The sequence below is a fragment of the uncultured Roseobacter sp. genome, assembly GCF_947496515.1.
In the GTDB taxonomy this organism is placed as follows: domain Bacteria; phylum Pseudomonadota; class Alphaproteobacteria; order Rhodobacterales; family Rhodobacteraceae; genus Roseobacter.
On the sequence record NZ_CANMDB010000010.1, the window covers coordinates 1 to 56,656 of the forward strand.

Here is a 56,656-nt window from a genome sequence, read left to right on the forward strand (position 1 = left end):
TTGGTCGCTTGTTTGCCATGGTATTCCTCCGTTTTCCTAAACATAGCGGAGGACCACTCCAGTGGGGGAGGATCAACGATGCCTGGAGTCGGTGCAGTCGCAGCGCTGACCTTCCGCGCGGCTGTCGATGATCCAACCCGCCTCTGGTCTTCGAAGGGAGTTGGTCCCTGAGTTGGCTTGACCCCCTCATCCAACCAGTCTTGTGAGCGGAATGTGTCCGGCGGTACCACCCAAGCTGGTGACGTCAACCTGAGGCGGGCGTTGTGCCGAGCAGCGACTATCATCATGAACCCGGGACTTGTTCAACTTGGCTCAGAACATGCGGCGCCCAGCTTGCAAACGCCTTGGTGGGAAAATCGCAATGGTCGCTCTCGTACGCCGCATCGCTGTCATCCTCCACCGGATCTGGATCGATGGCACGACCTTCAACCCAGATGTCGCACCTGACCTTACACGACCGGATGATCCGTTACCCGTTGCCTGCTTGATCGCAGGCCGTCGAGGTCCCGCAGGGGCGCGGTTCCGATGATGCCCCTTTCATGGCTTGCATTGCAGATCACTGACGGGCAGCGCAGGTCGGGAAAGACGCTGACATTCGCCAAGCAAGCCTGTGAGATGGTCGCATCGGAGCTACATCGACCCGGCATCATGCTGGCAGCCAAAGCGTTGACCACCAACCAAGCATGTACCCAAGGCGCCTCATCAGAAGGCCGCCAGACAGCAATTACGGGTACAAACGATCTTATGAAGCCGCCTTGGCGGATCAACTCAACTGTCCAAAGCGGCTTGATGGTGGCGACCACGGCACCGAAGTCCGGCCCATAGACCGGCCCTGTATATTGACGACGGGATCACAGTAAGGCTAGCGCAGACGATTTGCTGAGCGCTCCGCATTTCCGAAAGAAGTAAAAGCGGCCCGCCTGACCAGGATCTAGCCGCAATCCAGCGAATTGACGATTATCTTTGCTGGTGAAATCAGCCGCTGAGCAATCAAAAATCAAGCAAGTCGCGAGCAGCGACAATTGATCTGCCGCCAAATAATCTCGAGGAAAAGGCTTGGGTCACAAGACCCAAGCCCGCTTCGTCTTCCACTACCGCCTTAATTGACGGCTTTTGTATCAACCACATCCTTCTGGATCTGCTTCGTCGAAGAGATCGCAATCTGCCGCGGTTTCAGCGCTTCGGGCACTTCGCGGGTCAGATCAATGTGCAGCATGCCGTCTACGTGCGATGCGCCGGTGACTTGAACGTGATCAGCCAGATGAAAGCGACGTTCAAATGCACGTGTCGCTATACCCCGATGCAGGTAACTCCGGTCACCGTCTTCGTCGGCTTTCTTGGCCGAGACGATCAGCGCATTCTGGCGGACTTCGACCATCAGATCCGCATCGGAAAAGCCTGCAACCGCAATGGAGATGCGATATGCATCATCCTCGAGTTTCTCGATGTTATAAGGCGGGTAGGTTGGCTGCGCGCCATCGTTGGTCAACACCCGGTCCATCAGATCGGCAATCTGGTCAAAGCCGACGGTGGTACGGTAAAGCGGTGCAAAATCATATGTACGCATTGTTCAATCCTCTTGTTGAGCGATCATGACGCCAGCAGCTCCGTCTTTGGACGCCACTGGCAATGGTTAGCGCCTGGCACCCTCATGAGGCGTGACAGACATCGCTTAAGTGGGAAGAACTTGCGGGTTTTCAAGCCCTCTACTGCAAGGGAACTACCGTAGGTTCGGCACGGCACTCGGCCGGTCCGGATCAGAGAGCGCGGGCGGAACAGGGCCCCCAGTCGCCCAATCCAGCAGCTCGACGGTGTGGACAACCGGCACCCCGGTACCCGAACCAATCTGCATCATGCACCCGATATTTCCCGCAGCAATCACATCCGGGTTCTTCGCCTCAAGCGTGCGAACTTTGCGCGTTTTCAGCTGCTTGGAGATCTCCGGCTGCATCAGATTATACGTGCCCGCCGAGCCGCAACAAAGATGCGAATCCGCGGGTTCCACTACGGTATAACCCGCACGCTTCAGCAAATCCTTGGGAAAGGTCTTTATCTGCTGGCCATGCTGCAGCGAGCATGCCGCATGATAGGCCACCCGCGTTCTGCGATCCGACCCCTCGGGCAAATCGAGCTGCATCAACAGCTCTGACACATCCATGGCGAGACCGGCGACCCGCGCGGCATCCTTGGCCAGCGGCTCGTTACGGAACATGTGACCGTAGTCCTTCACAGTCGTGCCGCATCCGGAGGTATTGATGACAATCGCATCCAGGCCCTGGCCGTCCATCTCCCGCGCCCAGGCGCGGATGTTCCGCGCTGCCGTCGCGTGGCTTTCGTCGGTCTTGCCCATGTGATGGGTCAGCGCCCCGCAGCATCCCGCACCCTCGGCCACCACAACCTCGCAGCCCAGCCGCGTCAGCAGCCGGATCGTCGCATCGTTGATGTCGGTGTTCAAAGCCCGTTGTGCGCAACCTGTCATCAGCGCCACCCGCTTGCGCCGCGCCCCTTGAGGCGCAAAGCTTTGCGGATCGTCATTGCGGCTCACCGGCGGGATGGTCTTCGGCGCCATCTCCAGCATCGCACGCAACCTCGCATCCGGCATCAGCCGCGAAAAGGGCCGCCCGAGTTTTGCCCCCGCCAGCGCCAGGCGGAACCGCATCGGATAGGGCAGGATCCGCGCAAGGATCCACCGCAACGCCCGATCACTGAAGGGCCGTTCGTAACGCGCCTCGATGTACTCCCGGGCATGGTCCACCAGGTGCATGTAATGCACACCGGAAGGGCACGTGGTCATGCAGGCCAGGCAGCTCAGACACCGGTCGATGTGCTTGACCGTCTTTTCGTCCGGGTCACGGTCATTCTCCAGCATATCCTTTATCAGATAGATACGCCCCCGCGGACTGTCGAGTTCGTCGCCCAGCACCTGATAGGTCGGGCAGGTGGCCGTGCAGAAACCGCAGTGGACACAAGACCGCAAAATCTCGTTGCTCCGCGCGATGCCGGGGTCCTTCAACTGCGCATCGGTAAATGTTGTCTGCATCAAACCACCTCGTCTGCGACCGGACCCATCAAGCCGCGGTTCAGCATCCCGCGCGGATCAAAGCGCGCCCGCAACCCTTGGGACAAGCGCGCAACGCCGGGTGCCTCCGGCTCGAACCGCGCGATGTCACAGCCCTCACCGCGCACACGCGTGGCGTGGCCATCATACGCTCCAAGCGTGCCCCGCAGGTCCACGCCTGCCGGCACACGCATCCAGATGCGCCCGCCGCCCCAGTCCAGAATCCAGCCTACCGGCGCGGCGCGCGCCACGAGATCCGGCGCCTGCGATGCCCGGCAGGAGACGCACCAGACATCCCCCGGCACCTCCGCCCAAAGCGAGACATCCCGCACCTTCGCCCAGATCCAGAACGACATTTCCGCATCACCCACGGTCATCTCCGCACCAAAGCCGCTCAGCAGCTCCTTTAGCTGCGCCAGCCGATAGTTGACCGAACTCTCAAACCCCTCGATGCGCAGCGCCGTCACAGGACCATCGTCCAGAAGCGCCCCGCAATGTGCAGCGCCAGTGATCTCGTAGGGAGAGCCCATGGCCGCCGCCATCGCCGTCACCGCTGCCTGCGCATCCAAATGGCGCAGCATCAGCGTGCTTTGGGTTTCGGGCCGCGGCAAGACCTTCAACGACACTTCAGACAACACGCCCAGCGTCCCGAAAGAGCCGCACATCAGTTTGACCAGATCGTAGCCAGTGACATTCTTCATCACGCGGCCACCGTTCTTGACGACAGCACCAGTGCCATCGACGAACCGCACACCAAGCGCGTAATCCCGCGCGGCCCCGCCCTGGATCCGCCGCGGCCCGCTCACATTCGCCGCGATCAAACCACCCAGCGTCGGCGCGCCAGAGGTCCCCATGAGCGCGCGCGCGTCCATGGGCTCAAAGGCCAATCGCTGATTCTCCGACGCCAGAGCTGCCTCGATCTCGGCAACCGGTGTGCCCGCCTGCGCCACGAACGTCAGCGCTCCCGGCTCATAGAGTGTAATGCCAGACAGCTCCGACAGAGATAGCGCCGCACCACTGACCTTCACACCGCGGGTACCGCCACCGCTAATCGCCAAAGGCCCATCCGCCGATCTGACGACATCGGCCAGCTCAGCCTCACTCTGTGGTTTTATCATTGTCACTTTGCCCAATAAACTCCGGGGGTGGCTCCCGTGAGGGAGCCGGGGGCTGGCCCCCTACTCCGCTGCGATCCGCTCAGCCCGCCGTGCTTGCGACACGTCCAGCGGAAACACTTTCGCCGGGTTCAACAGCCACTGCGGATCGAACACGTCCTTGACCGCCATCTGCGCTTCCAGATCGGCGGGTGCATACTGCACACTCATCAGATCACGCTTCTCAATGCCCACGCCGTGCTCACCGGTAAGACAGCCGCCCGCTTCGACACAGAGTTTCAGGATTTCCGCACCCATCTCCTCGCACAGCTCCAGATCCCCCGGCTTGTTCGCATCAAAGAGGATCAACGGGTGCATATTGCCGTCGCCGGCATGAAAAACATTCCCAACCTTCAACCCGAATTCCTCGGACATCTCGGTGATCCGCCGCAAAACCATGGGTAAGGACGACACTGGGATCGTTCCGTCCAGACACATGTAATCGTTGATCTGCCCCATGGCGCCAAAGGCTGACTTCCGCCCCAGCCAGATCGCCGCACTCTCCTCGGTTGAGGTGCTCTCACGCAGCTCCACCGGGTCGTGCCGCCGTGCGATCTCCATGATCAGGCTCAGCTGGTGGTCGATCTCCAGATCCGAGCCTTCGACTTCCACGATCAGCAGCGCCTCGCACATCGGGTATCCTGCCTTGGCAAAATTCTCGCAGGCTTCGATGCAGGGGCGGTCCATAAACTCGATCGCAACGGGAAGAACCCCCGCTTTGATGATGTCGCTGACACAGGCGCCCGCCACTTCGGAGCTATCAAAGCCCATCAGCACAGGCCGCGCGCCTTCGGGCTTGGGCAGGATCCGCAACGTAGCCTCTGTCACCACGCCCAGCTGCCCTTCGGAGCCGCAAATCAACCCGAGCAGGTCCAACCCGCCCGCATCCATATGCGCGCCACCGATCTCGACCACCTCACCGTCCATCATCACCATGGTAACGCCCAGCAGATTGTTGGTTGTCACGCCGTATTTGAGGCAATGCGCGCCGCCCGAGTTCATCGCGATATTGCCCGCGATCGCGCAGGCGAGCTGACTGGAGGGATCGGGCGCATAAAAGAAACCATCTTCCTCCACCGCCCCCGTGACACTCAGGTTGGTCCGGCCGGTTTGCACCCGAATAATCCGATCCGCGTAATCTGTCTCCAGCACCTGAGTCATGCGCGCGACACCCAAGATGACGCAATCCGCCGTGGGCAGTGCTCCACCTGCCAACGAAGTGCCGGAACCACGAGGGACCACGGGCACCCCTTCTTCATGGCAGATGCGCAGAACGTCCGAGACCTCCTGAGTGGTCGCCGGTAGCACCGCAACCATCGGCGGACATTTGTAGGCCGTCAGCGCGTCACACTCATAGGCCCGTGTCTCTGCCTCGTCGTGAATCACCGCATTGTCGGGCAAACAACCCTGAAGCCGCGCGACAACCCGCGCCTTGCGCGCGAGGATCAGCGGGTCGGGAACAGGCATCTCCATAGAACATCCTCCGTTTGGTAAAATAATATGACCAATTTATCCCATTGGCAAGTTTTATCGGACCTGCCATGGCTGCCGCATGACTTTTATGGACCGCATCGCCCTGTTCGAACCCGCCGATTTCACGGCTCTTGCACTGCTCTTTGGCCTCTGGGCCGCCATCGGTTGGCGGGTGGAGCACCCGTCAGCCACGCATCTTTCCACATCACAGATAATGGCCGATTACCGGCAGGAGTGGATGCGGCAAATGGTGCACAGAAATCCGCGCATTTTCGACGCCCAGATGTTGGGCCATCTGCGTCAGGGAACGGCCTTCTTTGCCTCCACTTCCGTGATCGCGATCGGTGGCACACTGGCCGTTCTGGGGAATGCCGAACGCCTGGCAGGCGTTGCAGGAGAGATCACCTTGATGAACGATCCAACGATTGTCTGGGAACTGAAACTGATGGTGCTGGCGCTGTTTCTGACCAACGCTTTTCTGAAATTTGTCTGGGCAAACCGGCTTTTTGGCTACTGTGCCGTGTTGATGGGGGCCGTCCCCAACGATCCCGACCATTCAGAGGCGTTTGCACGCGCCGAACAGGCAGCCCAAATCAACATCACCGGCGCACGCAGTTTCAACCGGGGGCTGCGGTCCATGTATTTCGCGCTTGCATCGACCGCGTGGCTTGCCGGACCCTTCACGTTGATCATCGCGGCTGGTATCACCGTCACCGTGATCTGGCGCAGGGAATTCGCTTCCGCCTCTCGAAAAATACTCCTGAGTTCCTAAATTGCGCCTAACAGTTTGTTAGAAGGTTTTCTGGAATGAGATTTATCGCAGCGATTGCTCTGCTCATGGCCACGCCGGCTCTGGCCGAACCACCAAAAATCGACAATGTCCGCGTCAGCCAGCGTGGGGAGACCTGGCGCTTTGACGTGACAATCTCGCATCCCGACACCGGCTGGGATCACTATGCCGATGCGTGGCGGATCCTCGATATGGACGGCAACCAGCTTGCCATTCGCGAACTGGCGCATCCGCATGTGGAGGAACAACCCTTCACGCGGTCTCTGTCCGGCGTACGCCTGCCGGAAGGCACAACACAGGTCCAAGTTCAGGCCCGCGATCTGCCCGGCGGCTGGAACCCGGACACCACGGTGGTATCGCTGCGCTGATCGCTCAAAGACTGTTGTCGAGGGCCGTCAGGATTGCATCGCCCATCTGAGTGGTGCTGATCGGCTGCCCACCGTCGGCGCCCATCAGATCCGCCGTGCGTGCACCATCTGCCAACACCGCCTCGATCGCCTGCTCCAGACGTGTGGCCTCGTCCCCCTGATCGAAGGAATAGCGCAGCGCCATCGCAAAACTCAGGATGCAGGCAATGGGGTTGGCCTTGCCCTGCCCGGTAATGTCAGGGGCCGAGCCATGCACAGGCTCGTAAAGCGCCCGCGGTGGGCCATCACCGCGCGGCGCGCCCAGGCTGGCGGAAGGCAACATGCCCAAGGACCCTGTCAGCATCGCCGCACAATCCGACAGGATATCGCCAAACAGGTTGTCGGTCAGGATCACGTCGAACTGCTTGGGCGCGCGCACCAGCTGCATCGCGCCATTATCCGCGTACATATGGCTCAATTCGATATCGGGATAGTCCGTGTCGCGGACCTTTTGCACGACCTCCCTCCACAGGATACCGCTTTCCATCACGTTGGCCTTCTCCATCGAGCAGACCTTGCCCGACCGCCGCCGCGCCAGCTCAAACGCCGAACGTGCTACACGGTCGATCTCACCTTCAGTATAGCGTTGGGTGTTGATCCCGACCCGCTCGTTCCCCTCTTCGAAAATCCCGCGCGGCTCGCCGAAATAGACGCCCGAGGTCAGCTCGCGGACGATCACGATGTCGAGCCCCGCGACGATGTCCTTTTTCAGCGAGGAGAAATCCGCAAGCGCGTCAAAACACTGTGCAGGCCGCAGGTTGGAGAAGAGATCCATCTCCTTGCGCAGGCGCAGCAGACCCCGTTCGGGCTTGACGCTGAAATCGAGCGCATCGTACTTCGGCCCTCCAACAGCACCCAGCAGCACCGCGTCGGCGGCGAGTGCCTTGGCCATCGTTTCATCATGCAGCGGCGTGCCGTGGGCGTCATAGGCTGACCCGCCGACCAGGTCCTCGCTGACGTCAAAGCGCAGATCTCGCTTGGCGCCGAACCAGTCGATGACCCGCTTCACCTGCTCCATCACCTCCGGTCCGATGCCGTCGCCTGCGAGAATGAGAAGGGAAGGGTTTGCCATGGGTCGTCTCCTGCGGTCAGTTATCGTCTGCGGCCTACCGCGCGGCCCGGCCCGGGTCAAGAAGCCGCCTCGCAGCGCGCGGGGCGATCGGATATTGTCAGGACAAAACGTTACTGAGGCGACGCATGAAAACGGCACGCAAACGCCAGATTGCGCTGACTGCCGGGATGGGCTTGCTGGCACTACTGGTGCTGCCCTTCACCTTGGATGCCGTCACGAAGGGGTTGACCCTGTGGTCGCCGGGCACGGTCACCCAGAGCCGTTTCTTTACGCCGGGTGGCGCGCTCAGCAACCCCGCGATCTTTGGCCATATGGTGCTGGGCGGGGTGTTGAGTTTCCTGATCCTGCTGCAGCCACTGCCGGTGCTGCGCAGACATCTGCCCGCGGTTCATGGGTGGATGGGGCGCGGCCTCGTGCTCGCCGCATTTCTGACGGCGCTTGGCGGGCTCTTCTTCATTGCCCTGCGCGGTACGATCGGCGGTCTGCCAATGGACGTCGGCTTCACCCTCTACGGTCTGCTCATGGAGATCAGTGCGGTGCAGACGATCCGCATGGCGCGCGCAGGCCGGATCGCGGAGCACCGGGACTGGGCGCTGCGGCTTCTTGTGCTGGCGCTTGGCTCGTGGCTCTACCGGGTGCACTACGGCATCTGGTACGCCATCACGGGCGGCATTGCCTCGACACCCACCTTCGACGGTACCTTTGATCTGGTGCAGAATGGTGCCTTCTACCTGCCCTATCTGTTGGTACTGGAACTTGTCCTGCGCCGCCGACGTGCCAGATCAATAGGGCACGCCTAGGGCATCCAATAGTAAACCTGAGACACACCGCTTTGATCGGAGCGCCCGCGCAACAGGCACTGTTGCGCCGCGCCGTTCCGCCCCCGTCAAACCGGAGGTTTGCCTTTGGCAAAACGGGCGGCGCGATTGCGCCACCCCTCGGAACGGCACTTCAGTACAACTGTCGAGTGTCTCAGGTTTACTATTGGATGCCCTAGGGCGCCAGATCCACCCAGACAAGCCGGTGACGACTGGCCGCGATTGCGGTTTGACCCAGAGGTGTATCCGGCTCGGGCCAGATCACTTCTGCGTCGAGCACCTGCCAGTCGGCGGACGGCAGCACATAATCGACGCGCAGATTACCGGGCACCGGGTCCGTCCAATCAGCCGTGTCCAGCGCATCACCGGTCGCCGCCAAGCTGCCATCACTGCCGGGCTTGGGGTCTTGCAGACGCGGGTCCGCCAGCAGCCCGGTGATGGCCGTTTTAATGCCCTCTCCCCCCAGCGGGTCCTGATTGAGATCGCCCATCAGCACAAAACGCCCTTCCGGTGCGGCACCGAAGCGACCGGAAAGATAATGCTGCCAAAAGAGGATCTCGTCATGGTTGCGCCTGCCATTGCGGTCTTCCGGTCCGTCGAACACGGGCGGGCTGGCGTGAAGGGTCAGCACCTCCACTGTGCCCAGATCAGGCACCACGACAGGCACGGCCCAGTGATTGACGTTGGACAGCCGCTGGATCGCCTGCGCCTCGGCTGACGGAAACGGGCCCGCCTCGGTCTCCGGCAAGAGCGCACCGGGCACGTCGCGCCACAAAACATCCGTGAAGTCTCGTATCCCCGCATAGTCAATCGGGTACCGGGACAGCAACGCCATGCCCCCCTGCCCCGAAAACTGACCATAGCTTTGCGCATCGCGCGCATCCCCCAGGTGGCCATCGCCATCCATGTCCAGACCGGTCGGAAACCCCGTGTTGGGCCTGGCGGAAAAACTATAGCCGTAGTCAATGCCCCGCGCTCTCAAAGCATCGACATAGGCCGTTAGCGCTGCCCCGGTCAGATCATAGTCAAAGCCCTGAAGCACGAGGATATCCGCATTCGCCGCGACAATCACATCCAGCGTGGCGGTGACCTGGGGATCCTCACCGCGCGCAATATCGCGCAGCAAGAGACCGGGCCCCTTGCGCGACAGCTCTGTGTTGAACGTCGCCACCCGAAGTGCGTCGTCTGCGCCCACGCCCCTCGCAGGTGACAGGAGGAGGACGAGAAGGCAGGCAGTCAAAACGACCAGCCCACGCTCCTGCTGCGGGAGGTGTCGCAGTCTGTCGCCAAGACCAACATGCCTCATGCCATCACCATTCGACCCGGACCGGCGCCATATCGGCACCGGCGTTACCCTAGCAGATTACCGGACATATGTACGATCGCGAACGCACCGACACTAGGATCAGACCCAGGGACGCGCCTGCGCCGCGGCATTCTCGAACCGGTCGATGGCAGGCGCTTTTTCCATGGTCAGCCCGATATCATCGAGCCCTTCCATGAGGCACCGCTTTTTGAAGGGATCAACCTCAAAGCTGAAGACTTCACCATCGGAGCTGGTCACCGTCTGGTTTTCCAGGTCGATGGTCATCCGCGCATTGGCGCCCTTCTCGGCGTCCTTCATCAGCGCGTCTACCTGTTCCAGTGGCAGGGCGATGGGCAGGATGCCGTTCTTGAAACAATTGTTGTGGAAAATGTCCGCGAAGGAAGGCGCGATCACGCAGCGGATGCCAAAGTCCTTGATGGCCCAGGGTGCGTGCTCGCGCGAGGATCCGCATCCGAAGTTATCGCCCGCCACGAGGATCTCCGCCTTGCGGTAGGCGTCCTTGTTCAGCACGAAATCGGGGATCTCGCTGCCGTCATCATCGTAGCGCATCTCGTCAAAGAGGTTTACGCCCAAGCCGGAGCGCTTGATCGTCTTGAGGAATTGTTTGGGAATGATCATGTCGGTATCGACATTGATCAGCGGCATGGGCGCCGCAATCCCGGTGAGAGTTTCGAATTTATCCATGATCAGATGGTCCTTTGTGTCGGGGCGCCAAGCCGGTCGGGGAACCGCGCGGGGCTGTGGGGTGTTAGCCTGCCAGACATAGCACAGAGGACAGACCAATGGCATATGGTGAAGGCACGAAAGTCGAATGGGACTGGGGTAACGGTACGGGTACGGGCAAGGTGGTCAAGAAATACACCCGCAAGACCACTCTGACGATTAAGGGCAGCGAAGTTACCCGGGACGCAAGCGATGACAAACCCGCTTACCGCATCGAGCAGGAAGACGGCGACGAGGTGCTCAAATCGCACAGCGAGGTGCGTGGGATATCCTAAGCTGGCCATATTTTGATGCAAAAGTCGGGAACACACGTTCGTTGGATCGGAGCTTGGCCCGGCTGTAAGGAAGAGATTGGGTCGGATCGCATCAGCTTCACCTCAGGCTGAAATTGACATTGTCAAACCGGTTGGATCTTCCTGAGGTGCGTCAGGTGTCGTCTCGTGCTTGGAGGTGACGACACGGTTTGCACTCCAACACAGGATCGCGGCATCGATAAGATCATCTGTCGCGACTTTTGCATCAGAAGCCAGGCCCTCGGACAGCATACTCAGGTCAAAGCCTAGAGAGACCAGAGCATTCAGCCGTTCAAAAGTACCTTTGACCGAATTTTTCGACGCTCTGGCAGGGCGGCGCCAGAACGCACAAAACGACATTTCTGGATGACCCTCCTTAATGCGCTTCTGTCCAAACTGACGAATAACGCAGTCCGCCTCCACAATCTTCGGGACCAGAGCCCACGTTTGTTGCGACAACCCAACGCCGACCACCGCACGGTTGGTGTTGCTGGCCGATTCGTAATCTGCCTCGTACGTGGCTTGTCGGCACGGACTATTGAAAACGCTACTTTTTCGACCCGGCAGTTGACGTCGCAGAGCATGTTCCACAAGTCTGCCAGACGGTCCCTCTGACAAACCAATAGGAATATCAACGACCGCAAGATCGACCTTTATCTCGGACAAAAGATCAAAGAGCTTAGCACGATGACAAAGGGTCGCTGTGCCAAAATCACCATCCTCTGCAACCACGGCGACCCAACCGTCTTTACACCCGTCAATGCCAGCCACGCGCATCACATCAACTCGCGCACGTCCGTCAGCTTGCCAGTAATCGCCGCCGCTGCGGCCATGGCGGGCGACATCAGGTGCGTCCTGCCTCCGCGGCCTTGACGACCCTCGAAGTTGCGATTGGACGTGGCGGCACAGCGCTCGCCCGGTTGCAGCTGGTCTGGGTTCATCGCGAGGCACATGGAACAGCCCGCGAGTCGCCATTCAAAGCCTGCCTCCTTGAAGATTTCCGCCAGACCCTCTTCTTCGGCCTGTGCACGTACGAGACCTGATCCCGGCACAACCATCGCGCGTTTCACGCCGATCTTCTTGCCCTTCAGGATGGCGGCAGCGGCGCGCAGATCCTCAATCCGGCCGTTCGTGCATGACCCGATGAACACCGTGTCGATTTCCACGTCCGAGAGGGGCGTGCCCGGTGTGAGACCCATGTAGTCCAGCGACCGTTGCGCCGCGCCGACCTTGCCGCCTTCGAACTCATCCGCAGAGGGAATAGCTGCGGTGATCGGCAACACATCCTCTGGTGACGTGCCCCAGGTAACCACTGGCGCAATATCTTCGCCCTTGAGGGTGATCACCTTGTCCCAGGCAGCATCGTCGTCGGAGTAGAGGGTCTTCCACCAATTCATCGCGGCCTCCCACTGAGCACCCTTGGGTGCGTGGGGACGGCCCTTGCAATATTCGAACGTCTTTTCGTCTGGCGCGATCAGACCGGCGCGCGCACCGCCCTCGATGGCCATGTTGCAGACGGTCATGCGGCCTTCCATGCTGAGGTCACGAATGGCCTCACCGCAGTATTCAATCACGTAACCCGTGCCACCTGCCGTGCCGGTCGCACCGATGACCGACAGGGTGATGTCCTTGGCTGTCACGCCGGGACGTAGCTTGCCGGTGATCTCGACCTTCATGTTCTTGGACTTTTTCTGGATCAGCGTCTGCGTGGCCAGCACATGCTCGACCTCGGAGGTGCCGATGCCATGCGCCAGCGCACCGAATGCCCCGTGGGTGGCCGTGTGGCTGTCGCCGCAAACAACGGTCATGCCGGGCAACGTCCAGCCTTGCTCGGGGCCCACGATATGCACGATCCCCTGCCGGACGTCCGACACCGGGTAATAGTGGATACCGAAATCCTTGGCGTTCTTATCGAGAGCCGCCACCTGAATGGCGCTGTCCTCGGTCATGTTGGCGGGATCCTCTCGGCCCGCGGTCGTAGGCACGTTGTGATCCGGCACGGCGATGGTCTTGTCGGGGCTGCGCACCTTGCGGCCCGTCATCCGCAGACCCTCGAAGGCTTGCGGGCTGGTGACTTCATGCACCAGATGGCGGTCGATGTAGAGCAGGCAGGTGCCGTCCTCGGCTTCATGCGCCACATGGGCGTCCCAGATTTTATCGTAGAGCGTTTTGGGGGACATCGGTCCTCTCCCTTGGCAAACGGAAATTTGAAAAATGCGGGCAAGCGTGCGCTTACAGTCGCGCGCAGACGGCCCGTGTCATACGTTGGAACCGACCCGGCAGCCGGGCGTGATCCGCAATGTTGAAAAACATCGTCATGGCCAGCAGCGATAGCGCGAATCTCTCGTACCATCAAGCTGCCATCGCGGACCGTCTTAACCGGTGCGTCGACGCCGGGCCAACAGACCAAGGCCCGCCAAGTCGCGGTTGCCGCGGAGCGTCGATGTGCCCTGACCCGGCGTGCCCACGTCCGGACTACCGATTTGAAAGAAGCCGTCGCTCAGATCACCGTCGATAGCGTCATCTTAGATCACGGCACACCGCGCGGCCAGAAGAACGGCGGCGGCACGGGCATATGTCTTCATCGGAAAAACCTACTCGGAAACGGGCCGCAAGGCTGGCACTTCGGGCGCACGGGCGTCTACGGGATGGATACCATGGTCGCTTGTCGCCCCTTCGCCGATGTGCCAGTTTCGCGATCAAGGAGAGGTGATGGACGTGGAAGAAGAAGCCTTCGCTGCGGCGCTGATGTCGGTTGACGAGATCTGGTTCCTCTTCACCAGCTTCCTGCAAAGCGTCATGACGCCCGGATGGCGGCAAAACCAGCTGCTGATCGTGTTGGGGCTGGCCGTCCTTTGCTATTTCCTGCACATCCTTTCCGGACGGCTGATCGACCGGCACGTGCGCGCCCGCGAGGGTTGGTCGAAATGGCAGTTGCGCATGATCATTCAGATCAAGCGGCGCATGGGGCTGATCTGGTTCGCGGCCCTTGCGGGCGGCGTCTACCTCATCATGCAGCAGGTGACCTGGCCGTCACGCTCCTACTTCATCGGACTGGCGGCGACGCTGGCACTGGTCTGGACCGGGATCGCCTACGCGGCACGGCTTGTGCGCAACCCCTTTTTGCGACGGTTGGTGACCTGGGGACTGTGGATCTATGCCACGCTCTATCTCGTCGGCCTTGCGGACGAAGTATCCTCGTTTCTGGATGGGATCGCGCTCGACATCGGGGAATTCCACCTGTCGCTGCTCACCCTGATCAGCGCCGCCGTGATGATCGCGGTCTTCTTTACCGTGGCGCGGATTATCAGCTCCACCACCGCCTCCAGCATCCGCAAGAACGAGGACATCAGCCCCTCGATGCAGGTGCTGGCTGTCAAGGCAGTGCAGATATTCCTCTATGGATTCGCGTTTTTCATGGGAGTCAAAGCCGTCGGCATCGACCTCACGGGGCTCGCGGTGCTCTCGGGCGCCATCGGTGTGGGGCTTGGTTTCGGTCTGCAAAAGGTCGTCTCCAACCTCGTCTCGGGCGTGATCATCCTGCTCGACAAGTCGATCAAGCCCGGCGACGTGATCAGCCTGGGCGAGACGTTTGGCTGGATCAACGCGCTCGGCGCGCGCTACGTCAGCGTCGTTACCCGCGACGGCAAGGAATACCTGATCCCCAACGAGGATCTGATCACGGGCCAGGTTGTGAACTGGTCCCATTCCAACGAATACGTGCGGCTCGATATCTTCTTTGGCACCTCTTACGGCTGTGATCCGCATCTGGTGCGCAAACTGGCCATCGAGGCCGCGGCAGATGTTGACCGGGTGCTGTCGCATCCAAAGCTCCCCGTCTGTCATATCGTGGGGTTCGGAGACAGCTCAGTGGACTTTATCCTGCGGTTCTGGATCCGCGACCCGACCGGCGGGCTGACAAACATCCGCGGCAACGTCTATCTGGCCTTGTGGGATGCGTTCAAGGCGCATGACATCTCCATCCCCTTCCCACAGCGTGAGGTTCGGCTGCTGGGGGAGGATGCCAGCCCACCGGCGGAGACCAGCACAGACCGGCCCACCGCCGATTAATCAAGAATTCCTTAACCATCATGCTGTCATTGAATTGTCGCGTGCATATTGCTATTTTTACCTAACCCAGCGTCGGGGTTCAGGCGGCGCGACAAAAGGAGGACGATGTCCTGTCTATCCATGCTGACGCAGCCAATGCTGCTCAACCCGGCTCCGCGGTAATGGTCACCGCGACCGACACAGCCACCAGCGACGCGCTTCTGGCGACTATCCTTTCATCCATCTCAGACGACAAAGCCGAAGATATCGTGCAGATCGATCTGCGCGGCAAATCCGAGATCGGCGACTACATGGTGATTTGCTCGGGCCGTTCGACCCGTCAGGTCGCCGCGATTTCGGAAAAGCTGGCGCAGACGGTCAAGGATACCTACGGTCGCAGCGTAAAGATGGAAGGCAAGGAAACGGGCGATTGGGTCCTGATCGACACGGGCGATGTGATCGTTCACGTCTTCCGCCCCGAAGTGCGCGAATTCTATCAGTTGGAAAAGATGTGGCTGCCCGTCTCCGAAGCCGGGACCGCCTCCCACTGATGCGCCGCTGACCCGCGCGGCGGCTGATGCGTGTGCATATCATTGCGGTCGGCCGCCTGAAGGCCGGGCCGCAACAGGTTCTCATCGATGACTATCTGACCCGCTTTGACCGCACGGGCCGCGCGCTTGGGCTCGGGCCCGCGCAGGTCGTGCAGCTTGATGAACGCAAGGGCGGCAGCAAGGCGGGTGAAGCTGCTTTGGTCCGCCGTGCCCTGCCTGGCGGTGCCGTTGTGGTGGCGCTGGATGAACGCGGGGCGGTCATCAGCTCGCCCGCATTCGCACAAAAGCTCGGTGGATGGCGCGACAACGGCGCCCGCGATCTGGCGCTGTTGATTGGGGGGGCCGACGGCCTTGACCCCGCGCTCTGCGCCGACGCCGATGCCAGGCTGTCACTGGGCAAGATGGTCTGGCCCCATATGCTGGTCCGGGTGATGATTGCGGAGCAACTCTACCGCGCCGCCTCCATCCTCGCGAGCGCGCCCTATCATCGGGACTAGTTGAACGTCGCAGGCATCAAGGTCATCGGCAGCCAAAGTGCGATCTGCGGGAACAGAATGATAAGCAGCAGAATGAGCAGCATGGGCGCCAGGATGATCAGCACATCCGGCAGCACCTTGACCACATTCACCTGCCCGATCGCGGCTGAAATCAGCAGACAAAGCCCGTAGGGCGGTGTGACCAGTCCAAAGGCCAGCGATACGATACCGATGATGGCAAAGACGACCGGATGGATCTCCGCTGCTGTGGCCACCGGCAACAGCACTGAGCCCAGGATGATGATCGTCGGGATGGCATCAATGAAGAGGCCAAAAAACAGAAACAGGCAGGCGATCAAGACGGCCGTACCAAAGGGGCCGAACTCCATCGCGGTCATGACCTCCACCAACAGGCGGGGCGCGTTGTAGAAGGATAGCATCCAGCCAAAGGCAGATGCTGTCCCGATCGCGAAGAGCGAGATCGAGGCGAACCGCCCTGTGTCGTAGAAGATCGTCCCCAGATCGCGCGGCGTCACAGTCCGGTAGACGAACACCCCGAGGATCAGCGCGTAGCCCGCCGCGATGATGGCGCTTTCGGTCGGAGTGACAAGGCCGCCGACGATGCCCCCAATCACCAGCACAGGTGTGAGGATCGCGAGGAACGCACCGCGAAAGGCCGTCCAGAAATCACCGAACGTAGGTCTTGCCACGATTGGATAGTCATAGAGCTTGGCGTAGACATAGACGGTCGCCATCAGTGCAAAGCCGATCAGGAAACCGGGGATGGCACCCGCAAGAAACAGCGCACCGACGGAGATTTGCATCACACCGCCCCAGATGACCATCAGAATGCTGGGCGGGATGATCACCCCCATCACCGAGGAGCAAGCCGTCAGCGCGACGGCAAAGCGTGTGTCATAGCCTTCGCGGACCATCGCGGGGATCAGGATCTTGCCGCAGCCTGCTGCATCCGCGGTGGAGGAGCCAGAGATACCGGCAAACAGCATCGAAACCGCCACGTTGACGTGCCCCAGCCCTCCGGGCATCCAACCCGTCATGACGCGGGCAAGCGTGATCAACCTATCGGTGATCTGTCCAGAATTCATCAGGTTTGCCGCGAGGAGGAAAAATGGCACCGCCAGCAGGATGAAGGAGTTATAGGACTGGAACATCCGGTCGATGATGATGAAAGGCGTCAGCCGGAGATCCAGCACCACAATGGGAATGATCGCGATTCCGAGGGCAAAGGCCACCGGCACCCGGATCAGGATCAGCGCCAGAAAGCCCCCCACCAGAATGGCGCAGGCGACACCGGTTGTCAGGATCATGCCGCAGCCCCTCTGCTAGCTCGATACTCAGCCCAGGCCTCACCCAGACGGTACGCGCAGAAGATGGCCCAGACAGCCCCCGCGATCGGTACTGTAATGTAAGTCCAGAGAAGATTGACCCGCATCATGACAGAGCTCTGGATCGATCCGACCTTGGCGTATTCGATGCCGTACCACGCGAAAAGCACACCAAAGATGCCAACAAACAGGTACACCACCGCCTTTTGCACCAACACCGTGCCGGGCTGCGAGGCATCGGGCGTGATCACCACATCGAAATGGGTCCCTTCCCAAACGGCGATCATGGACCCGATCATCACGATCCACACAAAGATGAAAGTCGCGAGCTCTTCGGTCCAGAGATAGGTGGGAATGACGCCTGTGTACCGCGCCAGCACCTGCATGCCCACAGGGATGGCCAGGGTTGCCATGAGAATGGCAAGGATCACCCGCAGTCCCTTGCAAAGTGTTTCCAGCAGTCGCCCGATCATGATGACGCGGCCCCCCAACCCACGGGACCTCAGGACCCGAACGCACAAAAGAGGCACCGCCGCCGGGGCGGTGCCTCAGATACTCAATTACATGCCGCGGACAGTTTCCAGCAGATCACTTGCCCCGATCTCCGCCGCAAAGGCATCCTGAACGGGTACGACCATCTCCAGCAGCTTGTCGCGGTTCTCGAATTCAGTGACCGTGATCTGGCCGGCGTCGACCATTTCCTGAAGCTTGATGCCGTCCTCGCGCGATTCCAACTCGCGGCCAAAGGCACCCGCTTCACGACCGGCCTTGGCCACCGCTTCCTGCAAATCGGCAGGCAGGTTGCGGAAAGTCTTGCCGCTCATCACGATGGGACGCACGGTGATCGTGTGCTTGGTCAAGGTCACATTCGGCGCCACTTCGTAGAACTTCAGGTTCTGAATGCTCGCCGCCTCATTCTCAAACCCGGCAATCACCCCGGACTGGATGGCGTTGTAGACTTCATTGTAGGCGATCGCCGAAGGCGCCGCTGTCAGAGCCGAGAAGATCTGGGCCTGAATGGGCGCACCCATCACCCGCATCTTGTGGCCCTCGAGGTCATCGAGATTGGCAATGGGCGCACTGGAGACAAGGTTGCGCACCCCGCCGCCGGTGTATCCCAGCACCATGATGTCGGCGTTCTCCTCCAGTTCGGCCTCAAGCGGGGCGAAGGCGGCGCTCGACAGCACACTGTCCCAGTGCTCGAGGTCCCGGAACAGAAACGGCATATCCATCAACGGGATGGAGGGCGCAAACTTCGCCATATTGGACGGCGCCATGATCGTGTAGTCAATGGCCACGCCCTGCTGGAGGAAATTGACATAGTCTTTCTCCACCCCCAATTCGCCATTGAGGCGCAAATCAAACGTGACATCGCCGTCGTAGTAGGTATCCACCAGCTCTGCGAACTTCTGCATTGTCTTGGTGAAGGCGTGGTTTTCATCGAACATGCTCGCACCGCGCAGCGTCACATCCTCGGCATGCGCCGCCGTGATCGACGTCGCACTGATCGCCGCCACTGTCATCGCCGTCTTGACCAGACCGCGCGCCATGCCTCTCGCACCATCAAAAAAATTCATCTCAGTCCTCCCTGTATTTCGGTTCCGACGCTCATGCCAGCGACCGGATTCTGTCGAAATCACGTCCGAGATAAGCGCGGTAAAAGGCCCGCGTCAAGCAAAATGCCGACTAGTATGGTAATTAGACTTACGATAAGATCTGACCCAGCGTCTGACATCAGCGGCAAGTTGGCTCTGGCACCACCATGGGACAGTTCGGTTTGAAGCCGGGGCCATTTCGTCTATTCATCACGTCGGGCGCTTAAGCTGGCTATGCCTGGGACGAAACCGGAGAGACGCACCATGATCGTGACTGACACACCGCGGGATGCAGTACGGCTGACAAGCACGGAGGAGGTGTTTCGCCAGCTCAAGTCCAGCATCGTCTCATTGGAGCTGGAGCCCGGAAGCAAAATCTCCGAAGTAGAGGTTGCCAAGACCTACAATGTATCGCGCCAACCGGTGCGCGAGGCCTTTATGCGGCTTGGCGCACTCAACTTGCTTGAAATCAGGCCGCAACGCGCGACCCGCGTGCGCAAGATCTCTCACAGCGGATTGCGGAACACGCGTTTTATCCGCGCGGCGGTCGAAGTGGAGGTGGTTCGAGTGGCCTGCGAGGTTGCGACAGCCCAAAGCCTTGAGCCGATCTACGCCAATCTCGACGCGCAAAGTGATGCCATTGCTGCGGGCAACGGCGACGCGCTGCATTTGTTGGATTACCGCTTTCACGAACTGATCTGCCAGGCAGCCGGGTGTTTGCCCGCCTTCAAAACCATTGCCGAGAACAAGACCCATACGGACAGGGTTTGCACGCTCGTGCTGGCGGATGCCTGCGGCATGCAAGAGGTGTTTGATGGACACTCCGCGATTATAGACGCCCTGGCGCAGCGGAACGTGGAAAAAGCGGTCGCCAATACACGTCTGCATCTGCAGCACCTGGACGAAACGCTGGTCATCGCAAGCAGCAGACACCCTGACTTTTTTGAAGATTGAGCGCACAGCAAAAGCCAGATTGACAGGCCCGGAATACTACCATACCAGTTTAGGTGTGAGCGGGTACATACGGAGACCTGCCAGATACAGGCTAGGGGCTTTGGGATGATTCTTGACGGGAAAACAGCAATCGTTGCGGGCGGTGGACGCGACATCGGACGCGCCTGCGCGATGAAGCTCGCCGCCGACGGCGCCGCGGTCGCGATCAACTATCACGCCAGCCGGGACGGCGCAGAGACGGCCGTGGCCGAGATCAAGGCAGCGGGTGGTCGGGCCTTTGCCCTGCAGGGTGACATGACCGACAGTGCGGATGTGGCAAGGTTGATCGGTGAAACCCAGACCCAGTTCGGTGACGCCATCGACGTGCTGGTTCACGTCACGGGCGGGCTGATTGCGCGTCAGAAATTCGGCGAGATGACACTGGCGCACTGGAACGCCGTCATGGATCTGAACGTCACCTCTCTGTTTCATCTAGTAGATGCAGCGCAGGCGCATATGCCCGCGGGCAGCAGCATCGTGACACTGGCGTCACAAGCGGGCCGAGACGGAGGTGGGCCGGGTGCCGTGGCCTACGCCACGTCCAAAGGCGCAGTCATGACCATGACCCGCGGCATGGCCAAGGAATTCGGCCCACGCATCCGGGTCAATGCCATTTGCCCGGGCATGATCGACACCGATTTCCACAACACCTTTACCAAGGACGAAGTCCGCGCAAATGTGGCCGGTGCCACACCGCTCAAGCGTGAAGGCAGGTCCGAGGATGTCGCCAACCTTGTGGCCTTCCTCGCGTCGGATCAGGCAGCTTTCATGACCGGCGCAAGCGTTGATATCAACGGTGGTATCCTCTTTTCGTGACCCGGCGGTTGAATTGCCGGCCCGCTCGCTGGTCGTGCCACTCGTAAGCGGCTGACCGCAGGATCTGCGTAGTGCGATTGTCAGCATGGCCTTGCTGTTCTATCGTCTGACCAACCGGTTGGGAGTGATAGAATGACAGGTTTCGGGTGGCTTGGATCGTTAATCATCGGCGCGCTGGCAGGCTGGATCGCTGAAAAGGTGATGAAGGCGGACCACGGTCTGCTGACCAATATCATCCTTGGTATCCTCGGCGCCGTGGTGCTCAACTGGCTGCTGATGACCCTGCTGGGCACAACGCTGGGCGGTTGGATCGGACAGCTGATCGTGGCCGCCGCAGGGGCCTGTCTGCTCATCTTCGTGGTGCGCAAAATCCGCCGTTAGTGCTCAAACCACCTTGTCGGTCGTTTTGGGCCCACTCTGTCCGGCATCGGACAAAAAGCGGGAGAGGGTCTGAAAACTGTTTGTTTCATCACAAACGATCTTGATCACGATCAAGATGGGCAACGCCACGATCATTCCCATCACCGACCAGATCCACGCGAAAAAAGCGACCGACAAAAACACGACGGTCGTATTCAGGCGCAGTCGGCGCGACATCACCATGGGGGTCACAAACTGTCCCTCGATCGAGGTAAGCACGATGTAGGTGGCAAAGACACCCGCGGCGGGCCAAGTACTCTCCAAGCTGACAAAGGCCACTGCTGCAGCCATCGTCGCCCCGATCAGCCCCCCCAGAAACGGCACGAAGTTCAATGCAAAAGCCATGAAGCCCAGGAGCAGCACGCTCGGCATCCCCCAGAACCACATGGCAATCGCAACGGACACGCCAAGGCCCGCGTTGATGATCGCGATACCGCCCAGATAGTGACCCAGCCGCTCCTCAACCGCATGAAGGACTTCGACCGCGCGGCGCTTGTCGGCGAAGCGCTCAAAGCTCTGCACGGTCTTGATCAGAAACATGTCGCCCGAAGAAATCAGAAAGAACATCAGGATCAGCGAGAGCATGATCCGGCTGAGAAACCCTGGCGCCATGCTAAAGAGCGCGGCGACGAGCCCCTGATCCGACACAACCTCTACCTCGACGGTTTCGGCATCCGCATCCTTGACGATTTCCTCTGCCGCAACCGTCGCCTCGTTGATGGCCTGGACCGCGCCACCGGCAGTGGCGAGTTTTTCCTTTATGTCTTCGATAAAGCCCGGCAGATCTTCGATGAAGTCCGCGGTGGGCGCACTCAACTGCACCAACAGGACGAGAAGCAGCCCCAGAAGCACGGAGGTAAACAGCAAGGCGGCGACGACGGGCGGAATGCCCATCTGTGCAAGCCAGCGGCGCGGACGATTGAGTACGAAGTATCCCAGGAAGGCCGCTGTCACGGGGATCAAGAAGTCGCTCGCCCAGACCAGCGTATGCAGGAGCAAGATGCCAAAGATCCCGGCGACTGCGGCGGACATCCAGAGCGGTTGGCCAGCGGTGGGCGGCGTATTGGGGGAAGGTTTGGTCATCACGGGCCGTCTTTGTTCGTTGCGATCGAGGGAGCCCTAGCAACGGATGAAAGCGGGCGCGCAGATGCCGCTGCGTCAGATAAACGGGGCTGCACTATTCCGTGTCGACCCGTCCGACCGTAAAACCCGTATTCCGGGCCACACCAACGGGAACCAGTTTTGCGGGTACGATGGTGGCTTGCGTCAGCGGTGCCACATCCACCGGCTGTTCCAACGTTGCCCATTGGACCCCGTCAGCCGCGCCTTTTTGCACATCAATGGCCGCACTGTCGGGCGTTTCGCGCAAGGCCAGCGTTAGCGGCGTTCCGGCGTTGAGCGTTATGGCTTCGCGTTCGATGGCGGTCACTTCGACCTCAACGTCTTCGCCGTCAATGCCCGGCATCGGCGCCAGGCCAAGGGTCAGCCGATAGGTCTGACCGGTCTCGCGATGCTCGACCAGCGCAATCCGGTGGCCTGCTTTCTCCAGCACGCCGCGCAGGCGCATCTGCGACAGGTTGATCCGGGAGACCGGCGCCGTTTCAACCGGTGCAGCAGAAACGAGCGTCGGCTCCGGCGCTGGTGTATCCAAGACAGGCGTCTCCGGCGGGCTGTAAGGCCTGCGGGAGGCGGTAAAAAGCGGTCGCGCCAGCGTTTCGGAGTAGGCCATTACCCCGCCCTCCTGCAACGGCTGGTCACGCTCTGCCCAGGCGGGCACACACATGAGGAGGACACCCGACAAAGCGGCATATTTCATCTTGGCTATCATGCCATTGACCGTCGCACGGAAGGCGGTTTGGCGTCAACGGTGTCGCGCCTGCTCACTGCCACAGCAAAGGCATCAAACCCGCGCCAAAAGCTCGTCACCGTGCATCTTCCATTCGGTGCCTACTGTTGCGGCGTCGGGAAGGCCAGCAGTTGCAATAGCTCTGTGCCGACATCTCGTGCTCCCGGGCTGGTTGAGCTTCACCACATTCGCACAGGAAAACCCGCCATCCCTGCGCAACTTGGTTCGTTTCAGACAAAATCCGGTTTTTCGTCCAGCCCAAGTAAATGCGGCCTCGCGATCGGCCGCATGAATGCCAACCCTAGCGCATCAGATCTGCGTCCGCGCCCTCGCCGCCTTGCACACCGTCAGCCCCGAGAGAGATGACGCGGAAGCGCCCGGTGTCACGGTCGAGCTCGTAGGAGAACGGATTGCCCCAGGGATCAAGTGGTACCGTGTCCCCATCAAGGTAGGGCCCGGACCATCCGTCAACACCCGCCGGGGCGCTCACCAGCGCATCAAGCCCGGCCTCCTGCGGAGGTGGCTCGCCGATATCGAGCGTATAGAGCTGGGCCGCCGCATAGAGCTGTTGCAACTGCACCTGCGCGGTATCGGCCCGGGCGCCTGTCAGATAATTCAGCACGCGCGGCCCTACCAACCCGACGATCAAGCCCAGGATCACCAGCACCACCAGCATCTCCACCAGGGTGAAGCCCTGGATCCCTGCCCGTCTCATCCTCATGTCCGGTGTCCCCTGAATACCCGCTGCCGTGGCCTCAACCTGCCCTTAGGCCGCAGCCGGTGCAAGCAACGATCAGTTCTTGCGCAGTCTTGTCAGGCTGTTTTTGGGCCGAAACTCCGGCGACAGATCCTGCACGCGCTGGCGCAGCTCTTCAGTAATGTCGCGGACCTCGTTGGGGTTGCGCACCACGCGCGGGGTCAGGAGCACGATCAACTCGGTTCGGTTAGACCCGTTGCGCCGTGTCCCGAACAGACCACCGATCACCGGCGCGTCCGACAGCACCGGCACCCCGGTTTTGCTGCGCGAATCCTCCTCGGAGATCAGACCACCCAGCAGGATTGTCTGGCCGTTCTGCACGGCGATGGAGCTTTCGATGGTCCGCTGTGAGATCGTGGGTGTCAGCGTACCGGAGGAGCTGTCTTCCACCACGTTCGACGTTTCTTGCAGGATGTCCAGCGTCACGAGGCCGGATGAGCTGACCCTTGGTTGAACCTCCAGCGAAATGCCGGTTTCACGGTAAGTCACCTGATTGATGATGTTGGCCGTGGAATCGGTGCTCTGCTGTTGTTCGGTAATGATCGGCACCTCGTCACCCACGTTCAATGTGGCGGATTGGTTGTCCAGCACCATGATCCGCGGTGTCGAAATCACGTTAAGCCGGGTGACACTATCCAACGCGGACAGCACGACCTCCGCCCCGCCTTTGACGTAGCTGGCCGCGAAGGCGGGCAGATTGGGCGAGATAGACGCATTATTGGCCGTCGTGTTGATGATCGACCGGCGACCGTTGGAAAGGAAGAACTGCACCCCGTAGTCCAGCTGGTTGTTCAGCTGCACCTCGGCGATCGTGGCGTCGATCAGGACCTGCAGCGGCGCCACATCCAGCTGACGAATGATGGAGGTGATGCGGCGGTAGGTCTCGGGCGACGAACGTACAACCAGCGAGTTACTGTTTTCATTGGCGAAAATCCGGACGTCTTCATCATCGCCAATACTGATCTGGCTAAAGGCGGGCATGGCCGCTGGCGGCGGCGCATCGCCTTCTGTCTCAACGCTGACAGTCTCCACGTCATTGGCAAAGGTCGAGCCACCGCCCAGAGAGCTGCCACCCCCGTTGCCGAAAACCTGCTCCAGCGCTTCGGCAAGATCCGTCGCGGGGATGTTCTCGACCCGGTAGACATAGACCCCGCTGCGCCCCGAGCCGATGTCCTTGTCGAGGCGGCCTGTCCAAAGCCGCATTTCCTGCAGGATCTTGCGCCGTTTGGTCACCACCAACACCGCGTTCATCCGCGTCACGGGCTGCAGCACCACCTGATCACGAATAGGTGAATTTTGCCCGCCCAGGATCGCCTCAAGCTCGGCGATCACGTCAGCGGCCTGCGCGTTGCGCATGGGGAACAGCCCGTAGGACAGCCCGTCGAGCCAATCCACATCAAACATGGCGATGGTCTCGCGCAGGGAGGCCAGATCGCTGGCAGCACCCGTCAGGATCAGCACATTGCGGTTGGCATCAAAGCGCACCGATGTCTGCGATCCCGCGAGCGGTTCGATCACACCCGCAAGCTCGCTGGCGGATGCGCTTTGCAAAGGGGCGATCAGCACGGCAAAACCGGGGCTGAGCGATACAGCCCCATCCGCAAGCACCGGCACTTTGGCACCCGCGCCCGCCTCTGCCGCAGGCACAATCGCGTAGACACCGTCGCGCAGCACCATGGCGCCCGCATTCTGGCGCAGGATCAGCTCAAGCGCCGCAACGGTCTCCTCATCGCTCAGCGGTGCGACAGTCTGCAGGGTGACACGACCCTGAACACGCGGATCGTAAAGGTAGTTTTCATTCAGAATATCACCGAGGATGGTGGCCACGACCTCGCGCAGATCGGCCTCTTCAAAGTTGAGCAGCACGCCTTCGTCGTTGCGTTGCGCCCCCCGGGGAAGCGGTGTCAGCGTTTCATTGACGAAGCGATCATTGCCCGGCACCAGCAGCGGCTGATTGCCTGCTGCCGCGCGTCCCTGAACCGCCGTTTGGCTGCCGCCTTTAAAGATGTTGAAGAAACCACCCTTCTTGCCATCTCCCGACAGACCCGAGCGCCAGGCATCGCGCCGTTCATCCTCGGCGGCGCATCCCGCGAGCATCAGCGCCACCAGTGCGACGATCCATGCCTGCGGCGCAAAACCGCGCCACATCCCTGATGTGCGATAAACCATTGACTGCTCGTTTTTTGTTTATGGTTTTATGTTTATTGGTTGCGAATCTAGCAGACGGAGTGCCACCGGGCAACTCGCGTGGTGATTCGGCTTACCGCTGTGCTTTTTCAGCCGACCCGCTGAGCGCGCGCAGATCGAGCCCGATCTCAAGTGGTGCAGGCGGGCCAGCATCGGCCCCGCGTTCCGCCACCACCTGGGCCCGCGCGACCGTGATGTGTTGGCGGTGCCGCTCCAAAGCGACCAGCGCGCGCTGGAAGGCGGCCAGATCGCCCGATGCCCGCACCCCGACGCGCAGCAAATCCGGGGCATCGTCATCCGGCATCCGCGGCTCGATCGCTGTCATCTGCAACCCTGCCTCGCGCAGGGTGGCCGCGGCGAATTCCTGCAAATCCAGTAACCCCGCCCGCGGCGGTGTGGGCCAGTGCAGAGCCGCCTCTGGACCATTGTCCTGCAATGCTGCCAGCGCCGCGCGCCGTTGCGGCAGCGCCTGCGCCGCCTCGCGCGCCACTGCAAGCTCCAGCGTCAGGGTTTGCAGACGCAGCCGCTCTGCCTGATGCAGGCGCAAAAGCTCCGTGGTTGCGATCAGGGCGAGCCCGCCGAGCAGCACCACAAACAGCGTCCACGCCAATAGCTTGTGCAGCGCCACGCTCATCCCGCCGGCTCCAGATCCAGCATCAACTCGAACCGAAAACCGGCCTCGCCCGCCGTGACGGGACCGCGAAACCGCACATTGACCACGCCGGGTGCTGTCTCAAGGCTGCGCACCAGCGCTTCGGGTGCCGTGCTCCACCCCGACAGCCGTGCGCCCGCCTCGGTGATTTCCAATGCGCTGAGATAGCTGCTGTCCGGTGTCGCAGCGGTCAGATCATCGAGCAACACATGTACGGGCGCCCGCCCGGGCAACAGGATTTCCGGCAGATCGGCGGTCTGAACGGCCTGCAGCTCGGTGATCTGACGCGCCAGCGCGCGCGCTTCGGCTCCATCCGCTTGAGCGAGGGCAAGCTGCGGCGTGAGCGCGGCCGACGTTGTCCGCAGCGCCATCACGTCGCGCAGAACATAGGCCGTGATCCCGGCAAGCGACAGCACCACGAGCGACAGCGCCAGCAATGCCGCGCGAAAGGGGCGCGCCACCGGCGGTGCCAGGTCGATCACCGCGGTCTCATCGTTTTCAGCGACCAGCCAGCGCAGGGTCAGGCCGCGGGTCCGGGCCTCTTGCAGGGCCGCGGTGACGGTGGCCCGACGCACCAGATGCACCGGCCCCTGCCCGCGCCAGCCCATGTGCAGATCAGCCGGGTCGAACGGCGTCCGGTCCGCAATTTCCAACGCTGCGATCTGTGCCTGCGCAGAGGTCTCCACCGGCGGCAAGCTGATCTGCAGGCTCAGCCAGTCCGCCGCAGGCACCACCAACGCCGCGGCCCGACCGCCGATTGCCGCGTGTGCGCCCAACCGACCGTCCGGCTGCAGGGCGATCCGGGGCGCCTTGAACGGACCGCGACCCGCAGGCGCAATCCGCAGACCGTCGAGCAGCCAGGCGAGGGCGGGCGCGAGACTGGGCACATGGCGATCTAGTCGGGGGTAGCGCGTCATGGGGAGCGGTTCTCGTCAGCGGGGCGCAGGGCATGGAAAAGCTCATCTTCGGGCGAAAGCTGCCAGCTTTCCAGAACAAAATAGGGCTGGTCGGCGCGCATCTCTGGCAAGGGCAGGAAAATCACCCAGGCGCGCCCTGCCCGTCCGGCCGCACCCGTCTGCGCGGCGACGCTGACGTGCCAGACCGGACCGCGGGGTGGCGAGAGCGGGTCGGCCGCCGTCTCCGGATCAGGGTAGGCATATTGCGGCAAGGGCGCGGGCCCTGCCTCACGGCGCCGCGCCAGCACCTCCGCCAGCGCCTCGGGCGTCATCTGAAACAGGCCCCGCAGCAGGGCCTCGGGTGCACGGGACAGGTCGGGGACAGACCCGCCCCCACCCACCGTCAGCACCGTAGCAATATCTGCCATCTGCGCCCGTGTTCCCAGCACGCCGCCGATGACCTCCGCGACGGACAATACCGAGCTGTGCCGCCCCCGGGCCTCGGCAAGTGCCGCGGCAATGTCGGGCGCCGCTTCCGGGTCTCCGGATTTGCGGGCGATCATATGGGCCAGATCCCGCAACACCGGGTCGCCGGCCAGATTGATGTCCACCAGACTATCAGCCGGGGTGATCCGGATCGCCACCCGACCCGAGGGCAGACTGTCGGTCCACGCAAGGCCATCGGCGCGCAGAGGCCGCGCCCGGGCACCTTCCGTGCCGGTCTTCAGAACCCAGGCAGCGCGGGTCAGGCCAAGATCCGTCAATGCGCGGGCGTTGCTATGAGCACGGCCCATCCGCACACCCTCGCTGCCGCGATCGGTCACTTCCAGCACACCGGCGGCAAAGAGGCCGAGCAGCAGCAGCACCCAGAGAACAGTGATCAATGCAAAGCCCCGGACCCTCACAGACCGCCGCCCGGGCAGGCCAAAGCTCCGGCGTCCAGCGCAGCGGGCGCGGGGTCTCTGACACAGGCCAGCGGGTACTGTTGGCCCAGCGGGAGCTGAGCGCGTCCCCCCGCCCACTGAAGTGCCACCGCACGCGGCAGACCGTCGACCAGCGCATCCATCCCAACCGCCTCAAACCGCAGCGCACCCGGTTCCATGACCATGACCTCGCGGTCGCGCGCGTCGGGCCAGTCACTCAAGGTGACGGTTAACCGGGTCCCGTCGCTGCTGATCTCCGTCAGATAGAGCCCCTGCACCGGTCCGGGCGGCAAAAAGCGGCTGACAAAGCGCAGATTGTTGGGGCGCAGATCAAAGAGCGGCTGGCGCAGGGATCTTGGATCGGCCACCAGCACCACATTGGCCAGTCGCGCCTCAATCAGGCGCAGCGCGGCAAGCTGCCGGTCAGCGCGGGTGGCGATCCGGTCCTGACGCAGAGCCAGTTCCGCCCCCTGAAACAATACGCCGGACAGCGCGGCGAGCAAGGCACCAACGATGGCGAGCGCCGCCAAAGCCTCCACCAGACCAATGCCACGCAGGCGGCTCACCGCATCAGCCTCTCTGTCTCCAGCGTGATGCCGTCGCCCAGACGCGGGCCCCGCACCTCCACCACAAAGCGCATCAGGCGAAAGCCATCCACCGTGACACCGTCGGGATCAAAGCTGCTGCGGGTGAGATCCGTCCGCCAGCGCAGATCATCCTCGGTGCCGGTCGCGCGGCGTGGGTCCGGTGTTGCCAACAGGCTCACCGCGAGAGCCTGGGCGCGGGTCTGCGCCTCGATGGTTGCGGTCGCCCGGCTGCTGCTGGCCAGAACTCCCAGCAACCCGGCGATGGCAGCCGCCGCAAGTGCAGTGGCCACCAGTGCCTCGACCAGAGAGAACCCGGCGAGTACGGCGCGGCGTCCTTCAGGGCGTCTCATCACGCACCTCGCCACTCAACCAGTGAACTGACAGCGCGCGCTGGCGCGGTCCGGTGGCCAGCGTAATTTCGGCGCCGCTGGTGCTGGCATCGGGGAAAAAGAGGATCTGCAGCGCCCGGTCCTGGGCCTCACCATCCGCAAAACGGGCACCGGTTGCGCGCAGGCCGATTCTGCGCGGCAAGGCGCGGGTCAGATCAAGCTGCGGGATCCGCACCTGCCGCGCGTCCGCATCCAGAACAACCGCAACCGTGCGCCCCGATGTCAGCGCATGCTGGCGCGCCAGCCGCAGATCTGCCGCGACACCGCGGGCCGTTCTGTCCAGCACCAGCGCAGGTGCACCACGCAGGGCAATCGCCGCCGTGCCCGCAAGCGCCGCAAGGATCGCAAGCGCGACCAGCACCTCGATCAGGGTGACGCCGCGCAGCCGCGCATGTGCGATGCGCCGACGGGCGGGCACGCTCAGATCACCACATCATTGATCGACAACACCGCCTGAAAGATCGACAGGATCATCCCGCCGATGATGACGCCGATCAGCAGGATCAGCACCGGCTCCAGCACGACGAGCAGGCGCTTGATCGCCGTGTCGGCCCGGCTATCAGCGGATTGCGCGGCCAGCCGAAGCATCGCGACCAGTGCGCCGCTTTCCTCGCCTGCGCGGACCAGCGACAGCAGCTCCCCCTCCAGCACCGCGTGATCGCGCAGCGCATCGGACAGCAGCGTGCCGGTCTGGACGGCTTCCGCGACCTTTGCCAGCCGGTCGGCGAAACGCGGATCATCCATAGCGTTGCGCACCAGCGCCAATGCATCGGGCAGGGTCACGCCCGCGGCCAGAAACCCGGCCAGCTGGTTGAGTATCCGGCCCTGGATCAAGGCCGCGGAAATGCCAGCGCCACCGGGCAGCACCCGCACCGCCGCCGCACGCAGACGCCCCGCCAGAGGGCTCCGCAGGACGAGCAAAAGCAGGACACTTGCCGCCGCCAGAAATGTGAGGATGAGCGGTGCTTCTGCCCGTACCCAGCCGGACAGCGCAAGGACACGCTGCGTCGTCAACGGGATCTCGGACAACGCACGAGCAAAGATCGGCTCGAACCGCGGAATGATCACCAACAGCATAAAGGCAAAAGCGCCAATGGCGATGAAGACCAGCAAAATCGGGTAGGTCAGCGCGTTGATGATGGCGCGTCGCCGCGCCAGCGCCGCCGCCGTGCTGGCCTCGATGGCGCCAAAGGCAGCACCGATATCGCCCGTCGCCTCGGCCGCGCGGAGCACACCAACAGCGCTCGCCGGCAGACCTGCAAGGCGCGCGGCCTCCGCTGGCCCTGCGCCATCGCGGACCGCTGACTGCATGCGCCGGGCCGCGCGGTCCATGGCGGTCTTGGGCGTCTCGGGCACGGTGATCTCCAACGCCCGGTCCAGTTCCACCCCGCCCGTGACCAGTGCGGTCATCCGCGCTGCCCAAAAGGCCAGATGGGCGAGTTTGACGGGCGCAAGAGCGACAGCATTTCCGGGTGCTGCGGCAGAACCGGCAGCATCGATCAGGCTGGGGTGCAGACCCTGTGCGCGCAACGCCCGCCGCGCGCTGGCAGGATCGCGCGCGCTGATCCGCCCTTCGGTTGCGGCACCGTTGTCGCGGTAGGCACGGTAGCTGAACTCAGCCATTGGCGCGCCCAAACCCGATGAGCCGCCCCACCTCATCAAGACTGGTCTCACCCGCGGCCACCTTGCCCAGACCATCGGCGAGCAGGGTGCGGTATCCCGGTTCGGTCGCCTCCAGGATCGCCTCTTCGCTGCCGCGCGACAGGATCTGGGCGCGGATGTCCTCGCCCACTGTCAGCACCTCATAAAGCGCCAGCCGCCCGCGATAGCCCGTCCGGTTGCAACCGTCACACCCGTTCGGGACGGCGAGATGCTCCGGCACCGGCTGATCCGGCGCATGGTCTGTAAAGATCCGTGCCTCCGCCTGAGACAGGGGCCTGCTGCCCGCGCAGACAGGACAGATCCGGCGCACGAGCCGCTGCGCGATGCTGGCCCGCAAGGTCGATCCAAGGATGAAATCGGGTACGCCCATGTCGCGCAGCCGCGTCAGTGCCCCCGCGGCCGTGTTGGTATGGACCGTGGACAGCACAAGGTGACCCGTGAGCGCCGCTCGGCTGGCGATCTCGGCGGTCTCGGCGTCGCGCATCTCGCCGACCATGATCACATCCGGATCCTGCCGCAGCGCGCTGCGCAAGAGCGTGGCAAAGCTGAGCCCGATACTGCTGCGCACGGCGATCTGGTTGACGCCGGAAAGCTGATACTCCACCGGATCCTCGATGGAGAGGATCTTGCGGTCTGCTGAATTCAGACGGCGCATGGCTGCGTAAAGCGTGGTGGACTTGCCACTGCCGGTTGGCCCGGTCAGCAGGATGATCCCGTTCTGATGGCGCAGCAGATCCTGCAGCTGAGCTTGCGTTCCCTCCGACATGCCCAGATCGCCGAAATCAAGCGGGGCGCGGTCCTTGTCCAGCAAACGCAGCACCACGCTCTCGCCATCGAGTGTGGGCACCGTGGACATCCGCACGTCAATCTCGCGCCCGTCGCAGACCTGCGCAAAGCGCCCGTCCTGCGGCAAGCGCCTTTCCGAAATATTGAGCTGCGCCATCACCTTGAGCCGCGAGGTAATGGCCTGGGCCATCTCTGCGGGTGGCGCAGTCTGCTCGGCCAACACCCCGTCGACCCGGTAGCGCAGGGCGAGCCGGTCGGCAAAGGGTTCGATATGCACATCAGATGCGCGGACCCGGACGGCCCGGTCGATGATCTGCTTGACCTGCTGCACCACGGGCGCCTGCCGCGCGGCTTCTTCGAGGTTGCCGGACAGATCGATGCTGCGCGCTGTAGCGGCGCTTTGGTTCTGGATCTGCGCACTGCGCTGCTCGCGCGCGCGGCTCAGATCATCGGCGTCGATCACGGAGACACGCACCCGACGCCGCGCGGCCATTCGCAGGGTATCAAGCGCCTCGGCGTCGAAGGGATCAACCAGCGCCACATGCAACTCCGCCGCATCGGCCGACAGCGGTGCGGCACCGATCCGGTCGAGAAACGGGGCCGGCAGTGCTTCGGGAAGCACGGGATCAGGCGGCAGATCCGCGTAGCGCACGCGCGGCAGGTCCAGCGCCTTTGCCGCGATATCCGCCCGGCGTGCGGCGGAAATAGCACCCAGATCGAACAGCGTGTGCAGGATGTTGACGCCTTGTGCACGGCTCAGCTCGCTGGCACGCGCCAGCGTCGCCGGGTCGACGATGTCTTCGACTGAGAGCCGTTCTATCAAAGGATCGTCGTTCAACACCGCCAGTCACCATCACGCACGCTGGAAAGGTTACTGGAAGATCCGCGCCATAGCCAGTCTGTTTGATGTGTGGAGGGCGGACCGATCAGTTGCAGACCAAGGCTGCAAAGGCACCAGGTTCACCCCAACCAGAGCGGTACGAGCACGACGGCCCAGGTGCCTAAGACCAAATAGGGTCCGAAGGCGATGCGCCCACGCGTGCCGGTGATCCATGCGACGCCGAGCGCAGACAGAGCCGCGACAATCAACAGCACGGACAGCCCCGATAACCCGGACCAGATCCCGAGGGCCGCGATCAGGCTCATGTCGCCGCCGCCGACGGCCCGTACCCCCCCCCCACGGCGCCACAGCTGATCAAGCAGGAACAGGATGCCGACCCCGGTGATCGAGCCGAGTGCAGCGTCAAAGGGATCCGTCATCTGCAACCAGACCGCCACCCCGCCGGCAAGCGCGATCAAGACCGTTTCCTCCAGCGGCAGCAGACCGCGCCGCAGATCATGGCCAACCTGCGCTGCCAGTAGCAAACAAAGCATCCCCAAGAGCGCTGCCTGGGCCACCGTCACCGCCAGATAGGGCCAGACCAGAACCACCGGCGCGCTCAGACCGACACCGGCCCATAGGGTCGCCCGATCCGGGCGCGGCCAGGGGCGACCCACTTTGGGTCTCACCCGCGGCCAAAGTGCCACGCGAAACCCCACCACCGCCGTTCCGATCCCCGAAAACAGGGCGAAAACACCCGTCCAAAGAACCAGCGAAAACGCCCCCGACCACTCAATGGATTGTTGCATCAGGACAGGGGCTACCTTAACCTTTGGCCATATACGTTGTACATGGGTGCATTTTTGACAGGTGGGTGGCAATGACTAACCTCGGATTTTCAGCATTGATTTTAGGGGCATTTGGCCTCGCAGGGGCCGCGATGGCGCAGGATATGGCCGTGGGCGACACAGCCGTGTCTGGCAGCGCAGCGGGCGGTGTGACCCTCTCTGCGGCGCCACTGCACGCGATGGGGCCCGAGGCAATCAGCCTTGTCGCTTTTGAGCTGACGAACGCATCGGGCACATGGAGCCTGCCGCCCGCCAATGACGGCGGCACCCAGGGAGACGCAATTGCAGGCGACGGCGTCTGGTCGATGTCGACGGTTCTGCCCAACGCGGATCCCGGCGCCTACGAGATGAAGGTATATGTGGTTGATACGACGGGCTCGGAGTTTGTGAGCGACCCGGTCGACGTCACCCTGAACTGACCATCGCGATGATACCGAACGTGCGTGCGCTGGCATTGGCCGTGCTGGCGCCCTTGATGGCACAGGCAGAGGACGCCGTCATGTTCAGCGCCTTTGACGGCTCCAACTGGGCGCTTTACTCCGTCGTGCCGGGCGAGACACCAGTTCTCCAGCTCGCGGGTGAAACGCGCGGCGCCGATGTGCGGGCGGGCCGGATCATCTTTGCGGATCCTGCCGGGCGCGTGCATCTACAACAGATCGGCGCCGGTGCCGCCACGGTCGTCCCGGGTCTGCCGCTTCCCTGCGCGCAACCGACGCTCTCACCCGATGGGGCCAGCGCTGTGGTCGCCTGTTTCCGCTTTGCCAATCGCCAGGATGATGGCGCTTTCTTTCATATCGACCTTGAGGATCTGTCGGTCAGCCCGCTCTATGACGGCCCCGGTCTGCAGAAAAGCCCGATATACTCGCCCGACGGCAGTCAAATCGCCTTTGTCAGCGGCTTCCGGCTGTCGGCAGAGCGGGTGATCGAGCACATCTGGGTCATGGCGGCGGATGGGTCCGGCGCGCGGCCCATCGCGGATGGGTCGGACGAGAACATCGACCCCACCTGGATCAATGACAGCACGCTGGTCTACAGCTCCGACGCGGAGAGCCAGGCGGTGCGCTTGTGGCAACATGATCTGCAGGAGGATACCGCGCGCCCGATCACCAACGGACCCGCGGATATGGAAGGGGCCGCCCATCCCGACGGAAAAGTTGCCTATATCGGCCAGACGGTAGACGGCTTTTCCCTCTTTCTGACCGATCCTGCAAACCCGACCCTGCCCAAGCGGATCGCTGTCACGGAAACCGATGGCCTGATTGCCGCCCATGATCCGGTCTGGACCAAGGAGCTAGTCGCAGATGAGTAACCGCCGCCCGTTTCGAGCGACACTTGCCCTCTTCCTCGGACTGAGCCTCGCCGCGATCAGCACCCGAGCCGATGATATCACGCTTGAAATCACTCCCACCCTGATCACCCCGTCCGATGGTGAGACAGCCCAGCTGCGGCTCGTCCCGCCGTCTGATGGTCAGGCGGTGGTGCGCATTTACGGGCCGGACTGGCGCCCGGTGAACGAGATCGTCACCGAGAACCTCACCGGCAACGAAGCGGCGCTCATTGACTGGGATGGCCGTGGCCCCGATGGCGAGATTCTGCCCTCAGAGGCCTATTTCGCGACCGTGGATTTCAACGCAACCGACGGGTCCAGCCTGCTGCTGGATCGCTCGATCGAGCGTGCGTTAGGCGAAGTTCTGGTGCAAGACGTGCGCTATGAGGATGGTGCCGTGCACTTCCGACTGTCGGTACCCGCCCGGGTGACGATCCTCGCGGGGCTCGACGATGGCGGGCCTCTGATGCACACACTGCTGTCAGGCGTGCCTTATCCGGCGGGAACGCACCAGCTGCCCTGGGATGGGATGGATCAAAGCGGCGTGGTCAATGTCGGTGAAGAGGATCTCTTTCGGCTCTTCGTCTCCGCCCGCGAAGTCGTCTCGCCACCGCTGATCCTGCGCAACGCCCAAGGCCCCGCGTATCACCAGCACACCCGCGCGCTCGAAGCAGAAGACATCCCCATCAAGGAGGGGATCAGCATGGAGGATTTTGGCGGTGCGTCACATCTGCTCCCCGCGCCCGCCGATGTCTCTCCCGAGCCGCTCTTCAAGCTCAGCATCCCCGATGCGACCCTCGGCGAGGACGGCATTCCGGTGGTCAGCGGCGAGGTGCCCTTGCGGGTCAGTCTGGGCGACGATGTGCGGGTGCCCGTGCTTGCGCGCAGGTTCGAAATCGTTCTGTTCCAGAACTACAACTTCACCACCGAGATCGAAGAAGGGCGCAGCCCTGCGACGATCGTGTGGAACGCCAGCTCCTTGCCATCCGGGCGCTACCTGCTGACGGTGAATGTCGCGACACTCCCGGGACGGATGAGTGCCGCCTCGACATACGTGAACTTGCAGCAATAGTTGCGTCAAGGCGGGAATCTGGTAAGGTTTTGCAAATAATTTTATCGGGGTATGATTATGAAGTTTGTCGTTTCATTGGCCATGTCGGTCTTTCTGGCGTCGGCCGCAGGTGCATCAACGGTCACCAACATTGATCTCAATGATTTCTTCGCCGACGATGATGTGACGGTCTCTGCCGATGGCACGAGCGCCCTGTTCGTCGAGAACCCAGATTTCAGCAGCATCATCCTGTCGAATGATCCAGGTCTGGGCGACCCCGAGGTGATCATCGCAGCGCCGATGACGACGCTGTCTTTTGACTACAGCTTTGTTGAAACGCTGGGTGGCGACGATGAATTCTTTGCCTTTCTGCTGGACAGCGTAACGGGATCGCCGCTGGGTGCTGCCTATCAGTTTCTGACGACCGACAGCGGATCCGGCACCGTGAACATGGACATCTCCCCGCTGACGGGCGGTCAGCTTGGACTTCAGTTCAACTTAAACTCTCTCTTTGCCGACACCTCTACGAATAGCACGCTGACGGTGTCCAATGTCACCCTGAGCACCGGCTCGACCGTGGGCGTTGTACCGCTGCCAGCGGGCCTGCCTCTGCTGCTCGGCGGGCTTGGGCTGTTTGCCATTGTGCGCCGCCGGTCTGCGGCGTCCCACCGTCCGACCTGAAGGCCATGCTGGGATCAGCCTGGGGCCGTATCGGCATCACCTTCGCCCTGGCCTCCGCTGCCTTTGCAGCGGCTGCGGTGAGCACCGTAAGACCGCCCGAGCCTGCCCCCGTCTACGTCACGTGGGAGGGGATCGGCCCTGACAAATGGGCGTCCATCTGGTTGCTCCGCCGCCACATCGACCCGCAGGCGGAGATCCACTTCGTGGATCCGGGCGTGATGCCGGATGACGGCACGGCCTTTGACATCCCGGGATCCGACTACATGCGCGCCGGACCCATCACCACATTTGAGGCACTTCTGGCCTCCGATCTGGGCAGCGGTATCGACAGCCCGGATGTGGCCCGCATGGCCGAGATCATCAACGAGATGGAGGTCTCACGCTGGCACATCACCGCCAGTTCGAACACCGGCCTTGTGGAACGCGGTTTCCGCAACCTGCAGTTTCGCTTTGACAGGGATGCGGTGCCGTTTTCCTGCTACATGAGCTTTTTCGACAATCTGGAGACGCTCATCGACCGCGCAGACGGCGGGCCGGTCGATCCATCGATCCTCGATACCGGCGACCGGCTGTGTGAACATCTGCCGGAAAACGGCAAGACGCAGTCTCAGACCGTGCAGGAAATGCAGGCCCGCACCGTGCTTGAGACACTCGGCAAAGGTGCCAACATCGTCTTTGTCGACACGCGCGAACGGGCCGAGTTCGACGAGTTCCACATTCCCGGCGCGGTGCACATGCCCCTGCGCGAGGTGAGCGCGGAGCGGATGGCCCAGTTCGCCGACGCCGATCTGGTCATTCCCTACTGTGTCAAAGACTTCCGCGGTTTCGAGGTGGCGCGCGCCATGTCGAGCCTCGGGGTGCAAAACGTGGCGATCATGAACCCCTATGGCATCCGCGGCTGGCGCAATGTGGGTCTGCCGGTCGCGGGCGATTTGGCGATGTCACAACCGGATGCGATGGCGGCATTGTCCTCCTGCGCGTCGAACCCGGATGGCTGCCTTCAGTGACGGGTCGGATGATCTATCCCGCAGCCCTGACGCTGGCGTTCCTGCTGCCAGGGCTGGAATGGCTCCGCGGCGTCGATCTGGGCGCGGTGCTCTATAGCCCACAGGAGTTCCCACCCGGGCAAAGGTTCTATCTGGCAGCCAAGCTGCTGGGCATGATGGCTATGAGCGTCGCGCTGGTGCAAATCGGCCTGTCGGCACTGGGCCGCGCCGGTATGCTACGGCTGGACCGGTCGGATCACCGCGCGCTCGGGATGTTGATCACACTGCTGATGATCGCCCATGTGGCGAGCTTTGTGACAGGCGTATCGATCCGTAACGGGTACTTCACCTGGTATCTGATGATGCCCAACCTGACCAACGGCAGCTACGCGCGCGGGGTCAGCATGGGGGTCATCGGCTTCTGGCTGCTGCTGCTGGGTGTTGCCGTGCATCTTCTGCGCCGCGGACTACCCCGTCTGCTGCACCGCGCAGCACTGGTTGCCTGCGGGTTGGGGCTGGTTCACGCGGTGTGGATCGGCACCGAAAAGATGTACATTTGGGGGCTGGTGGCGGGCTTTGCGGCTCTGTTCGGAGCTGTCTTGCTGAAAAAGTCGCCACTACTCAACCTTCGGCCCGAACGCCATTGAGCTAAGAAAAGCGTCAGTTCCGTACGGCTTGTCAGCTAACCGTCGAAGGCGCCAGAAAATCTGGTGCCTGAGCCGTTTCGTTTGAAGATCAAACCCTCCGTCTCAGCGGCAGCTCCTGCGATAATGCCGACACATCACCTGTGAGCCTACTTTAGAATGCGCTGACCCGCTGAGCATCCCAGTAAGGCACCTCGTTCTCTTCAAAATGTTCCCAGAGAGCCGGTTCGCCGTGCTTTTTCTTGTACTCGAGTTCATCGGCAAAGAGTGGGACCAGTTGGATAAACTCTACCAGTGCACCATCACGTTTCAAATGTGGGACGATCTCATCCCCGCCATCAGTAAAAAGATAGCTACGGGCTGATGTCCCCTCCCAAAGTTCAAAAGCCAAAGTGGTGGTGTCGCCGCTGTCAGGCACCTGTCCCGTCCCATTTCCATCCAGCGCTATCTCTGCGAGAGAATCCGGCAATCCTTTTGGCGATGTGGTTAGCCCGAAGAAAAACTCGCAGCTTCGATCACGGTCTCCCATGACCTGGCTGGCACCGACAGTCGCAAACAGAAAAACGCCCTCATCCGTCTGTTGCGGCGTGAAAGTCAGGATGGAGAAGGCATTGGTCTGGGTGCGAAACACCCGTTTGTCCTGTGCCTTCCCCCAAAGGGACTCATAGTGCGCCTCGACATCGTCTGGACCTATCGGTCTTTCGGAGGTGTCCATTCGGTCCCCAATTCTTTGCTTCCCTTGGATGCATTGCAGGAAGCACAGGAGCCAGTCAAGTTGTCGGGGTCTCTTATGCGGTCACTCCTGACCTGGCGAGAATCTGCATGTCCGCCCTCGACCCAGTCCTGTTTCTGAGATCGAATATGATCCACCTGAGTTGAAGGGTTCTTTTCACAGTAGGTGCACGTCGGGTTCTCATCGAGAACGCGCTTCTTCTCTTTGCGGGTGATGTCCTTGTATTTGTTCCGCTTGTATTTCGGAACTGGACAATTGTGCACCCACACGGCGTCCTCTGCCGTGGCATTCGTGACAAAGAAGTTCTCGTCGTCTTCCACCGTCAGGTTATAGGCCCGGATGGGTTCATCCCGCAGGCTGACGGAGACAACCTCGCTCCAGCCTGTGGCGGCGTTCATCAGGTGGTCGCCGGGCCGCAGGTTGACGGCATCCATCCATGCACCACCAGGAATGTCGCCGTGATAGACATGACCATGGGTACTGGCCAGTGACAGCCGTGGCACCGCGCCCGGAACTGCAAAGTAGGGATGTGTCTCGTTGGAGACGATGGTTTGCAGCGTGCCTGTTTCGATGTTGCGGATATCGAGGGTGACGGTGGTCTCGTAGTCGTTGAAGTGCTTGGCGACCACATCGCGGAACGCGAGCTCGCCAGTGACCTCGTCGCGGGCCAGCACGCTGGTCACCGCCGCATCGAGGTTTTCAATTGCGACCAGCCCATCGGCAGTCACGATCTGCGTTGCACCGTCAAAAGAGGAGCAGGGCGAGCGGCGAACGGCATCGCCCACCTTATCCGCAGCCCGGCCCGCACGGCGGAACTTGTTCCCCAGCCCGCCCGTGAGACAGCCGATCCCGGCAGAGATCGCGCGATCCGTCCAGGTGCGCTCCTCTTTGCCGTCAAAGGCGTGGTGCATGATCTCGTCTTCGATCGCCCCTTGCGCCGCTCCGCGCAGACACAGGCCGATCAGCGGCAGGATTTCACCCGACGGATCGTTGAAGCTGAGCGGGTTGGCCATGGCGTGACGGTAGGGGTTGTAGCCCTGGCGCACCGGATCGGTCTGGATGAAGCGCGACGTGCTCGCATCGTAGAACCGGGCGCCCACGTGCAACAGGTCCGCCTGATCTTCGTTGTAGTAGCCAACGGCACCGTTCCAGATGAACGGGTTGGGCGTCGCCCCGCTGTGCACAAGCGCATCACCATGCGCACCAAAGCTGTAGCGGTCGGTGACCGATCCGGTGGTGTCCACCAGCCCGCGCACATGGTCGATCCCGTCGATCATGTAGTGCCGCGTGCCGAACCCGCCCGAGATCGACGTGAGCCCGACACCGTAGTCGAAACGACGCACGGGTGCGTTCGCGGCGCTCTTCTCTTCCAGCAATGTTGGGCCCCAGCGGACCTCGCGGCTGACAACACCTCCCAGAGTGCGACGCACCCGCGTGCCGTCGCTATCATACCCATAGCTGACCGGTGTGAGTCCGGTTCCGGAAATCCCGGCCAGGCGGTTCAGATCATCGTAGTTGTAGGTCTCGGTCGCCGGACCATCGACAACCGTTACGAGGTTACCGTTCTCGTCGTAGGCGTAGGTGATGCCCGTACTGTCATCGGTCAGCTCATCGACTTCGTTATAGACATAGGTGGTGATCACCCCATCACGGTTCTGGGTGAGCCGGTTGCCGTTGCCGTCATAGGTCCATTGCGTGACCACCGGTGTGCCACCCTGCGGCGTGATCGTCTCGGACAGCAGACGCATCATGCCGTCATAACTGTACTGATGCAGCGTGCCGTCTGCCTCGGTCATGCTCAGCATCAGGGCGGAAGCATCGTAGGTATAGGTGTTGCTCATCAACACCGTGGACCCGTCAGGTGCGGTATGCACCACGCTCGTCACCCGGTCATCGGCGTCATAGCCGTAACTGACCGTGACACCATTGGGCAGCACCTCGGTGGCCATCCGGTCGTCCGCGTCATAGGTGTAGCGGGACGTGCCCGCAGGCGTTGTCGCCTGGCTCATCCGGCTGTCGGCATCGTAGCTGTAGGAAACCGAATAGCGCCCGGGACGGTCCAGCTGCGTCAGCCGGTCGAACGCATCATAGGTATAGTTAAGGCGGTCGTTCCAGACCCCGACCTCGGAGGTCACCCGGCTTCCCGCATCGTAGGTATAGGCGACGGTTCCCGCATACCCGCTGCGCTGCAGCATATCGTCCCGCGCATTGTAGCTGTAAGTGATCGTCCCGTCGTTGGGCAGGGCAACCCCTGTCATCCGGTCCTTGGCATCAAATGCGTAGGTGAAATTCTGACCCTTGCGATCGGTGTACTGCACCGTGTTGCCCACGATGTCGTAGCTGCGCGTGCTCGTGGAGCTGTCGCTGTAGGTGACCTGCGTCTGCCAGTTCATGTTGTCGTAGGTCATCGACGTCACGTTTCCGCGCGGATCGTTGACGGCCGTCAGATTGCCGACCTCATCGTAGGTATAGGTGACCCGGGAGCCATCGCCCCGCGTAACAGAGGTAAGCAGATTCCCTCGGTCATAGGCGCGCCGCACGATGCGGTTTTCGGGATCGGTCGTGGTGATCAGATTGGAGAGGCTGTCGTAAGCATAGGTCGTCTGATTGCCCAGCGGCGTCGTCTCTGCTGTGACCCGCCCAAAGCCATCGTACGTCAGTGTGGTGGTGTTACCGAGCGGATCCGTGGTGCTCGTCTGCTCGTCATTGACGTTATACGTATACGTCGTCGCATTGCCGAGCGGATCCGTCACGCTGAGAAGCCGGTTGCGCGGGTTGTAGACGAAGGTCGAAGTCTCGCCCGCCGGGTTCGTCTCGGTCAACTGGCGGCCGACAGCGTCGTAGGTGTAGGTCGAGACAAGGCCGTTTTCATCCGTATAGCCTGTGAGGTCTCCGGACGCGTTGTAGGCGTAGCTTGCCGTGTTGCCCAACTCATCGGTGGCGGTCAACAGACGACCGGCGCTGTCGTAGGTGAAAGTCTCGATACCGCCCAGAGGATCGGTGACAGACGTCAGGTTGCCATTGGCGTCGTAGGCCATGGTGGTGACCCGGCCCGACGGGTCGGTGATGGTCTGGGTCCGGGCAAAATTGCCATAGGTATAGGTGGTGACCCCGCCATTCGGCGCCGTCGCTGTCAGAAGGTTACCCTGCGCGTCAAAGGTGTAATCGTAAGTGTTGCCGCGCTGGTCCTGATAGGAGGTCATGTTGCCCGCGGCGTCCCAGGTCATGTACTTGTTGCCGTTGCGCAGATCGCGGACGCGGGTCGGGTTTCCATTGTCGTTGAAGTAGTGATCAGAGGTTCCGCTGTTGGAATTGCGGACGCGCGTGTAACCACTCAGGTACTGATAGGTAAAGCTCGCGCCATAGGCGAACTGCCGGGTGACCCGGCCTTGGGCATCGTAGGTATTGGTCAGCACCTGCGTCCCGTCTGCGGATGTAATCGCGCTCAGCCGGTTCGCGGCATCGTAGCTGTAGGTGGTCGTGTTGCCGCGCTGATTGGTGACCGTCGTCAGCAGGTTGGCAGCGTTGTAGCCATAGGTGACCGTGCGCCCGATGTTGTCGGTTATCTGCGCGATCTTGGAGGCGTCATTGTAGGTATAGCTAAGGCTGCGACCCGCCGGGTTTGTCACGGAGATGATACGACCCGCCCCGTCGTAGGCCACCACCAGCGCATTGCCGTTCAGATCGACGATGCGGTCCAGTCGGTTGCTGGTAAAGCGGAACTGGATACCGTCCTGCCGGGTCCAGGTGAAACGGCCCTGTCCGGTCTTGACCAGTGTGCCGAAACGGGCACGCTCGGGGATCCACGTATCGTCTGGACCCTGCTCGAACACATGGCGCGCGCCGCTGTCATCGCGCAACACCACCTGCCTGCCGACGACGATGGGCGCAATAGCGACAGCGCCCGTATTGCCACTCACCGACAGGCGCGCGAACTTGGTCACCTCGCGGATGGACATCACGTAGGACGTGCTCCACCCCCGGCCGAACGGGCCGTCATTGACCACATCCTGGTTGTTGTAGACCCGCATCATGGAGATCGGCAGCGCGAAACTGTCCAGCGCGGCGTCCTGCACGTCCATCTTGAAGTTACCGGTCCTCAGCTGGACCGGGTCGCCCTCTTCCTCCTGATCGGGATCATCGGGGTTCTCGTCATCGGGCCCATCGGGATCGGAGCCGGTGTGCCCCTGGTCCTTGGGAGGCGCGTCAAAGGCATAGGCGGCGCCCTGACCGGTGACCAGCGGCTGCGCAAGGATCAGGAGGGCTCCCAGCATGAGCGCCAGAATGGTTGTGAAAAGGGAAAACTTTTTCATCTGAACAGTCACCTTCATAATACCCTTACGCCCCCTCAGTACCGGACCACGGTCGTGCCATACCTTGGCAGCGACCGGTTACCGCTGGCATCGACCGCCACGACACCGATGGAATAGATGTCCGGGGCGACGAAGTTGCCCTCCGCATCGCGTCCGTCCCAGGTCACCACATTGGCGCCCGCGGCACGGTTGGATGCGGTGATGCGGCGCACGGATAGCCCTTCGGAATTGAGCACGTCGAGCACCAGCGTGGCAGGTTTGTCGATGGTCACAGCGACACTGGCCGTTGCCGCCCCACCCGAGGAATATGGGTTAAAGACGGGGTTGAGGAACTGCGGGCTCACACCGACCGCCGTGATCTCGGGCTGGTTCCCGGTCACGATGATGGTGTTCTCCGGCAGACGGTAGAGCCACAGGGTGACCGGATACTGCCGGTCGGGCTCAACCACGACGCCGTTGTCGTCAAACCCGTCCCAGACGTCCGTGTAGGTGCCCGCAGGTCGCGGCAGACGCAAGAAGACGGTGCGCACGGGCCCGATCGTGTCGGCGCTGAAACCGCCCGGCAGCCGTGTCCAGAAGTAAAGGGACACTTCCGCAGGCCACGGGATCGTGTAGCCAACCTCCACCGGCACGCCTTCGTAAGGATTGAAGTTCCGGGTGAAAGACCGGCTGGGCGTCAGTTCTTCGAAAACAGCGGTGTTGCGGGCGTCAAAGACCTCTGTCTCGCCGTTCACAGTGACCGACACCACCACATAGTAGGCACCATCCCGCACCAGATTGCCGTTCTCGTCCCGGCCATCCCACGCGTCCTGATAGGTGCCGGGATCGCGGCTGAGGTTGCTGACCAGCCGCCGGACCAGCACGCCTGCCCCGTCCACAATATCAACCTGGACCTGACCGGCAGCGCCGTTGATCGCGGTGTTGATGATCGCCGTTTCACCGCCGATGGGGTTGAAGCTGCTGGCGGCCACGGTGGTCGTCAGCTCAAACCTGGGCTCGATCACTTGGGTGGCCGTCGATGTGAGACCATCGTTATCGGTCACCACCAACTCAGCGGTAAAGCTGCCCGCGCCCTCGTAGGTATGCGTGTAGGTCCCGGCACTCGTGGCGGTGAAGTCCGCCGTGCCGTCGCCGTCCACATCGATCGCGAAAGACTGCACCGTGCCATCGGCGTCCGACCCATCGAACGTAAAGGTTACCTCAAGCGGTGCGGGCCCTTCCGTCACATCGGCACGCAACACAGCAGTTGGTCCACCGGCGGGGCCGACGATCACAGGCACCTGCGCGCTGCGGCTTTGGCCAAGGATATCGGTCGCGGTAAAGACAGGCCTGAAGGTGCCCGGTGTTGTGTAGCTGACCGCAACCTGACCGCGTTGGAAGTAGTCATAGAGCAGACCCGAAGAGTTGCCGATGACGATATCGCTGTCGCCATCCGCGTCGAGATCCGCAAAGGCGGGGTTGGCGTAGCTGCCGACATCGAAATTCAGGACATTTGTATCCACCAATTCGAACTGTGGCGTCGGACCAGCGGTGGTCTCAAAGAGATAGACCAGGCCGCTGCTATTACCCACGAACAGCTCGGTACTGCCATCGCCGTCATAGTCGAAGAAGACGGGTACCGCATAGCTGCCCACATCTATTGTGGTGCCGAAACGGTCCTGCAGGAAGCTGCGCGTGACGAAAGCCGGGACAGCATTGGTGCCGGTATTCACGTGCACTTCGATGTTGCCGGAGGAGTCCCCCACCAGCATGTCGAGCAGCCCATCGTTCGAAATGTCGAAGAAGACGGGTGCTGCATAGCTGCCCACATCAATGGTGCTGCCGCTTTGATAGGTGACAAGGACCGGCGCCTCAAAGACCGGCGCACCCGGCGCCCCGACATTCCGCAACAGGAAGATCTGGCCGGAGCTGTTGCCGACGTAGAAATCCACATCGCCGTCGCTCTCATAGTCATATGCGGTCGGGTTGGCGTAGCTGCCCACATCCACCAAAGCCGTCGTCGGCGCGAGCGGATCAGTCGGCGCCGGTACAATCGGATAGCTGACCTTTTCGCCGAACTGGAACTGTGGTGCAGTGTCGGTGCCTTTGTTGTCGATGAAGGTGAGCGTCCCGTTGCTGTCGCCAATGATCAGATCAAAGTCACTGTCACCGTCGCGATTGTAAAAGGCGGGCGCTGCGTAGCTGCCAACGTCGATCTCGTCGTAGGCCTGGAGAAACCGCGTTTGCGCCGCGCTCTCGACTTCGTAGACGTCCAGGTTGCCGGAGCTGTCCCCGATCACCAGTTCAGGGGCTGCATCATCGTTCATGTTCAGGAAGCTGGGGACCGCGTAGCTGCCGACATCCAGCGTGCCCGTGTTGTTGAGAACGGTCACCGCGGGCTCCCACGCAGGGGATGGTGCGGTCCCGGCATTCCGGAAGAAGAACACCTGTCCCGAGGAATTCCCGACGTAGAGATCGAGCAGGGTATCGCCGCTCGCCTCATGAACCCGCGGTGCAGCGTAGCTGCCGATGTCTATGGTCGTCCCGGCAGTGTCGGAGATCAGATCCTGGTCTACCCAGACAGGCTGCACTGTGGTGCCACCTCGACGGATGAGCCGCAGTTGTCCGTCAATAGTGCCGACGATGAGGTCGAGATCACCGTCATTGTCGTAATCCATCGCCGCCGGGCTTGCGTAGCTGCCAATGTCGATCGTCGTTCCCGTATCAAAGCTCAGCAGGCCTTTGTCGATCCATGTGGGTGCTGCCGCCGGGCCGTTCCGCTCGTAATAGCGGAGGGTCCCGCTGGAGTTGCCCACAAGCAGGTCAAGCCGGCCATTTCCGTTGACGTCGTAGAAAAGTGGGGCGGCATAGCTGCCCACATCCACGGTCAAGAGGTTGTTGGTGGTCGGATCGGTGGCTTGAAGCAGCACGCGGTCGGATATGTCAAAACGCGCAACCGCAGGGTCGGAGGACTGGTTGATAAAGACATACAGCAGGCCACTCGAGTTCCCGAGGATCATATCCGGGACGCTGTCACCGTTCAGATCAGCGTAGTCAGGGTTTGAGTAGCTGCCGATGTCCAGCCTCCCACCAATCAGTTCGGTCGCGGCACCCGGCTCTGTGAAATCGACCGTTCCGTCGCCGTCAATGTCCCAGCTCAGCGTCTCGATGTCTTCGTCAAAGGTCAGCACTTCCCCGATCAGCCGCGTCTGCAAGGGCGCACCGCCATTGTCGGGAACCGCCCGCGCGTTCACGGTCAGCGGTTCGGTCGGGCCGCCACCGGTGGAGGGCAACACGGTGATCTCCACCGTCTTGGTGTCGCTCAGCTCATCGTCGTCGACCACCGTCAAAGCGGCCTGATAGGTGCCCGGCGTGTTGTAGGTATAGGTAGAGTTCATCGAGGCGATCAGCCGCCGGTCGATGTTGCCGTCACCGTTGTAATCCCAGTCGTAGTATTCCGGTGAGCCATCAAAGTCCGAGCCCGAGGCAAAGAAGGTCACCGTCAGGGGGGCCTCGCCGCTCAGCGGGAAGGCCCGTGGCAGCGACACGGGCGGGCCCTCAACGGACACGATGAAGGAGCGTTCCGCCAGAAGGCCGTCGTTGTCGAACACCCGGGCCGTGGCATTGAAAATTCCGCCGGTCTGGTAAGTATAAGTTGTGTTGCCGTCCGTGGCCGAGGTGTAGTCGGTAACGCCGTCGCTCTCGAAATCCCATTCAAAGCGGACGACCTGACCATCGGGGTCGCTGGCGCTGGCGGTAAAGGTGACCTCCAGCGGTGCCGTGCCGGTCAGCGGTGTCGCCCCTGCGTTCAGCACCGGCGGCTCGCCCACGGCGATGGTGACCGTGTCATCAGTGCTGAGCCCGTCGTTATCCGTCACCCGCAGCCGCGCCACGTAGAGCCCGGGGCTGGAGTAGGTGAATTGCGTGCTGGCCGAGGAGGCATCGGAGAAGTCGAAGACACCATCGTCGGTGAAATCCCACTGATAGCGGGTCACACTGCCATCCGCATCCGCGGCCGAGGCGGAAAAGCTGACCTGCAGCGGCGCGGTACCGGTTGTGGGCGTCGCATCGGCGTCGACGGTGGGTCCGATCAGAACCGTGATGATCTCGGTCTTCGTGGCGGTAAAGCCGCTGCTGTCCTGGATCGTGACTGACACGTCATAGGTGCCCGGCTCCGCAAAGGTCCGGTTGAACCCCTGAAGGCTGACGCCGTTGTCCCATTGATAAGTGTAAGGACCGAAACCGCCCAGCATCTCGCTGAACAGCGTCAAATCAAGCGGCGCCGCCCCTCTGCGGGGTGTGGCGCTCAGCAAAGCCTGAGGTGCAAGAATGTCGAAGACCGCCGTATCAGGCCCGCTGTCGACGGTGCCATCATTCACGATCAGCTGCACCACATAGGTCCCGACCAGATCGGGCCGCAGCGTTGTCTCCGCCGCGCCTGTATCACCGATCCCGACGGTGGAGCCATCCGGCGCGCTGATCAGCGACCAGCTATAGCTAAGATCGTCGAAATCCGCATCAGAAGATCCCAGACCGTTCAGCTCGATGGTCTGACCCGCGAAGGCCTCAAGCCCCTCGCCCGCATCGGCCACGGGGCGCGAGTTGATGGTGGTGACGGTGACCGTGTCGGCGGTGGAGCTGACCTGACCATCGTTCACGATCAGCTGGATCACATAAGTGCCGGGACGATCCAGCGTCAATTGCGGTGCGGCGCTGCCCGCCCCTGAGAGCGTGGCCGTGGATTCCGCAGGGCGGCTGGAGACAGCCCACGCAAAGCTGAACGTATCGCCATCGGCATCAGACGAACCGGTGCCGTCGAACGTGATCGTGGCACCCACCACATCGCTCTGGTCATCGCCGGCATCGGCAACGGGCGCCGTGTTCAGCGTGCTGATGGTGACGGTATCAAAACGCGTTTCTGTCCCGTCCGAAACCGCCAGCTGCACCACATAGGTACCCGGCACATCAGCGACGAAGCTGGGCATCACACTTGCGGGCGCACTCAGCGATGCGACAGAACCCGACGGCAGGGAGGTAAACGACCAGTCATAGCTCAGCGGATCGCCATCCACATCTGACGACCCCGAGCCATCCAGGCTCACGGTCGCTGCCAGCGCCACCGACTGATCAGGCCCCGCATTGGCCACGGGGGGTACGTTCTGCGTGCTGAGGGTGACGGTATCGGGGGCAGAATCGCTTTGCCCGTCGTTGACGATCAGCTGCGCCACATAGGTACCGGGCGCATCCACGGTGAATTTAGGCAGCGGGCTGGTGGCGTCATCAAGGCTCGCGGTCGATCCATCGGGGCGGCTGATCAGCGACCATGCGTAGGTCAGCAGATCCCCTTCCGGATCGGTGGAGTTCGAGCCGTCCAGCATCACCAGATCATTCAGCGACACGGACGCATTTTCACCGGCAACCGCGGTGGGCGCCTGGTTGACATCGACAGCAATGGACACCGTGTCCGTGTCGGTCAGCTGACCATCGGAGACCGTGAGCTGGGCCGTAAAGGATCCCGCAACATCCGGCGTGAAAACAAAATCGACCCCCGTCGAGGTCGGGGAGATGCTGCTGTTCTGCGGCTGACTGACCAACTGCCAGCTATAGGTCAAGCTGTCGCCGTTGGGATCCGTGGAGGCATCACCCGAGAGCGTGACCTGACGGCCCACCGTGCCGCTGGTATCTGCACCAGCATCGGCGACAGGCGTTGCGTTGCCCGTTGTCAGCGTCACCTGATCCGGCGCGCTGAAATCCGTGCCATCATTGACCACCAGTTCTGCCACGTAGGTTCCGGCCGCGTCAGGGGTCAGCGTGGGTTGTGCATTGGCAGCCCCTGTCAGGGCTGCGGATGATCCGACGGGTCGCTGGATCAGCGTCCAGGCGTAACTGAGCGCGTCACCATCTGCATCGGACGAACCGGTGCCGTCCAGCACTGCCGGTTGTCCGATCGTGACCACCGCATTGGGCCCCGCCTCTGCAATCGGCGGCGTATTGGAACTGGCCGTGCGGGTGATCGCCGCGTCAAAGCTCAGCCGCTCTCGTCCCAGGCCGCTGACCGACAGGTTGAGCTCTATCGGGCTGCCGGGTGGCAAGGCATTGTCGAGCGGGACGACCCACACCCCATCCGCAGTCTGCGAGAAACCAACGAGGGCAGCGCTGGATCCGGCGCTCCCAAGGTTGGAAATTTCCAGAAAGATCGGCGCCGCCACTGCGGCAGTCGAATCGTTTCGGATCGTGATAACGAAATCCGTGTTGCCAGTCCGGCGATTGCGCGACAACCGACCAACGGAGGTGCTGACACCCGGGACAACCTCGGTCTCGGCGGCTGCGGGCTCGGGAGCCACGATTGCGAGCCCCATCACCAAAGCTATAATCAAGAAATACTTAACCGAAGCCCCGAAAATGCTGGCCAACCGCATAAAATACCCCCACCGGAAATCGTCTTCGTCGTCGCGTTACTAATCATGAGTAGAAAACCGCTCATCCCCCTTGCTGTAAAGAATTATTAACCCAACAGCCCGGATTTTTATTTCTGCGCCACCAGCCAAGCCAGACCGGTGCACGCCTATCTAACTGATTATATTGTATATAAATCAAGCTCTATTCCAGATACCGTTCACGCGTTGTCGATCCTCAAGCGGACATCACAACGCCATCACGACAATTTGAGAAACCGGAACTGACCATCCATCGCGTATTTTGACCTGCTACATGAAGAGCGGGCGGGAATTCGCGCATGTGTTCGCATGAGAATAACCGAACTGCGCGAGCGGGCAAACTGGGTGGCTTTCGCCCCGGGAAGACCGTCAACGGGCGCTGACATCAGGCACGTCACATCAGAATACCTGTCATGCCGTGTCGCCCGAAGCCCGCCCGTTTCCGAATGCTTCTGGTTCAAGCACGCGGCACTCACGCCAGTGCCGTGTTGGTGGCCGCTCACTGCACCCGGGACCATGATCAGAGGCAGATGCCCGCCACCCCCATGTGCGGCAGCACAGAGCCGGTGTAGGGTGCCCTCATGAACGCTGAACCTGCACCGATTCCCCGGGACGACCTGATCGTCTGCCCCCATTGCGATGCGGTCTACGCGCTGAGCAAACCCGCCAGCGGGCAGCGCGCGGTCTGCCAACGGTGCCACACGGTGCTGATCATGCCCCGGCGCAAGGCGGGCCTGCAGATCATCGCGCTGTCGGTGGCCATCGTGATCCTGATCACCGCGGCCACTGTCTTTCCCTTCCTGTCGATCGCTGTCGCGGGCGCGCGCAACTCCGTCTCCGTACTGGATGCGGCCCTTGCCTTCAGCGACGGGCCGATGATCGTGCTGTCGCTGGCCACCGCGGCGCTGATCATCTTTGTGCCACTGGCGCGGGTGCTGCTGTCGCTCTACGTGCTGGTGCCCATCGTGCGCGACCGCCCGCCCGCGCGTCACGCGGCCCGCGCCTTTCGCCTTGCCGAGGGGCTGCGGCCCTGGTCCATGGCCGAAATCTTTGCCATTGGCTGCGCTGTGGCGCTGATCAAGGTCAGCGATCTGGCGGATGTGACATTCGGGCCCGCCTTCTGGATGTTTGTCATGCTGGTTGTGCTTTTGGTGATACAGGATAATTATCTGTGTAAATGGTCGGTATGGAACGCGCTGAACAAACCCCGCAAATCCTGAATGCCGCCGATCTGGGTGTAACCGCCTGCACCCGATGCCATCAGGTCTGGCCGGAGGGGACCCCCAAATGTACGCGCTGCGGCCAGCCGATCATGCGGCGCGACCACAAGAGCCTGCAACGGGTCTGGGCGCTGTGGCTGGTGGGGCTGATGTGCTACATCCCCGCCAACCTCTACCCGATGCTGAGCACACGCACGCTCTTCTACGTTCAGGAAGACACCATCGTCGGCGGCGCCATCGAGCTTTATGAATACGGCAGCCCGGGCGTGGCACTGATCATCCTGCTGGCCAGCGTCGCGATCCCCGTGGGGAAATTCATCGCGATTGCCTTTCTGGCCCTGTCGGTCACGCGCCCGTCCGCGGTCTCAAAAGGCCAACGGCAGCTGCTCTACGAGGTGGTCGAATACATCGGGCGCTGGTCGATGATCGACATATTTGTGGTTGCGATCCTGTCCTCGCTCGTGCAACTCAAGGTACTGGTGTCGATAAACCCCGGGGTTGCCAGTATATTTTTTGCGTTGTCGGTGATCTTTACCATGCTCTCGGCACAGGCATTTGACAGCCGCATGATCTGGGACGCGCAGCAGGACAAAGGACCAAGCCGTCAATGAGTGATGCGCCCGCCCCAGTGCCCATAGAGCCCGCGCGCAAAGGCCTGTTCGAGCGTGCTTCCATGGTCTGGATGATCCCTCTCATTGCGCTGGTCATCGCCTTGCTGGTCGCATGGCAATCCTACGCAAGCCGCGGGCCGCTGATCTCGGTTCAGTTCGAGAATGGCTCCGGCATCGTCGCCGGTCAGACGGAGCTGCGTTTTCGCGATGTCACCGTCGGCGTGGTCGAGGAACTGAGCTTTGCCGAGGGTCTGGAAGGTGTCCAGGCCATCATCCGCCTTGATACCGAAATGGCGCCCTACGTCGACAATGCCGCCATATTCTGGGTCGTGCGGCCAGAGGTCAGCGTGCAGGGCGTCTCGGGGCTGGATACGGTGCTGAGCGGGATTTTCATTGAAGGGTCCTGGGATAATGACCCGGGCCCGCCCCGCGACAGTTTCCGCGGACTGGAGACCGCCCCCCTCTTTCGCAATGGCGAGGGCGGGTTGCAACTGGCGTTGCGCAGCACGCCGGGCGGGTCAATGACCGACAACGCGCCGATCCTGTTTCGCGGGATCGAGGTCGGGCGCGTCGGCCCTGCGCGGATCTCGCGCTCAGGCACCTATGCCATCGCCGAAGCGATCATCTATGAACCCCATGGCAAACTGATCACGCGGTCGACCCGGTTCTGGGACACCTCGGGTTTCAGCGTCTCGCTGGGCCCATCGGGGGCGGAGGTGGATTTCTCCTCCATCGCGACCCTGATCGGGGGAGGGCTGTCCTTTGACACCTTTGTCTCCGGCGGCGCGGCCGTAACGGACGGGACTGTCTTTCAGGTCTTTGCGGATCAGACCACGGCACGCAACAGTGTGTTCAATGCCTCAGAAACCGACCTGTTGGAACTGCGGATGATTTTTGAGGAGAACGTCTCGGGTCTGAGCATCGGCGCCCCGGTGGAATGGAGCGGGCTGCGCATCGGCTCGGTGGAAAGCCTGTCGGGGATCGTCGATCCCGACACCTTCGGCGACAATCAGGTGCGGCTCGATGTTGTGATCGCAATCCAGCCCGCGCGGCTGGGGCTGCAGGAGGTCATGACGCCGGAACGCGCACTGAGCTTTCTGCGCGACCGGGTGGGTGAGGGGCTGCGCGCAAGGCTGGCGTCGGCCAGCCTGCTGACCGGTGGGCTCAAGGTCGAACTGGTCGAGATCGAAGACGCAGAGCCCGGGGAAATCATCGTCGCCACCGACGCCATTGCCATCATGCCCACCACCGCCAGCAGCGTGTCGGATGCCGCCGCGACGGTCGAGGGTGTCTTCAGCCGCATCAACAGCCTGCCGATCGAGGAGCTGCTCAACAGCGCCATCGGCTTCATGCAGAACGCCCAGGCGCTCCTGACCAGCGAGGCCGTCCGCGCGGCACCGCTGGAGGTACAGGCCCTGGTCGCCGATCTGCGGGGCATTGTCGCCTCGGACGAGGTGCAGAACATCCCCGTTTCGGTCAACGCGGCCCTCGCCCGGATCGAAGGTATTCTGGCCCAGATCGAACAAGGCCAGGCGGTGGAACGGATCATCGGCGCCATCGACGCGGCCACGCAGGCCGCGGGATCCGTGGGTGCTTCGGTGTCCGGCGTGCCGGAACTGATCGACAATCTCAGCGCCGTGGCCGCCAAGGCCGAAGCGATGCCGCTGGAAGAGTTGACCCTGCAGCTGACCGAGCTGCTGGGCTCCGCTGACGCGATCCTTGGCACCCCCGCGGCTCAGGATCTGCCCGCCTCGCTCGGTGCTGCCCTGCGGGAGCTGAACCTCACCCTGAGCGAGCTGCGCGAGGGGGGCGCCGTGGGCAATGTGAACGCGGCACTGGCCTCGGCCCGCGAAGCCGCGGACGCAGTCGCTCTTTCCAGCCAGGATCTGCCCGCATTGGTCGAGCGGATCACGCTGGTGGTCGATCAGGCCAGCCGCACCATCGAGGGCTATAACAAGGGCGACGTGATCAGCCGGGACGCTCAGGCGGCGCTCCGGGACATATCACAGGCCGCTGACGCGCTGACCTCTCTGTTGCGGCTTCTGGAACGCAACCCAAGCGCATTGATCAGGGGACGATAGAGCATGACACTTCTCAGGCAGGTATGGGCACCGCTGGTTCTGGCCAGCTTGCTGGGGTGCACCGCAGCACCGGACCGCTACGTGGTGCCGACCCCTGCGGCCACAGACCGCCAGAGCATCGCCTTTCGCACCGTGGAGATCCGCGAAGTCTCGCTCCCCGCCTATGCCGCCTCGGATGAGATCTCGCTGCAAGATGAGGGGGGGCGGCTCGCCACGGTTGGTGACGGTCTCTGGGCGGATACGCCGGAGCGCGCTGTCTCGCTGGCGCTGGCCCGGCATCTGGCAGAACTGAGCGGGCGGACCGTCGCCTCGGCTCCCTGGCCCTTGGAGAGCTTTCCCGACGCAAGGCTCGATGTCCGGTTTGAGACACTGACCGCCGAAGAAACCGGCACTTTCCGCGCTCGGGGGCAGTATTTCGTCGCCGTCGGTGACGGACGCCGCGAACGCGCGGGCCTCTTTGATCTGGCCGTTCCCTTCGATCCCGCGGGCGGCGCAGGGGCCATCGCCACGGCCCGGGGGCAGATCATCCTCGATCTGGCGCGGGATCTGGCCGCCCGTGCCCTGCGCTAGGCGACCGTCGAACAGGTGACCCTGACAGGCGCGCCCATCGGCTGAGTGTGCTTGATGACGGATCGTTCGAGGTTCACGCGGATCGTGGTGTCATCGGGCTTTGCGGGTATCTGATCAACCCCGGCCTGCCCGCTCAACACGCGCCTGACGCCACGGCCGAGGATGGGTCGGACCGTTTCGGCCATGCGCAGAAGCAGTGGGAGACCTGCACAAGACGCCGGGTCTCTAAGGCTGACGCGCCGCCTGACGGGCTCGCCCCTCGCACCCTTTTGATCGCCGCGCGCTATTCCGCCATGTGGCACGCCACGCGCGCGCCTCGGATATCCCGCATCTCGGGCCGTTCCGCGCTGCAGATCTCCGCCGCCAACGGGCAGCGCGGGTGATAGGCGCAGCCCTTGGGCGGATTGATCGGGTCAGGGATTTCACCCGTGGGAGGCGACACATCCCGGCCAAAGGCATCGAGCTTGGGCGCAGCCGCCAGCAGCATCTGGGTATAGGGATGCTTGGGATCGTCAAAGAGCTGATCCGGGCTGGCCTCTTCCACCAGCCTGCCCAGATAGAGCACCCCGATCCGGTCCGCCATATGCTGCACCACGGTCAGATCGTGGCTGATAAAAAGATACGTCAGCCCGAACTCATCCTTCAGATCGCTCATCAAGTTCAGTACCTGCGCTTGCACCGAGACATCGAGGGCGCTCGTCGGCTCGTCGCAGACAATCAGCTTGGGCTCGGACGCCAGAGCCCGCGCGATGCAGATCCGCTGCCGTTGACCGCCGGAGAACTCATGCGGAAACTTGCCCGCATCACGCGCCGACAGCCCCACCTGCTCCAGCAGCCGCTCTGCCATGCCAGCGGTGTCACCGCCGCGCGCGGCCACCGGCTCCACGATGATGTCGCGGACCTTCCAGCGCGGGTTGAGGGAGGCATAAGGATCCTGAAAGATCATCTGAATATCGCGCCGCACCGCGTCGATCTTGGCCGCATCGCGTTCCCGCGCCAGATCCGTACCGCGGATCTCCACCGCGCCGGAGGTAGGCCCCTGAAGCCCCACCAGCATCTTGCCAATGGTGGATTTGCCCGACCCGCTCTCGCCCACCAGCGCATAGACCGAACGCTCGGCAATCTCGAAACTGACGTCCGAAACAGCGGTCAGATAAGCCTTGTCGCGCCGCTCCACCACCCGGTTGAGCCAGGGTTTCGATACGTCGAAGACACGCGTCAGATTGCGAATATCAACGAGCGCCATCAGGCCACGCCTTCCTGCACGAGGGGGAAAAGACAGGCCGCCCGGGCGCTGCCCGTGTCTATCCTGGGCCCGGGATCAGCGCGACACGCATCCACGGCGTGCGGACAGCGGGGATGAAAGGCGCACCCGTCCGGCAACGCATCGAGCCGCGGCATCGCCCCGGGGATCTGATGCAGCCGTGCCTTGCCCTTCGAGGCAAGTGGTGTCGAGCCCATGAGCCCGTGGGTGTAAGGATGGTGCGGCGTGGTCAGCACCTCGCGCACCGGGCCAAGCTCCGCTAACTGACCCGCATACATCACCGCCACCCGGTCCGCCGCTTCGGCGATCACGCCCATGTCGTGGGTGATCAGCATCACCGCCGTGCCACGCTCGCGGCAGAGCCGTTTCAGCAGCGCGATGATCTGCGCCTGCACTGAGACATCCAGCGCCGTGGTGGGCTCATCGGCGATGATCAGGCTCGGCTCGGCACAGAGCGCCAGGGCAATCACCACCCGCTGCCGCATCCCGCCCGAGAACTCATGCGGGTAGCTGTTCACCCGCTCCGCCGCGCCGGGAATGCCCACTTCCTCCAGCGCTGCGATGGCGCGCCGCTGCGCGTCCGCCTGGCCGATGCCCAGATGCGCCTGCATCGTCTCGGTCAGCTGATCGCCGATGCGCAAAAGCGGGTTGAGCGAGGTCAGCGGGTCCTGAAAAACCATCCCGATTTCCTTGCCCCGAAGCCTGCGCATCGCATCGCCTTTGAGCTGATCGATCCGGGTCCCGTTCACGTGGATCTCTCCGCGCGCCACATGCGCAGGCGGGCTGAGAAGCCCGATGACCGCATTGCCCGCCATCGACTTGCCCGCCCCGGATTCCCCCACTACGCCGAGGATCTCTCCCGCTTCGATGTCATAGGAAACACCGCTCACAGGCCGCAGGATACCGTGCCGCGTGGGGATCTCGACCGTCAGGTCGCGGATGGAAAGGACAGGCTTCAATTGAACAGCTCCGTCGCTTCAGCCGCAAGGCACTCCGCATAGTCACCTGCATCCTCGTAGGCTTCAGCCGCAGCTATCGCAAAGC

At 62.2% G+C, this 56,656-nt stretch carries 53 protein-coding genes (1 of these 53 cut by a window edge); 21 read left to right on the forward strand and 32 right to left on the reverse strand.

The genetic code is table 11. The annotated features are described in order from the left end of the window. The first annotated feature begins 213 nt into the window (after window positions 1-213). Window positions 214-447 carry a hypothetical protein gene (locus tag Q1A53_RS16345; protein WP_299968713.1) on the forward strand — a complete coding sequence of 78 codons (234 nt, stop codon included), beginning with the start codon at window positions 214-216 and terminating at the stop codon, window positions 445-447. Between the two features lie 652 nt (window positions 448-1,099). Here the strand turns inward: Q1A53_RS16345 and Q1A53_RS16350 are convergent. The 4 genes from Q1A53_RS16350 to Q1A53_RS16365 form a co-directional block, all read right to left on the reverse strand. Then, window positions 1,100-1,567 carry an Hsp20 family protein gene (locus tag Q1A53_RS16350; RefSeq protein ID WP_299968714.1) on the reverse strand — a complete coding sequence of 156 codons (468 nt, stop codon included), beginning with the start codon at window positions 1,565-1,567 and terminating at the stop codon, window positions 1,100-1,102. Window positions 1,568-1,720: 153 nt separating this feature from the next. Then, entirely contained in the window at window positions 1,721-3,040 is a 1,320-nt protein-coding gene (gene glcF / locus Q1A53_RS16355) for a glycolate oxidase subunit GlcF (protein ID WP_299968715.1), read from the reverse strand. Beyond that, window positions 3,040-4,173 carry an FAD-binding protein gene (locus Q1A53_RS16360; protein WP_299968914.1) on the reverse strand — a complete coding sequence of 378 codons (1,134 nt, stop codon included), beginning with the start codon at window positions 4,171-4,173 and terminating at the stop codon, window positions 3,040-3,042. The genes glcF and Q1A53_RS16360 overlap by 1 nt, the downstream gene beginning before the upstream one ends. Before the next feature lie 63 nt (window positions 4,174-4,236). Beyond that, a complete protein-coding gene (locus tag Q1A53_RS16365; RefSeq protein WP_299968716.1) occupies window positions 4,237-5,685 on the reverse strand; it encodes an FAD-linked oxidase C-terminal domain-containing protein in 1,449 nt (482 codons plus the stop codon). Between the two features lie 79 nt (window positions 5,686-5,764). On the opposite strand from Q1A53_RS16365, the gene Q1A53_RS16370 reads away from it, so the two are divergent. Further along, window positions 5,765-6,457: a DUF599 domain-containing protein gene (locus tag Q1A53_RS16370; RefSeq protein WP_299968717.1), complete on the forward strand. Its 693-nt coding sequence runs from the start codon at window positions 5,765-5,767 to the stop codon at window positions 6,455-6,457. Window positions 6,458-6,492: 35 nt separating this feature from the next. After that, window positions 6,493-6,843, forward strand: coding sequence for a hypothetical protein (locus Q1A53_RS16375; protein WP_299968718.1), 351 nt, complete (start codon window positions 6,493-6,495; stop codon window positions 6,841-6,843). A gap of 4 nt (window positions 6,844-6,847) precedes the next feature. On the opposite strand, the gene leuB is transcribed toward Q1A53_RS16375, so the two are convergent. Further along, window positions 6,848-7,954: a 3-isopropylmalate dehydrogenase gene (gene leuB, locus Q1A53_RS16380; RefSeq protein ID WP_299968719.1), complete on the reverse strand. Its 1,107-nt coding sequence runs from the start codon at window positions 7,952-7,954 to the stop codon at window positions 6,848-6,850. Window positions 7,955-8,079: 125 nt separating this feature from the next. On the opposite strand from leuB, the gene Q1A53_RS16385 reads away from it, so the two are divergent. Then, window positions 8,080-8,754, forward strand: coding sequence for a DUF2306 domain-containing protein (locus Q1A53_RS16385; RefSeq protein ID WP_299968720.1), 675 nt, complete (start codon window positions 8,080-8,082; stop codon window positions 8,752-8,754). Window positions 8,755-8,947: 193 nt separating this feature from the next. Here the strand turns inward: Q1A53_RS16385 and Q1A53_RS16390 are convergent, their stop codons facing one another. Continuing rightward, window positions 8,948-9,967, reverse strand: coding sequence for an endonuclease/exonuclease/phosphatase family protein (locus tag Q1A53_RS16390; protein ID WP_299968721.1), 1,020 nt, complete (start codon window positions 9,965-9,967; stop codon window positions 8,948-8,950). Window positions 9,968-10,177: 210 nt separating this feature from the next. Continuing rightward, window positions 10,178-10,783, reverse strand: coding sequence for a 3-isopropylmalate dehydratase small subunit (gene leuD / locus Q1A53_RS16395; RefSeq protein ID WP_299968722.1), 606 nt, complete (start codon window positions 10,781-10,783; stop codon window positions 10,178-10,180). 98 nt (window positions 10,784-10,881) lie between these two features. On the opposite strand from leuD, the gene Q1A53_RS16400 reads away from it, so the two are divergent. Beyond that, the gene (locus tag Q1A53_RS16400; protein ID WP_299968723.1) at window positions 10,882-11,097 is read left to right on the forward strand and encodes a DUF2945 domain-containing protein; all 216 of its coding nucleotides are present in this window, start codon (window positions 10,882-10,884) and stop codon (window positions 11,095-11,097) included. A gap of 102 nt (window positions 11,098-11,199) precedes the next feature. Here the strand turns inward: Q1A53_RS16400 and Q1A53_RS16405 are convergent, their stop codons facing one another. Together Q1A53_RS16405 and leuC are read right to left on the reverse strand one after the other, a co-directional pair. Beyond that, a complete protein-coding gene (locus Q1A53_RS16405; protein ID WP_299968724.1) occupies window positions 11,200-11,886 on the reverse strand; it encodes a DUF429 domain-containing protein in 687 nt (228 codons plus the stop codon). A 5-nt stretch (window positions 11,887-11,891) separates the two neighbouring features. After that, window positions 11,892-13,295, reverse strand: a complete 1,404-nt coding sequence (gene leuC, locus Q1A53_RS16410) for a 3-isopropylmalate dehydratase large subunit (RefSeq protein WP_299968725.1) — start codon at window positions 13,293-13,295, stop codon at window positions 11,892-11,894. A gap of 568 nt (window positions 13,296-13,863) precedes the next feature. On the opposite strand from leuC, the gene Q1A53_RS16415 reads away from it, so the two are divergent. From Q1A53_RS16415 to rlmH, 3 genes are all read left to right on the forward strand, one after another. Further along, on the forward strand, window positions 13,864-15,186 hold the full coding sequence (locus Q1A53_RS16415) for a mechanosensitive ion channel domain-containing protein (protein WP_299968915.1): 1,323 nt from the start codon (window positions 13,864-13,866) through the stop codon (window positions 15,184-15,186). Between the two features lie 161 nt (window positions 15,187-15,347). Then, on the forward strand, window positions 15,348-15,716 hold the full coding sequence (rsfS, locus tag Q1A53_RS16420; protein ID WP_299968726.1) for a ribosome silencing factor: 369 nt from the start codon (window positions 15,348-15,350) through the stop codon (window positions 15,714-15,716). A gap of 26 nt (window positions 15,717-15,742) precedes the next feature. Next, window positions 15,743-16,213, forward strand: a complete 471-nt coding sequence (rlmH, locus tag Q1A53_RS16425) for a 23S rRNA (pseudouridine(1915)-N(3))-methyltransferase RlmH (RefSeq protein WP_299968727.1) — start codon at window positions 15,743-15,745, stop codon at window positions 16,211-16,213. On the opposite strand, the gene Q1A53_RS16430 is transcribed toward rlmH, so the two are convergent. From Q1A53_RS16430 to Q1A53_RS16440, 3 genes are all read right to left on the reverse strand, one after another. Next, window positions 16,210-17,520: a TRAP transporter large permease gene (locus Q1A53_RS16430; protein ID WP_299968728.1), complete on the reverse strand. Its 1,311-nt coding sequence runs from the start codon at window positions 17,518-17,520 to the stop codon at window positions 16,210-16,212. The genes rlmH and Q1A53_RS16430 overlap by 4 nt on opposite strands. Then, window positions 17,517-18,011: a TRAP transporter small permease subunit gene (locus Q1A53_RS16435; RefSeq protein ID WP_299968729.1), complete on the reverse strand. Its 495-nt coding sequence runs from the start codon at window positions 18,009-18,011 to the stop codon at window positions 17,517-17,519. Before Q1A53_RS16435 ends, Q1A53_RS16430 begins: the two co-directional genes overlap by 4 nt. Before the next feature lie 87 nt (window positions 18,012-18,098). Continuing rightward, the gene (locus Q1A53_RS16440) at window positions 18,099-19,115 is read right to left on the reverse strand and encodes a TRAP transporter substrate-binding protein (RefSeq protein ID WP_299968730.1); all 1,017 of its coding nucleotides are present in this window, start codon (window positions 19,113-19,115) and stop codon (window positions 18,099-18,101) included. A 336-nt stretch (window positions 19,116-19,451) separates the two neighbouring features. Between Q1A53_RS16440 and Q1A53_RS16445 the strand changes: the two genes are divergently transcribed. The 3 genes from Q1A53_RS16445 (at window position 19,452) to Q1A53_RS16455 (ending at window position 21,323) form a co-directional block, all read left to right on the forward strand. After that, the gene (locus Q1A53_RS16445) at window positions 19,452-20,087 is read left to right on the forward strand and encodes a GntR family transcriptional regulator (protein ID WP_299968731.1); all 636 of its coding nucleotides are present in this window, start codon (window positions 19,452-19,454) and stop codon (window positions 20,085-20,087) included. Between the two features lie 105 nt (window positions 20,088-20,192). Further along, window positions 20,193-20,942, forward strand: coding sequence for an SDR family oxidoreductase (locus Q1A53_RS16450; RefSeq protein WP_299968732.1), 750 nt, complete (start codon window positions 20,193-20,195; stop codon window positions 20,940-20,942). Window positions 20,943-21,074: 132 nt separating this feature from the next. Continuing rightward, window positions 21,075-21,323 carry a GlsB/YeaQ/YmgE family stress response membrane protein gene (locus tag Q1A53_RS16455; protein WP_299968733.1) on the forward strand — a complete coding sequence of 83 codons (249 nt, stop codon included), beginning with the start codon at window positions 21,075-21,077 and terminating at the stop codon, window positions 21,321-21,323. Between the two features lie 3 nt (window positions 21,324-21,326). Here Q1A53_RS16455 and Q1A53_RS16460 read toward each other — a convergent pair whose 3' ends face one another. The 13 genes from Q1A53_RS16460 to Q1A53_RS16520 form a co-directional block, all read right to left on the reverse strand. After that, window positions 21,327-22,445, reverse strand: a complete 1,119-nt coding sequence (locus Q1A53_RS16460; protein ID WP_299968734.1) for an AI-2E family transporter — start codon at window positions 22,443-22,445, stop codon at window positions 21,327-21,329. A gap of 94 nt (window positions 22,446-22,539) precedes the next feature. Continuing rightward, window positions 22,540-23,178, reverse strand: coding sequence for a hypothetical protein (locus Q1A53_RS16465; RefSeq protein WP_299968735.1), 639 nt, complete (start codon window positions 23,176-23,178; stop codon window positions 22,540-22,542). A 331-nt stretch (window positions 23,179-23,509) separates the two neighbouring features. Beyond that, a complete protein-coding gene (gene gspG / locus Q1A53_RS16470; RefSeq protein WP_299968736.1) occupies window positions 23,510-23,929 on the reverse strand; it encodes a type II secretion system major pseudopilin GspG in 420 nt (139 codons plus the stop codon). 72 nt (window positions 23,930-24,001) lie between these two features. Further along, window positions 24,002-26,134 (reverse strand): type II secretion system secretin GspD, encoded by a 2,133-nt coding sequence (gspD, locus tag Q1A53_RS16475; protein ID WP_299968737.1) that lies wholly within the window; start codon window positions 26,132-26,134, stop codon window positions 24,002-24,004. A gap of 91 nt (window positions 26,135-26,225) precedes the next feature. Further along, the gene (locus Q1A53_RS16480; protein ID WP_299968738.1) at window positions 26,226-26,786 is read right to left on the reverse strand and encodes a GspMb/PilO family protein; all 561 of its coding nucleotides are present in this window, start codon (window positions 26,784-26,786) and stop codon (window positions 26,226-26,228) included. Continuing rightward, entirely contained in the window at window positions 26,783-27,721 is a 939-nt protein-coding gene (locus Q1A53_RS16485) for a PilN domain-containing protein (protein ID WP_299968739.1), read from the reverse strand. Before Q1A53_RS16485 ends, Q1A53_RS16480 begins: the two co-directional genes overlap by 4 nt. After that, complete coding sequence (locus Q1A53_RS16490; protein ID WP_299968740.1) at window positions 27,718-28,566, reverse strand: hypothetical protein; 849 nt, start codon at window positions 28,564-28,566, stop codon at window positions 27,718-27,720. Before Q1A53_RS16490 ends, Q1A53_RS16485 begins: the two co-directional genes overlap by 4 nt. A gap of 35 nt (window positions 28,567-28,601) precedes the next feature. After that, window positions 28,602-29,189, reverse strand: a complete 588-nt coding sequence (locus tag Q1A53_RS16495; RefSeq protein WP_299968741.1) for a hypothetical protein — start codon at window positions 29,187-29,189, stop codon at window positions 28,602-28,604. Then, window positions 29,186-29,560: a hypothetical protein gene (locus tag Q1A53_RS16500; protein ID WP_299968742.1), complete on the reverse strand. Its 375-nt coding sequence runs from the start codon at window positions 29,558-29,560 to the stop codon at window positions 29,186-29,188. Before Q1A53_RS16500 ends, Q1A53_RS16495 begins: the two co-directional genes overlap by 4 nt. After that, on the reverse strand, window positions 29,547-30,017 hold the full coding sequence (locus Q1A53_RS16505; RefSeq protein WP_299968743.1) for a GspH/FimT family protein: 471 nt from the start codon (window positions 30,015-30,017) through the stop codon (window positions 29,547-29,549). The genes Q1A53_RS16500 and Q1A53_RS16505 overlap by 14 nt, the downstream gene beginning before the upstream one ends. Window positions 30,018-30,019: 2 nt before the next feature. Then, window positions 30,020-31,222: a type II secretion system F family protein gene (locus Q1A53_RS16510; RefSeq protein WP_299968744.1), complete on the reverse strand. Its 1,203-nt coding sequence runs from the start codon at window positions 31,220-31,222 to the stop codon at window positions 30,020-30,022. Further along, entirely contained in the window at window positions 31,215-32,885 is a 1,671-nt protein-coding gene (locus Q1A53_RS16515) for a GspE/PulE family protein (protein WP_299968745.1), read from the reverse strand. The genes Q1A53_RS16510 and Q1A53_RS16515 overlap by 8 nt, the downstream gene beginning before the upstream one ends. A gap of 122 nt (window positions 32,886-33,007) precedes the next feature. Further along, window positions 33,008-33,676, reverse strand: coding sequence for a prepilin peptidase (locus Q1A53_RS16520; protein WP_299968746.1), 669 nt, complete (start codon window positions 33,674-33,676; stop codon window positions 33,008-33,010). Window positions 33,677-33,747: 71 nt separating this feature from the next. Between Q1A53_RS16520 and Q1A53_RS16525 the strand changes: the two genes are divergently transcribed. From Q1A53_RS16525 to Q1A53_RS16550, 6 genes are read left to right on the forward strand one after another with little or no spacing between them, the layout of a single operon-like run. Beyond that, window positions 33,748-34,134: a choice-of-anchor X domain-containing protein gene (locus tag Q1A53_RS16525; protein ID WP_299968747.1), complete on the forward strand. Its 387-nt coding sequence runs from the start codon at window positions 33,748-33,750 to the stop codon at window positions 34,132-34,134. A gap of 8 nt (window positions 34,135-34,142) precedes the next feature. Next, window positions 34,143-35,024, forward strand: coding sequence for a hypothetical protein (locus Q1A53_RS16530; protein WP_299968748.1), 882 nt, complete (start codon window positions 34,143-34,145; stop codon window positions 35,022-35,024). Then, a complete protein-coding gene (locus Q1A53_RS16535) occupies window positions 35,017-36,114 on the forward strand; it encodes a hypothetical protein (RefSeq protein ID WP_299968749.1) in 1,098 nt (365 codons plus the stop codon). Before Q1A53_RS16530 ends, Q1A53_RS16535 begins: the two co-directional genes overlap by 8 nt. A gap of 51 nt (window positions 36,115-36,165) precedes the next feature. Continuing rightward, entirely contained in the window at window positions 36,166-36,774 is a 609-nt protein-coding gene (locus tag Q1A53_RS16540) for a VPLPA-CTERM sorting domain-containing protein (RefSeq protein ID WP_299968750.1), read from the forward strand. A gap of 5 nt (window positions 36,775-36,779) precedes the next feature. Further along, on the forward strand, window positions 36,780-37,781 hold the full coding sequence (locus tag Q1A53_RS16545) for a chromate resistance protein ChrB domain-containing protein (protein ID WP_299968751.1): 1,002 nt from the start codon (window positions 36,780-36,782) through the stop codon (window positions 37,779-37,781). 8 nt (window positions 37,782-37,789) lie between these two features. Further along, window positions 37,790-38,407, forward strand: a complete 618-nt coding sequence (locus Q1A53_RS16550) for a hypothetical protein (RefSeq protein WP_299968752.1) — start codon at window positions 37,790-37,792, stop codon at window positions 38,405-38,407. A gap of 151 nt (window positions 38,408-38,558) precedes the next feature. Here Q1A53_RS16550 and Q1A53_RS16555 read toward each other — a convergent pair whose 3' ends face one another. From Q1A53_RS16555 to Q1A53_RS16565, 3 genes are read right to left on the reverse strand one after another with little or no spacing between them, the layout of a single operon-like run. After that, the gene (locus Q1A53_RS16555; protein WP_299968753.1) at window positions 38,559-39,119 is read right to left on the reverse strand and encodes a suppressor of fused domain protein; all 561 of its coding nucleotides are present in this window, start codon (window positions 39,117-39,119) and stop codon (window positions 38,559-38,561) included. After that, a complete protein-coding gene (locus Q1A53_RS16560) occupies window positions 39,095-43,450 on the reverse strand; it encodes a polymorphic toxin-type HINT domain-containing protein (protein WP_299968754.1) in 4,356 nt (1,451 codons plus the stop codon). The genes Q1A53_RS16555 and Q1A53_RS16560 overlap by 25 nt, the downstream gene beginning before the upstream one ends. Window positions 43,451-43,485: 35 nt before the next feature. Continuing rightward, on the reverse strand, window positions 43,486-49,788 hold the full coding sequence (locus Q1A53_RS16565) for a PKD domain-containing protein (protein WP_299968755.1): 6,303 nt from the start codon (window positions 49,786-49,788) through the stop codon (window positions 43,486-43,488). A 659-nt stretch (window positions 49,789-50,447) separates the two neighbouring features. Here Q1A53_RS16565 and Q1A53_RS16570 point away from each other — a divergent pair. From Q1A53_RS16570 to Q1A53_RS16585, 4 genes are read left to right on the forward strand one after another with little or no spacing between them, the layout of a single operon-like run. Next, window positions 50,448-51,086: a paraquat-inducible protein A gene (locus tag Q1A53_RS16570; RefSeq protein ID WP_299968756.1), complete on the forward strand. Its 639-nt coding sequence runs from the start codon at window positions 50,448-50,450 to the stop codon at window positions 51,084-51,086. Then, the gene (locus Q1A53_RS16575; protein WP_299968757.1) at window positions 51,044-51,697 is read left to right on the forward strand and encodes a paraquat-inducible protein A; all 654 of its coding nucleotides are present in this window, start codon (window positions 51,044-51,046) and stop codon (window positions 51,695-51,697) included. Before Q1A53_RS16570 ends, Q1A53_RS16575 begins: the two co-directional genes overlap by 43 nt. Next, window positions 51,694-53,778, forward strand: a complete 2,085-nt coding sequence (locus Q1A53_RS16580; protein WP_299968758.1) for an MlaD family protein — start codon at window positions 51,694-51,696, stop codon at window positions 53,776-53,778. The genes Q1A53_RS16575 and Q1A53_RS16580 overlap by 4 nt, the downstream gene beginning before the upstream one ends. A gap of 3 nt (window positions 53,779-53,781) precedes the next feature. Beyond that, the gene (locus tag Q1A53_RS16585; RefSeq protein WP_299968759.1) at window positions 53,782-54,348 is read left to right on the forward strand and encodes an ABC-type transport auxiliary lipoprotein family protein; all 567 of its coding nucleotides are present in this window, start codon (window positions 53,782-53,784) and stop codon (window positions 54,346-54,348) included. Here the strand turns inward: Q1A53_RS16585 and Q1A53_RS16590 are convergent. The 4 genes from Q1A53_RS16590 to Q1A53_RS16605 form a co-directional block, all read right to left on the reverse strand. Further along, the gene (locus Q1A53_RS16590; protein ID WP_299968760.1) at window positions 54,345-54,533 is read right to left on the reverse strand and encodes a hypothetical protein; all 189 of its coding nucleotides are present in this window, start codon (window positions 54,531-54,533) and stop codon (window positions 54,345-54,347) included. The genes Q1A53_RS16585 and Q1A53_RS16590 overlap by 4 nt on opposite strands. A 98-nt stretch (window positions 54,534-54,631) precedes the next feature. Then, on the reverse strand, window positions 54,632-55,594 hold the full coding sequence (locus tag Q1A53_RS16595; RefSeq protein ID WP_299968761.1) for an oligopeptide/dipeptide ABC transporter ATP-binding protein: 963 nt from the start codon (window positions 55,592-55,594) through the stop codon (window positions 54,632-54,634). After that, the gene (locus Q1A53_RS16600) at window positions 55,594-56,571 is read right to left on the reverse strand and encodes an ABC transporter ATP-binding protein (protein ID WP_299968762.1); all 978 of its coding nucleotides are present in this window, start codon (window positions 56,569-56,571) and stop codon (window positions 55,594-55,596) included. Before Q1A53_RS16600 ends, Q1A53_RS16595 begins: the two co-directional genes overlap by 1 nt. Then, window positions 56,568-56,656 carry the 3' end of a hypothetical protein gene (locus Q1A53_RS16605; protein ID WP_299968763.1) on the reverse strand. The gene runs 253 nt beyond the window's last position, so only the last 89 of its 342 coding nucleotides appear in the window; its start codon lies beyond the right edge, outside the window; its stop codon occupies window positions 56,568-56,570. Before Q1A53_RS16605 ends, Q1A53_RS16600 begins: the two co-directional genes overlap by 4 nt.

What these genes read in the sequence shown, in the direction of transcription:
- Q1A53_RS16350 (WP_299968714.1), bottom strand. Translation starts at nt 1,567, where the DNA reads ATGCGTACATATGATTTTGCACCGCTTTACCGTACCACCGTCGGCTTT.
- glcF (WP_299968715.1), bottom strand. Translation starts at nt 3,040, where the DNA reads ATGCAGACAACATTTACCGATGCGCAGTTGAAGGACCCCGGCATCGCG.
- Q1A53_RS16365 (WP_299968716.1), bottom strand. Translation starts at nt 5,685, where the DNA reads ATGGAGATGCCTGTTCCCGACCCGCTGATCCTCGCGCGCAAGGCGCGG.
- Q1A53_RS16370 (WP_299968717.1), top strand. Translation starts at nt 5,765, where the DNA reads ATGACTTTTATGGACCGCATCGCCCTGTTCGAACCCGCCGATTTCACG.
- Q1A53_RS16375 (WP_299968718.1), top strand. Translation starts at nt 6,493, where the DNA reads ATGAGATTTATCGCAGCGATTGCTCTGCTCATGGCCACGCCGGCTCTG.
- leuB (WP_299968719.1), bottom strand. Translation starts at nt 7,954, where the DNA reads ATGGCAAACCCTTCCCTTCTCATTCTCGCAGGCGACGGCATCGGACCG.
- Q1A53_RS16385 (WP_299968720.1), top strand. Translation starts at nt 8,080, where the DNA reads ATGAAAACGGCACGCAAACGCCAGATTGCGCTGACTGCCGGGATGGGC.
- leuD (WP_299968722.1), bottom strand. Translation starts at nt 10,783, where the DNA reads ATGGATAAATTCGAAACTCTCACCGGGATTGCGGCGCCCATGCCGCTG.
- Q1A53_RS16400 (WP_299968723.1), top strand. Translation starts at nt 10,882, where the DNA reads ATGGCATATGGTGAAGGCACGAAAGTCGAATGGGACTGGGGTAACGGT.
- leuC (WP_299968725.1), bottom strand. Translation starts at nt 13,295, where the DNA reads ATGTCCCCCAAAACGCTCTACGATAAAATCTGGGACGCCCATGTGGCG.
- Q1A53_RS16415 (WP_299968915.1), top strand. Translation starts at nt 13,864, where the DNA reads ATGTCGGTTGACGAGATCTGGTTCCTCTTCACCAGCTTCCTGCAAAGC.
- rsfS (WP_299968726.1), top strand. Translation starts at nt 15,348, where the DNA reads ATGGTCACCGCGACCGACACAGCCACCAGCGACGCGCTTCTGGCGACT.
- rlmH (WP_299968727.1), top strand. Translation starts at nt 15,743, where the DNA reads ATGCGTGTGCATATCATTGCGGTCGGCCGCCTGAAGGCCGGGCCGCAA.
- Q1A53_RS16430 (WP_299968728.1), bottom strand. Translation starts at nt 17,520, where the DNA reads ATGATCCTGACAACCGGTGTCGCCTGCGCCATTCTGGTGGGGGGCTTT.
- Q1A53_RS16435 (WP_299968729.1), bottom strand. Translation starts at nt 18,011, where the DNA reads ATGATCGGGCGACTGCTGGAAACACTTTGCAAGGGACTGCGGGTGATC.
- Q1A53_RS16440 (WP_299968730.1), bottom strand. Translation starts at nt 19,115, where the DNA reads ATGAATTTTTTTGATGGTGCGAGAGGCATGGCGCGCGGTCTGGTCAAG.
- Q1A53_RS16450 (WP_299968732.1), top strand. Translation starts at nt 20,193, where the DNA reads ATGATTCTTGACGGGAAAACAGCAATCGTTGCGGGCGGTGGACGCGAC.
- Q1A53_RS16455 (WP_299968733.1), top strand. Translation starts at nt 21,075, where the DNA reads ATGACAGGTTTCGGGTGGCTTGGATCGTTAATCATCGGCGCGCTGGCA.
- Q1A53_RS16460 (WP_299968734.1), bottom strand. Translation starts at nt 22,445, where the DNA reads ATGACCAAACCTTCCCCCAATACGCCGCCCACCGCTGGCCAACCGCTC.
- Q1A53_RS16465 (WP_299968735.1), bottom strand. Translation starts at nt 23,178, where the DNA reads ATGAAATATGCCGCTTTGTCGGGTGTCCTCCTCATGTGTGTGCCCGCC.
- gspG (WP_299968736.1), bottom strand. Translation starts at nt 23,929, where the DNA reads ATGAGGATGAGACGGGCAGGGATCCAGGGCTTCACCCTGGTGGAGATG.
- gspD (WP_299968737.1), bottom strand. Translation starts at nt 26,134, where the DNA reads ATGGTTTATCGCACATCAGGGATGTGGCGCGGTTTTGCGCCGCAGGCA.
- Q1A53_RS16480 (WP_299968738.1), bottom strand. Translation starts at nt 26,786, where the DNA reads ATGAGCGTGGCGCTGCACAAGCTATTGGCGTGGACGCTGTTTGTGGTG.
- Q1A53_RS16485 (WP_299968739.1), bottom strand. Translation starts at nt 27,721, where the DNA reads ATGACGCGCTACCCCCGACTAGATCGCCATGTGCCCAGTCTCGCGCCC.
- Q1A53_RS16500 (WP_299968742.1), bottom strand. Translation starts at nt 29,560, where the DNA reads ATGAGACGCCCTGAAGGACGCCGCGCCGTACTCGCCGGGTTCTCTCTG.
- Q1A53_RS16510 (WP_299968744.1), bottom strand. Translation starts at nt 31,222, where the DNA reads ATGGCTGAGTTCAGCTACCGTGCCTACCGCGACAACGGTGCCGCAACC.
- Q1A53_RS16520 (WP_299968746.1), bottom strand. Translation starts at nt 33,676, where the DNA reads ATGCAACAATCCATTGAGTGGTCGGGGGCGTTTTCGCTGGTTCTTTGG.
- Q1A53_RS16525 (WP_299968747.1), top strand. Translation starts at nt 33,748, where the DNA reads ATGACTAACCTCGGATTTTCAGCATTGATTTTAGGGGCATTTGGCCTC.
- Q1A53_RS16530 (WP_299968748.1), top strand. Translation starts at nt 34,143, where the DNA reads ATGATACCGAACGTGCGTGCGCTGGCATTGGCCGTGCTGGCGCCCTTG.
- Q1A53_RS16535 (WP_299968749.1), top strand. Translation starts at nt 35,017, where the DNA reads ATGAGTAACCGCCGCCCGTTTCGAGCGACACTTGCCCTCTTCCTCGGA.
- Q1A53_RS16540 (WP_299968750.1), top strand. Translation starts at nt 36,166, where the DNA reads ATGATTATGAAGTTTGTCGTTTCATTGGCCATGTCGGTCTTTCTGGCG.
- Q1A53_RS16545 (WP_299968751.1), top strand. Translation starts at nt 36,780, where the DNA reads ATGCTGGGATCAGCCTGGGGCCGTATCGGCATCACCTTCGCCCTGGCC.
- Q1A53_RS16550 (WP_299968752.1), top strand. Translation starts at nt 37,790, where the DNA reads ATGATCTATCCCGCAGCCCTGACGCTGGCGTTCCTGCTGCCAGGGCTG.
- Q1A53_RS16555 (WP_299968753.1), bottom strand. Translation starts at nt 39,119, where the DNA reads ATGGACACCTCCGAAAGACCGATAGGTCCAGACGATGTCGAGGCGCAC.
- Q1A53_RS16560 (WP_299968754.1), bottom strand. Translation starts at nt 43,450, where the DNA reads ATGAAAAAGTTTTCCCTTTTCACAACCATTCTGGCGCTCATGCTGGGA.
- Q1A53_RS16565 (WP_299968755.1), bottom strand. Translation starts at nt 49,788, where the DNA reads ATGGGGCTCGCAATCGTGGCTCCCGAGCCCGCAGCCGCCGAGACCGAG.
- Q1A53_RS16570 (WP_299968756.1), top strand. Translation starts at nt 50,448, where the DNA reads ATGAACGCTGAACCTGCACCGATTCCCCGGGACGACCTGATCGTCTGC.
- Q1A53_RS16575 (WP_299968757.1), top strand. Translation starts at nt 51,044, where the DNA reads ATGGTCGGTATGGAACGCGCTGAACAAACCCCGCAAATCCTGAATGCC.
- Q1A53_RS16580 (WP_299968758.1), top strand. Translation starts at nt 51,694, where the DNA reads ATGAGTGATGCGCCCGCCCCAGTGCCCATAGAGCCCGCGCGCAAAGGC.
- Q1A53_RS16585 (WP_299968759.1), top strand. Translation starts at nt 53,782, where the DNA reads ATGACACTTCTCAGGCAGGTATGGGCACCGCTGGTTCTGGCCAGCTTG.
- Q1A53_RS16590 (WP_299968760.1), bottom strand. Translation starts at nt 54,533, where the DNA reads ATGGCCGAAACGGTCCGACCCATCCTCGGCCGTGGCGTCAGGCGCGTG.
- Q1A53_RS16595 (WP_299968761.1), bottom strand. Translation starts at nt 55,594, where the DNA reads ATGGCGCTCGTTGATATTCGCAATCTGACGCGTGTCTTCGACGTATCG.